This is a genomic window from Pseudoalteromonas phenolica, assembly GCF_001444405.1.
Lineage (GTDB): Bacteria > Pseudomonadota > Gammaproteobacteria > Enterobacterales > Alteromonadaceae > Pseudoalteromonas > Pseudoalteromonas phenolica.
Window position 1 is genome coordinate 288,358 of sequence record NZ_CP013188.1, and the last position, 57,671, is coordinate 346,028.

Here is a 57,671-nt window from a genome sequence, read left to right on the forward strand (position 1 = left end):
TAACCTTTGTGAAAGTGAACTGTCCGTCGATAGGACATGATCAAGTATCGCTCGACCCATCGCAGGCCATTAATGCCACCGCAGCCAAAGAAATTGAAAAGATAAACCAAAGTTTTGAAATGGGTAACAATGTCATGCTGTATCTCGATGATATTCAGCATACTAATCCTGAGTTCTTACAAAAGTTTATTTCATTGTGTGATGGCTCTCGTCGTATTGATGGCGTATGGAATGGTCGCAGTAAAACCTATGATTTGCGCGGCAAGAAATTTGCGGTTGTGATGGCCGGTAACCCTTATACCGAGTCAGGTGAAAGCTTTAAGATCCCAGACATGTTGGCAAACCGTGCCGATATCTACAACTTAGGTGACACACTCAGTGGGTGTGAGCAAGAATTTGCCATGAGTTTTGTAGAAAACGCATTGACCTCGAATGCTGTGCTAGCGCCATTGGCGAACCGCAATATGGAAGACTTATATAAGCTGGTACGTATTGCCGAAGGTGAAGATATCTCGTTGAACGAGTTAGAGTACGGTTACTCACAAGCACAAGCCAACGAAATTGTCTCGGTGCTACAAAAACTACTGACCATTCGCGACACCGTATTAAAAGTGAATGCGCAGTATATTGCCTCAGCCGCTCAAGATAATGACTACCGCGTAGAGCCACCATTTAAACTGCAAGGCAGTTATCGAAACATGAATAAGATGGCCGAAAAAGTCGTTGCAGCCATGAACGATGACGAACTCGAAAATCTTATTCGTGATCACTACCGTGGCGAAGCGCAAACCCTCAGTAAAGGCAGTGAAGAAAACTTACTTAAACTGGGTACCATCCGCGGTACGTTAACGGCTGAAGAGCAATCCCGTTGGGCGCAAATTTGCGGCGACTATGAACGACTCAACAGAGCGAATGATGCAGGCAGCCCGGCGCACTTAGCTGTTGAAGAGCTAGCCAGATTAAATAACGCTATGACAGCGATTGCGGGTAACTTGAACAAAGATACGTTAAGCTTTGATTATTCAGAGGCACTAGCGCAGTTAATTGGCGCACAGCAAAACCAACAGAGTGCTGAGGTAATCAATGAAGGACTGAACGGTATTAATCAGACCTTGCAAAGCCAAGTTGCACAAAGTCAACAAAGTAGTGAGCTTACGGCTAACAAGCTGGTGGACATTGCACAGGCGTTTAATGTGATTGCTAATAAGCTGAATAAAACCCAGTTGAGTCATAACTATACTGACGTTTTCCAAGCGCTGCTTGCCAATACCGAAGGTAAACCCAAGGCGTCGGACTTACAAGCATTACAAGACGCCTTAGTGAACAGTCAGGCTCAATCTTCATCGCAGCTCAATGAAGCTTTAGCACAAGGGGTTACCTCGCTTACTCAGGGAATACAAGACCTTAAAGCGCACAATGCGGCGAGTGCTTCTGCGGAGTTTGATATTGAATTGAACACGCAATTTGATGCACTCAAGCATAGGTTGTCTCAAGCTGAAGCAGCTTTACAGGCAAACAGTAAACAGCTTAACCAACAGGCAGAGCAACAAGCCCAGCAAAGTGAGCAACAACATAGTGCGGTGTTGAGCCAACTGGTTGAAAGGCTTGAGGGGCTGCATACTCAGTTTGATACTGCACAGTCGCAACAACAAAGCAGTGAAGGTCAGTCATTAACGGCACTCACTGAGTTGCTGCAAGTGACACTGCCAAGCTTTGTTCAGCACCTTGATAAACATCAAGCGCTGGACCCAGCAATATCAAGCAAGCTTGATGGCATTCTTGCCAAACTCACTCAGCTTGAACACTTACCCAGCAAAGAAGAGGGCAGTAGTTCAAACAACCCGTATATGCTGTAATACAACACTCAGGGGCCAAGTGCCCCAGAGTTTTTACTTTTAGTTTTTTATCCAGATAGCGCAATCTAAACTGACACCTCTCTAATTTTAAGAATTATTTTTAAAAATTCACAACGTGCACAAAACAATAATTGTTTTGCCGTTTAGTCGTAATAGTTATTGCATCTCTTATAAGTGTAATGCTATCGAAATTTCTTAAGAAGAGGGTTGGGTAAATAAGCCTCTCGTTAGTTGTATTACCCTGTAGGCGCGATTTTATATCATGCAAAAAAGCGCGGGGTAAACCCGCGTTTACAGAAAATGCCTTTAGACACTAAGTCGGCATTGGTTTAACTCATTATTGAAACCCGTCATAAAGTCAGTGCTACAGTGGGACAAGAAGTGTGTGAGACTGTCAAAATATCCACTATTTAGACCTCAAAAGGCGCTAATTCGAGAGACCAAGTAGAAAATACACTTAAGATTAAAGAAGTTCTAGTCATCAGCTTATGATTCGTTGATAGTGGTTGTTGTTTGTACAGGGGGGCAGACTATTTCTTATTGCTCAATGATAGTCTGTATTGTCTTAAATATGAGCATTGCATGTTCTATCGCAGGCATCATTTAAGCGACCGCTAAAGCATACATAAAGCAGTAATTGGTTATGCTGTTTTGGTTGCAATAGTTATCGCATCACTGATAAATGCAATACTATTGAAATTGTTCCCAAGGCTAGAAATGCCTTGTAAAGAAGTCTGTCGTGTTAATTTTGTGTTTTTTGCGTTTTACTCTTGTTTCTTTATTGTTGACAGGTTTGGTTTGGTTGTTAATATTTCGCCTGTTTTTTTAATAAGGAAAAATGATGAAAAAACTAAAAATGACAACAATCAGTGCAGTGATCATTCCAGCATTAAGCTTTGCTTCTTTATCTGCGGAGGCTTCAATTTGCCCAACAAAACCAGTTATACAAGATGGCTGTACATTCCCGGCTGATAACCCAGTTGAAAAAGTTTTCCGAGCGGCAGCAAAACCATTTAGAAGCCTCTGGAAATCCCAGTGCAACACACATGATGTAAATTATCAAATTTTGGGGAAAACTAAGCAGTCGAGTGATAGTAAGCTTTATGAAGATATGCGTAGAAGGTGCGATAGTAAGTTTAATAAATACTTATTAGCACCTGCAAATCAAGTCTGTAGAGCCGCTGCTTATTCAGTATATGTTGCTTTAAAAAATACTGACTCTTCGCAATATTACAAACCAAGACAAAGAGACAGACAGCGTCATACAAATGAATATGTAAGAACGATAAGTAATGGGTTTGGGCATTGTGATATGACGCCTGAATATGCAGGCTTTTATGATCCTTCATTGCTTTCGTACATTAACTCGCGTTTCCAAAGCTTAGCGGGAAGAAAGCCAACAGCTTATGAAAGGTTTGAATTGCTTAACCTTTACAGTGTTGATAGCTCTTTGAATACTTGGAAAAGTCGCGTTTCTTCTGAGATTAATAACAATTTGAAATTTAATTCAGGACCAGAAGTCAGAGTTGTCAGTAGAAACAATCCAGAGACATTCAAGCAAGATGCTAGTTCATCCCTAAGAGCGAGAAGTTATCAATGGGATCTAAATATAGGTAATAGTAATAGTAGTGTGTTTTCTAAGACTTATATGAACATGTATGATGCGACTCATAGAATTAGCGGCACTTTAAAAGTTACTGATAGTAATGGTAATAAAGATGTAAAAATTATAAATACCACTTTCCGTTCTAAAGGGTTATGTGCACCGAACGAAAATCTTCATTGTTTATAAAGATTTTTATTTTTTAATAGCTTATCGGTAGGGACTTTCATTAAAAGTCCCTCTTTATTTTAGACTTGATTCCAACTTAGTGCGATAGTTTACTTTTCCTCAAATATAATCACTATCTTTGTTTAACAGTTTTCGTTGGTTACATTGGCAGTTAGGCAAGATTTTATATCGCGCAAAAAAAAGCGCGGGGGTGAACCCGCGCATATAGATGTTTTTAATTTATCAAACCCAACATAAAGTCGGTGCTACCGTGTTTGATTTAGCCAACTCTTAATCTCTCACTTGGCCTGTTCCATTCACTAAGTACTTTTCAGTGGTTAGTGACTCTAAGCCCATAGGACCATAGGCGTGTAGCTTAGTAGTTGCGATACCAATTTCGGCGCCTAGACCTAACTGACCGCCGTCGCTGAAGCGTGATGAGGCATTAACCATAACTACAGATGCATCAACACTGCGTTGGAACAGCGTGGCCGTTTCTTGGTTTTTGGTACAAATCACTTCTGTATGATGACTACCGAACTGATCGATGTGGTCAATTGCACCTGCAAAATCGTCTACTACGCGAATGGCAATTTCTAGCGCTAAATACTCTTCACCAAATTCGTCATCGTTTAGTACAGTGACGTCGTCAAAGTACTCTGCTGCGCGTTTACAGGCATTCACTTTCACATTGGCAGCACGCAAAATAGGGGCTACTTGATTTAAGAACTTATCGGCGATGTCTTTATGAACCACCAAGCCTTCTAGGGCATTACATACGCCAGTACGCTGAGTTTTGCCGTTTAGTAGTAGGGCTTCAGCGACGTTTAAATCCGCGTCTTTATCAACATATAAATGACACACGCCTTTAAAATGCTGGATGACAGGTACGGTACTGTTTTCAGTAACAAAGTTGATAAGACCTTCACCACCGCGTGGAATAATTAGGTCGATGTATTCTTTTTGCTGCATCAACTCCATCATTAAACCGCGATCTGGATCAGGCACCACAGTAATAAGCGCTTCAGGCAGGTTAAACTCAACTAAAATCTTGTGCATGACCTTGGCAATGGCCATTGAGCTGGCTAGCGCTTCCTTACCGCCGCGTAAGATCACGCCATTACCTGATTTAAAGCACAATGCGCCCGCATCGGCTGTAACATTTGGGCGTGCTTCATAAATCATACATACCACGCCTAAAGGAATACGCATTTTATTGATTTCGATGCCATTTGGTCGAGTGCCCATGCTGCGCATTTTTCCTACCGGGTCGTCTAACGACACGATAGTTTCGATACCTTGCGCCATGTCTTCAATGCGTGCGGGAGTAAGCGTAAGACGGTCAATCATGGCTGGGCTTAAATCGTTTTGTTTGGCATTGGCTAAATCTTCTTGGTTGGCGCTAAGAATATGATCTGTTTCAGCACGTAGCGCATTAGCCATTGCTTGCAACACTTGGTTTTTTTGCTCAGTTGTTAGTAATGCCAATACTTTTGCCGCTTTCGCCGCTTGTTTTGATAAATTTGTAATTAAGCTCATGATTGTTTTCTCTCCAGCACAGCAATGTCGTTTTTCGAAATAATAGGGCCAATACTATTTTGCATTTGGCTAGTATTTATACCATCGGTATTTTGTGTAATAAAGTTCAATAAGCAGCTGCTGTAATTACTGCTTGCTTTAGCCAAACGTTCCCCTTTGGTGTTTTTGATCAGCACGGTTTCACCTGCTGAAAACTCACCTTCTACAGAGAGGATCTCTTCACAATTGAGCTCCTCACTGTTTTGTAATCCTTCAGACTCAACGACAAGCTCGCCATGTTCGGCTGCTGTGTGTGTCATCCAGTGTTGGGCTTCTTCCATTGGATTTTTAAATGGCGTGAATAAAGTGCCCGGATTGTCGCCATCGAGTAATGCATTAAAGGTACTTTCATCAAAGCCATTGATAATATAAGTCGCAATACCATGTGATGTGGCTTTTTCAGCCGCTTCAAGCTTGGTGCGCATTCCGCCAGTACCCACGGCGCTATTTGGACCACCTGTCATGTCATAAATCGCTGATGTAATGGTATTTACTTCTTTAATCAGTTTTGCATCTGGGTTGGTTTTTGGGTTCTGGTCATATAACCCGTCAACATCAGAGCAAATAATCAAAGTGTCAGCATCCGCTGCTGCAGCGACCATTGCAGATAAATTATCGTTATCACCCACTTTTAAATGTTCAGTTGTCACTGCATCGTTTTCATTGATGATGGGTAAAATCCCCTCATCTAATAAACTAAATAGGGTCTGACGAATACTTTCGTAGCGCTCTTTGTCACGTAAATCAGCATGCGTCATAAGAAGTTGCGCTGATGGAAAGTCGAAAAAGCGATCCCATGTGGACATCATTTCCATTTGACCTGCTGCAGCCATGGCTTTTTTTATTGCGATGTTACTGCGATCTGGGTTTTTAAAATGATGCGCACCAGCGGCAACAGAGCCTGATGAAACCAATAAAACTTCAACACCTTGAGCGCGAGCTCTAACAATAAATTGAGCAATATTAAGCAGGTAACGTGCTTTACAGCCATCTTGTTGAGGCGCAATCAAGGCACTACCAACTTTTATAACTAATCTTTTTGTGTTTGTTAAACTCATTTTCTGCAAGTTCCTCTTTTCCTACCGGCGCAATAGGGCTTAGTTTTAAAGACGTGACGACACCATGATGGGCAAAACGCAGATGAGCAAATCTAGTGAGTCAAAACTCTTAGACATGAATACCCAGGTGCAGATGCACGACTTAGGTTAAATTAATAATTAAAAATTTGATTGTGATCCTCGCTGTAGCAAGGTATCGAACCGTTTTCGGCAGGCGAACCATGGTTTGGTTGAGCCGAAAAGGTCATGTCGCAATGAATAATTGCGTAACGGACTTTTTGACAAGCGGCTAACTTTTTAAATAACTCTTTAAGTTAAATTGGTTAGTGCTCAAAGAATTTGTGCTAAAAAGGTTACTGGTTTTAAACCTTTAAAGCAAGTAGTGTAATGAAAGTTTAATGTTGTTTTATTAAGATATTATATATATTTTTCTATTTTTCAGTACCTTGCATAACTTATCTTTTTTATTTATAGCGTAGATAAATAGTTTTAATACAAACTATTTTTTGTTTCTATAAAAGTTCTTTTATCAGGTACGAATTTTCAACTCATACCTGATGCTCGATTAGACTTTGATTAGGTTAAGGAAGACAAAAAGTCTTGGTGAGTAGGCATGTTTTCAACTGTTTTATCGACCAGCGTTCTCAAACTTTCCATCATGTCTTTGATTTGTTCGTCACTTAACCCATCAACAAGAGGGTGAATATCGGCTGGCGTGACACCTTGACCAAGCATCACTTGTTGCCAAGCGATTTCGGTAAATAAATCATTTGGTTCGCAGTGCACTTTGCCAGTTTGTTTAAATAGCTCAATTTTAGTTTTCAGCGTGTCGGGAACATCCATTTGCTGACACAGTCGCCAAAACGGGCTGTCAGTTCGAGCATTTAACTTGTAATGCAAGATAATAAAGTCTCGAATGCCTTCAACTTCGGTTTTGCACAAGCGGTTAAACTCATCGACTAAGGTTTGGCTAATGCCATTATGCGGAAAGAACTTGAGTAAACGCGTAGCAACACTTTGCACAAGATGAATATTGGTTGATTCTAATGGTTCTAAAAAGCCACTTGATAGACCAATACTGATGACGTTCTTATTCCAGATTTTTCTGCGACGACCTGTTCTAAATTTGATGATCCTAGGATCGTTAAGTGGTTTGCCCGGCAGATTACCCAGTAGTGTTTGTTTGGCTTCTTCGTCGCTCATGTGCTTAGAACTATACACTAAACCATTGCCTGTTCTGTGTTGCAATGGTATCTGCCACTGCCAGCCAACATGATGGGCAATAGAACGTGTGTAAGGCACAACGGTTTCTGCGTTCTCACTCGGGACTGCCATAGCGCGGTCGCAAGGTAACCAATGTGACCAATCATCATAGCCTGTGCTGAGTGTCTTTTCGATAAGTAGGGCATGCATGCCGGTACAGTCTATAAATAAGTCGCCGCTAAGCTGTGTATCGTTATCTAGTAACAAGCCTTCGATAAAACCCGTTTCGTGGTTTTGATTTACTTGTTTCACCGTGCCGATGACATGTTTAACCCCTTGCTGCTTACCGTGTTCAGTTAAAAACTTGGCGTATAATCCCGCATCAAAATGATAGGCGTAGGCAATGCCTGGCAGATTAGTGTTTGGGAGGTGTTTGAGCTTTTGGAATTTGTTGTGCTTAGCTGCTTGGTAATTAAGTGAGAAATCCCAATAAGTGAGGTTATCAACTTGATCATTTTTATTCTGCTGTTTTAGCCAGAAGTGATTAAAGTCACAAAACGGGAAGTTTTTTCCTATGCTACCAAAGGCATGCATATAGTGATGGTTAGGTTTCAGCCAATTCTCGAACTGAATACCAAGCTTAATCGTGGCTTTAGACGCTTGCATAAAATCGAGCTCATTCACACCAATGGCTTGGTTGAATTGCATAATCGGTGGGATAGTTGCTTCGCCAACACCAACAGTCGGGATGTCTTCTGACTCAAGTAAAGTCACATTAATGCTTTTACCTAGCACTCTGGCGAGTAAGTTGGCTGTCATCCAGCCTGCTGTGCCACCACCAACGATGACGACATTATTAATCTTGTTTTGCATAATTTACTCCCAAAAAAGCCCTTGGATTTTCATCGCAAGGGCTATCATAACTAACTTAGCTTTATCACGCTCGTTTAGAACTTATATGCAAAGCCTAACGAGTAGTTACGGCCGTAATCTTGGTAATCACGCACCTGTAACGCATTGTCACCGCTTAGCGTAGTGAATGGTTCTTCAGTTAGGTTGTAACCTTGTAGGAATACAGATAGGCCTTCAAGATCTTTGAAGCCACCTTCGCCAAAGTCATAACCAATTTGCGCATCCCAAATTGTTTCACCTTCGATGTCTACTTGTGTCGCTGTGAAACCGATACCATTCACGTCGCCTTTGAAGTCATCACGCTTACGCATGCTGGCACGTGCAGAGAAACCATGGTTTTCGTAGTAGAAAGTGAATGTAGAAATACTTTCTGAGAGACCAGGGATCTTGTATTCAGCACCTTCAGGGTTTTTAAGGTCTGATTTAACGCCTGTGTAGCTTGCGATAAGACCAAAACCGTCTAATGCATCAGAAAATACATTTAGAGGTAATGTACCTGATAGCTCATAACCCCAAAGTGTACCTTCACCACCATTGACTTTACCGCTGCCTGTACCATTTGGATTTGCAGGAATAGCGCCAGTTGCTGGATCTGCAACACCAGTCATATCAACGGCATATTGGCCATCGAAGTGCCAGTTAGTGATGTCTTTATGGAATAGTGCAACTGCAAAGTAACCTTCGCTACTGAAGTAGTTTTCATAAGTGAAATCAAGGCCAAATGCCTCTTTTGGCTCAAGCTCTGGGTTACCACCGCCGATTGACCAGTTGTTACCATTAGAATCAGGTTGCTGATTGTATGTTGCACTGAATGATGCATTCATTTCATCAAGACGTGCTCGAGAAATGGTTTTCGCTGCACCAAAACGTACTGATTGGTCGTCGTCTAGCTTTAACGTTAAGTTTAAACTTGGTAGAAGGTGATTGTAATCATGGCTGATGTCAGTAGGTGAAGTAACTACTTTACCGTCAACTGTGTTAAACGCATTACCTTTAGAAGACTGCTCAGAGCGCACATAACGTAAGCCCATGTTACCACTTAATGGCATGTCAGCTATTTCTGTATCGATATCCGCTTTTACGAATAAAGAAGTGACCTTCTCGCGAACAGTCCAAGACTTAGTTGCGTGAGATGAATTAGTTAAGCTTTCTTGCAAGCCATAGTAATAGCCGTCACGAACAAGGCCGTTTACGTCATAAGCAATCATTTCGCCCATGCCAATGAAATCTAGGTTAGCTGTACCCAGACGATATTGCTCTGGCACCACCATCATACCTGTATTACTAGGGTAGCTGAAGCTTGAAAGTGTTAAGAAGTAACCTTCTGATAATTTTGCCTTCTCACGGTCACGGTATGAAATACCAGCAGAAACCGAAGAGATAAAGTCATTCTCGATTGCTTGAGTTGCTGCAAATTTCAGAGATTTAAGTTCGTCTTCTACTTCAGGTGTATTAATGAAACCATCTTGTAGTTGGTTTTCAAAATCAGTACCTGTTACGTTGAACGCATCATTTAACGCGCCACTCCAACCCCAGCTTAAAGGACCGCCTAATTGAATCAGGTCGTAATCAGCATAGTTAAGGTTGTGGTTAAATTTCGCGCCAGTATTACCACCGTCAAGTGTATAGCTTAGTGTGTCAGCTTCACCACGGTCATTGCCTCGGCCTGTACCGGCGTAACTTTCAATACCGATGATTTTCTTTTCAACTTTTGAATAGCTGACGTCAAAGTCTAGCGTTAGGTCTGTATTTACATCCCATTTTGTGTTGAAGCCTAATGACTTCATCTCTGCATCACGTTCGTTGTAGTCGTTACGCACTACAACACGCTGGCCCGTAGTTGTGCCAGAAGTAATAAAGCCTGACGCATCATCTACTGAATTTGCGCTTACTGTACCTTGGCCCCATGCAAATGGAATTTCAATACCACGCAGGCGCTGTTTATCTAAGAAATCTACATATAGCGCATCGAAGGTCATACGTACGTCATCACGCGGTGCCGCTTCTAGTACAAACATCATTGAATCACGCTCAAGCTCTGAAGAACGAACATATGGTTTAGCACCACCTAAGATAGAGTACTTTTTACCATCTTGTTCAAACTCAGGGTAACCCCATGCATTCCAACGCTTTTCTTGGTTTGGAGAGCTCATGGTGTTAAGTGCAAATGCCACACCGATCGTGTCATCAGCGAATTTGTCTAGGTAGAAGAAGGTTGCTTTATGACCCTTGTCTTCACCATCTGGATTTAGTTTTTCGAAACTGGTTTTTTCGATAACGCCATTAACTTGGATAATACGACCGTCTTGGTCTAATGGCTTGATTGTTTGTAGGTTAACTGTACCTGCAATACCTTCACCTTCGATGCTTGCATCTGGTGTTTTATAAACGGTTACGCCACTCATAATTTCAGATGGATAAAGGTCGAATTCAGCGCCACGGTTGTCGCTGATCGAAACCTGTTCACGGCCGTTTAGTGTTGTGCCGCTTTCATTTTCACCGAAACCACGGATTGAGATCTTACTTGCACGGCCATCTAAACGCTGTGTAGCAAGACCTGGCAGGCGAGATAAAGATTCTGCGATTGAAGAGTCTGGTAGTTTACCGATGTCTTCAGCTGAGATGGTTTCAACTACGCTGGTAGAAAAACGTTTAGCGTTGATTGATTCAACTAGCGAGCGGCGGAAGCCTTTTACTTCTATAACTTCAACGTCTTTTTGTGCTTTTTGCTCAGCATCTTGCGCAACTGCAAACATTGGAGCACTCATCGCAGCAAAGCCGCTTGCTAAAAGTGCCAAGGTCACTTTGCTTGGTTTTAGTTTTTGCATTTGTTTTATCCCCGTTGCCATAGGTGTTCGGTTTTACCGTTAACATGCCAAGTTTTATAGTTACTTATGTAATCGTTCGGTCATGCCAACGTGTTATGGGTTGTCGGAGTTTAATATATAGCCGTGTTGTGTTGATGAATAGTTAATGCATACGTATTCATAGTTACCAGTTTAGACTATGTGCTCTGAATACGTATGCAAAAGCTATTCATTTGGTTGTGTCGAATATAGGGCATTCAGTAACGTATGGGCTAGTTGAAAATACTTATACAATAATGGGACTCGCCAATGCGTAAAGTAACAAAGTCTTTGGATTTAATTCCAAAAATGACAATAATCCCGCTTGTGGCATCTTTGAGTGCTTGCCAAATGATGGATACATCACAAGCACCAGAACAACAAGTTGAACAACTCGCACCACAGGCCGCTTATGCTGCGCACTGGCTAACGTCTGAGTTAGTTCTACTTGCGCCCTCTATTGCGACGACAAATTTACAGTTTAAAACGGCATTACTTGAAGGACATATGTCACAGAATGCGGCATTAGATGCAGTTGAATTACCGGCTTGGGTCACCGCTAGCTATCCGCATTTGGCTGATTTTAAGGCATATAAAGTTGCGCTTACCAATCAGCAAGCGAAAAGCTGGGCGAAAGGGCAGGTCAGTGTGGTTGATAGTAAAGGCGCACTTGTGAGCTTTGTACAGCAAGGTGAGCTATTAGATTCGCTTTATACTTTAACTGCGAATGATGCCAATGAAGTGTCTGATCTAGGTGCCACTGTACTGGCAGATTCTGTGCAATTTAAACTGTGGGCACCTACAGCGCAAAAAGTAACTTTGCTGGCGTTTGGTAATAGTCTTCATAATTCGGCTAGCAAAATTGCTATGCAGGAAGATAAAAATACCGGCGTCTGGCAGGTAAAGGCGGACAATGTCGCTGCGCTTGATTATTACCAGTATGAAATCACCGTTTATCACCCAGAAACTCAAAAAGTCGAAACAATTGTTACTACCGACCCTTATGCATTGAGTTTGTCTACAAACAGTACCCATGCCCAAGTTGTTGACTTGAATGATAAAGTCACGCAGCCAACGGGGTGGGCAAGTCATTCGGTGCCGAGCATCAACAAGCCTGAAGACAATGTGTTATATGAAACCCATATTCGCGATTTTAGTGCCAGTGATCAAGCGCTGAGCAACGCTGCTTGGCGTGGTAAATATTTGGCATTTACTGATATGAACTCAGATGGCATGAAGCATTTAACGGCGTTAAGAGATGCCGGCTTAAATAACATTCATCTACTGCCGACTTATGATTTAGGAAGTATCAATGAAGATGCTGAAACGGTCATTGATCATACGTCAAGTATGCAGTTTGTGTGTAAGCAGCTACCTAAGTTAGATGAGTGTCAAAGCACTTGGGAAAAAGGCACACGAGTCGTCGATGTATTAAAAAATTATCCAACAGACTCAGCTAAGGCGCAAAAGCTTGTCAGTGCACTACGTCAATTTGATAACTACAACTGGGGATATGATCCATTCCATTACACAGTGCCAGAAGGCAGCTATGCGACAAATTCGATGGGCGTAACGCGTATTGTTGAATTTAGAGAAATGGTACAACACCTTCACTCAATGGGCTTTCGTGTGATCATGGACGTGGTGTATAACCATACCCATCAATACGGTTTAGCTAAAAATTCCGTGCTCGATAAAATTGTGCCGGGGTATTATCACCGCTTAAATCCGACAACAGGTATTGTTGAGCAATCAACATGTTACACCTGTGGTAATACTGCAACTGAGCGTACCATGATGGCAAAGCTGATGAATGATTCATTAGTGACTTGGGCGCGTGATTACAAGATTGATGGTTTTAGATTCGACTTAATGGGGCACCAACCAAAAGCTGAAATGCTACAAGCGAGAGAGCTAGTACGTGAAGTTGATCCAGATACTTACTTTTACGGTGAAGGTTGGAACTTCGGTGAAGTAGCCAATAATGCACAATTTGTGCAGGCCAGTCAGTTAGAGTTGGGTGGCACTGAGATTGGCACATTTAGCGACCGCCTTCGCGATGCAGTTCGAGGCCCTGGCAACAATACCCGTGACACGCAAGGAGTGGGTAATGGTCTGCTAACATTACCTAACGAATTACAAACTGACGCACAAAGCAAACAACGTTATTTTGTGGCGATGGATCAAGTGCGCATCGGTATGGCGGGTAATCTCGCTGAATATGACTTAGCAAATAAATACAATGGGTTAAATAAACGTTTAGGTAAAGACGTGCCTTATGGCGACCAACCTACAGGTTATGCGTTTGACCCTGCAGACACCATTAACTATGTGTCTAAGCATGATAACCAAACTCTATGGGATAACAGCCAGTACCGCCTAGCGTTTGATTTAACGACCACTGAACGTGTGCGTTTACATGCACAAAGCATGAGTTATGTAATGTATGGTCAAGGTATTCCGTTTATTCATATGGGATCTGAGCTATTGCGCTCAAAGTCATTTTTACGTGACAGCTATGATTATGGAGATTGGTTTAATGCCACAGACTTTGCGGGGCAAAGCAATAACTATGATGTAGGTCTTCCACCTGCCGATAAAGACAAAGATAACTGGCCTTTAATCAAAACGGTACTTGCTGGTCACCAAGACCGAGACGATGTGAATTCAGCAGATATTAAACTGGCAAAAGGCATGTTTATCGATATGCTGAAAATCAGAAATAGTTCTGAGTTATTCCGTCTTGCAACCGCAGATCAAGTTCAGCAAAAAGTCCAATTTTTAAATACGCAAAAATCAGTGAATGATAAAAATCATCAATCAGGTCTAATTGTTATGCAGTTAGATGATACTCAGGGTGAGGCTGTAGATAACAAATTTTCGCGTATTTTGGTGATCTTCAATGCTAATAATGAACAAAATTCATTCAAAGTTGTCGAAAGTCAAGATTACCAGTTACATCCAGTGCTAAAACAGGGTCATGACCCTGTGGTCAAAGAGACAAAAATTACAGCAGAGGGAATTGATGTACCGGCACTGAGCACAGTGGTCTTAGTCAAGTATAAGTAAAACGACCTATACTTTACTGGACTTTTAGTGATTTCATCTATACTGGTTAAATTACTGAGAGTAAAGGTATTCAATTCCCCTTGAATACGAATCTAAAAGCGCTGGCTGCCCCCGGCGCTTTTTTCTTTTTAATAATACCAATCCGCAATAACACTTAATCATTTTGAGGGATTAAACCTGATGATAGCTGCGTTAAAGGTTTCTCATTTAGAACAACTAAATAACGAAATCTTTGCCTTGCCTACATGGATGTAGGTACCTCAGCGATAGCAGGACGCGTGAGCGGTGCTACCAACAAGGTTTTCTTGCCTCAAAATAGACCACTTAGTTAAGCGGTTTGGTATAAATCAAAATAGTCTTATCTTTTTAGCAAAATCTGTAAAATAATCTACAGACAACCTTTTTTCTATTTCGCTCTAGTATGAAAACTCTCTCTGACAGTTACTTTTCACAAATTCATTCTCAAAAGCTGACTCAAGATCCTGCCCAAATGATCGCGTTGAATGCCTTAGATACGTTGGCGAATGCACTTGAACAGGGCAAGCCATGTCAAAGTTTATATTTATATGGCCCAGTTGGGAGAGGCAAAACCATGCTGATGGATTTGTTCTTTGCACATTTATCGAGGGTAACAAAGCAAAGACTGCATTTTCATCACTTTATGGCACAAGTGCATCAAGCGCTTAACGCACTTCAAGGTACGCTTAACCCTTTACAGCAAGTTGCAAAAGACTGGGCAAGTAAAGCCAAGGTACTGTGTTTTGATGAATTTTTTGTCACTGACATTGGTGATGCCATGATCATGGCAAGACTATTCGAAGCACTGTTTAAAGAAGGTGTGATACTGGTAACGACCTCAAATGCACACCCTAAACAGCTTTATCATAATGGCTTAGCAAGAGAACGGTTTTTGCCGACCATAGATCTATTACTGTCGAAGTGTGAAGTCATTAATGTGGCAGGAGAGGTTGATCATCGTTTTGCCCATGGTGCGAACTACACCTATTACTTTGTGCAAAACCAGACTCAGTTCTTAGCGCAATTTGAACGTGTTCATGGTGTGTTAGAAACGAAAAAAATCGAGATATGCCGCAGAGAAGTCGAAGTATTAGGTAAAAGTGAACACGGTTATTTGTTTGATTTTATGGCCTTGTGCTCAACCCCAAGAGCAACTGCAGATTATATCGAGCTGGCGAAAAATCACCGAATTATATTTGTCAGCAAAGTGCCAAAGATGGGCGCTGAACCAGATGAAAAGCGAGTAACTCAAGGTATAGAAGACGGTTACCAACGTGCACATTCAAACATTCAGAATGCCCGTTTTGACGACGAAGCACGGCGTTTTATTGCGCTGGTTGACGAGTGTTACGAACAGCATTGTTTATTGGTAATAGATGCACAGTGTGATTTATGCGAATTATATGTGGGTGAACAATTGGCCTTTGCGTTTGAGCGAACTAAAAGCCGTTTAGTAGAAATGCAGAGCTGGTCATTTGATTAAACATGATCAGGGTATGCAACATTTGAAGTGCCAGAAAAGAACATCCTTGTTTCTTTTGATTTGTGTGAGCCACCTATTTGCAGGTGACTCAAAGTAGGTCTGTGCTTAAAAAGCGTTATTCTTTAAATAAGCTTTCATCAATCACATAAATGTTACTGCTATCATTGAGGTCGAGCACGCCGTAACATTGGCCATCACTGCCCATCAGTGCCATACGGTCGCCTACAACCCAATTACTATTAGCGTAACTGTCGCCAAATTCGAGCGTGCCATAGTTACCATAATATAAAGACCCATCACTGTTGTTGACCCATGCCAATGTCACAGGTGTCTCAGACTGATTATGTACTGCAAATTCAGGCGCATTGTTACTTTGTCGGGAATATGTGGTGAGTAATTCGCAGCTACCAATTTCAGCGGTTGCGACAGGAATAGGGGCTTCGCTCACTGCATCTTTTACAAACTCAGCATCCACTTCGAAGCTATTATCAGTATCGTTGACGATGGCAACGCCTAAACAGTTACCCGCAACATCGCCTAGCATCATACGATCGCCGATCACCCAATTATCCGCGTTGAATGTTTCACCTGCTGCTAATGTTTGGAATGCAGAGCTTGGCTGAGCACCCGAGTAGTTATTGACCCAATACAGTTGAATATCTTTGTCAGAGCTATTATTGACAGTGAAACCTTCTATCTGCTGGCGGCTTCGACCATAGGTTTCAACTAAATTACAGTTGCCCAATGTGCCTTTTTCTGGCCAGTGAGGCAGGTATGGTTCGACAGGTGTGATCAGTGACATAGGTGCAGGTAAATCTACATTGCAGTCCATGCCCGTACATGCCGTTAAATATAGGTCTAAAATATCTGCGCCAGCGAAATCAGAGCCTACTGTGACAAAGTAAGTGCCTAATTCTGGTGCTTCAATCGAACAAGACTCTTCATTGGATGACTCTGTGGTTGAGCTGCAAAGCACAACCTGATCTATAGCTGGGTGTGCAGGTGAGTCTTTGCTCACCCAAAGGTCCACGTTGGTCGAGCCACCAGATGTTTTGAAGGTTAACGCGGGTGTCTCTTCTGATAGAGTGACACTATATACCCAGCCACCACGCCCGTTAATTGGCATCGCTTCACCTAAGGTTAAAGGTTGTGCGCTTGCTTTAAAGTTATCAACTAAGGTCGTTGTACGCCATGTTTTAAAGCTTTCTTCGTAGGCAGTTGAAAATTCTGCTAGCTGGGTACTCACTGTTTCCCATTCACCAGCGCGCATATTCGCAATGAGAGTTTTAACTTCTCCAGGGTGCTGCTCAATCATGTAAGCGACGGCTAAAGTGCCCCAATCATAAAAAGAGCTGTAACTAATGGTGGGAGTTGTAATATCGCTGAGCGAATAAGTTGTTTCTTGATTAGCATCGAGTAACATTTGATATGGGCGCTGATAATAGGTCCCTACATACTCAGCTAACCCTTCTGTCCACCATCCTAAGTCGCCGTTATAACCACCTTCTTTGTTATATCGGCCATCAAGCGCATGTACGTACTCATGAGCGAGTGATCGCACAACTGAGCGACCGCCACTCCACTCTAGGGCATTAAAAGTAAGAATGGTTGAGTCGTGGTACCATTCAGTCGGCGCAGTTTCAAAATAAATACCGCTGCTGTTATCAGATTCCCATAAGTGTTCGACCCAGCTCATATGGTTTGACAGACTAGCAAAGATATTAATATTGGTGATCTCATTTAAATCGTTCGGTACAGGTACACCTGTATCTGCTGATAGTTTGTCATTAAGTACTGTCTCGAAACGAGCTTTGGTTTCTATCAAGGTGTCACAAATACGCTTTTTTGCTTCGTCATCCATCGTTTCTTGAATGCGAACCTGAACCATATCAGCACATAACTCGCTGCTGGCGAATAATGATGTAGTAGCAAAGAGTGTTGCGTCATTCACAGCCTTGTCATCATAGGCGTCTATGAGAATATTGTATCGACCAGGTTGAGGGTTATCGATTATGCAAGTTTCGTGACTATTAGGGCTATTAAAAGATACACAATCAAATACGGGGGCATCACCTGCCTCAGGAAAGCTTTCGTATTTAATGTAAATATCAGGATCGCCCAGTTCTAAACTTTCTTCGCCGCGACTTAAACTAACCAATAAGGTTGGTGCAGCTTCTTCAAGATCGATGTAATAGCCAATAGGCTCTGATGTTGAAAGGCCTTTCTTAACAATATCTAAGGTTAAGATCGGCTCTTCAGCGTATGGAAAGCCACTTTCACCTGAGTTATCACTGCCTGCTCCAGAATCAGAATGTTCTTCTTTAAGCACTTCTGGTTGACTACTATCACTCCCATTACAGCCTGTTAATGCTAACGCGATGCATAGACCTAGCAGTTTTTTCTTATTCATTCTTTGACCTCTTTTTTGTTTTTTTATGATATTTGGTATTAAAGAGGATGAAATTTTTAACATGAATAATATATATTGTATACAGTTTTGCTGTTTTTATTACAAAACAGCTTACTGAGTGCATAGGCATTCAGTGTTTTTAGATAGTGAATTTGAGTCTAAATTAAGGAGGAGAATGCTGATTTTTATCAGAGAGAGATAACCATACTTGTTGATAATGTTTTAGTACTGGCGTGATTTTGTCTTGTTGCTTCAACTCATTAAGGCGTAAGTTGAATTGCTTAACCACTTGCGGACATTTTTTTGAAAAGTGCTGAGTAAAAGCATTGTGTACTTCATAGTTATCTAGCTGTAATACGACATCAAATTTATTTTCAAGCCTATTGCTTCTTAGATAATTTTGGGCCGACATCAACCCTGTGATCACATAGTCGACTCGCTTCATACTTAACATTTGAAAGTTCTGGGCAATACCATGGATCCGTTGAATATTGGGTTGTCGTTTTAGAAAAGTATCTATAAGTTCACCGTGCCTATCCCCTGCATTTATGCTGCCGTTAATTCTCGATAATTGCCATAGACCATTCAGTTGTACTATTTCTCCTTTTCGAGTAAATACCGCCACAGGATTAGCCGCAAAACTCTCTTTTGTAAAATCTAAATATGTCTTTCTTTCAAGTGTTTTCTTCAAAGCAGGAATGAAGTCTACTTTGCTATCTTTGGCACTTTTTAAAACTCTTTTCCAAGGCCCCATATAAACAACATGTGCCTTTACGCCTAATTCTGAAAATATATGTTCACTTAGTTCAATAGATGCACCTGTTAGGGTGTTGCCACTGCGCCAATGAAAAGGAGGGTAATTTGGATGCGCCGACATGGTGATGCTTTGGCAGTTCGGTTTGGCATTAACGTGAGCGTGTATTCCAATTAGAAAAAAACAAAAAGTGAAAATTCTTACAAGCATAGAGTAGCCTTACTATAACTTGTTTAATCATAGTTCATTAAAACGTTTACTTCGTCTGCTTTTTGTTTTTTTCGCATTATTCTTTGAGCTAGGTTATAAGACTATAAGAAAGTTGTTATTAACCCTGCCACACTCAAGGTAACCAATATACTTACGAGGGTACCTAGCATCACATATTCAGTGAGTTTCCTATCTCTTTTTGCGGTTAAATCACCAAATCTAAATACCGACTTTGCTGCTAATATAAAGCCAACAGCAGCCCAGCTATCAATCAGAATGCAAGTAAGCAAAAGTACTCGCTCAAGTTGCCCGATTAAGTTCCCTGCTTGCGGCAAGCTCTCTTCTTCATTCCCCATATATGCCCAGCGTTCAAGTAGCATTCGGATCATCACAGAGGCGGGTGTCAGGACCAATAAATAGCCAAGCCCAATGATGAGGTTACTCGGTGTGCTAATGAATGAGAGTAACTGCTCACTTATATGGAATGGCTCAGATAAATTAAAAGTTATGAGTAAAATGACTAATAAATGCGCGAGTTGGTCGAGTAAAAACGGTATCACTCCCTTACTCGAATATGATTTACCGATATCAATTAAATAGTGACTAACGGTTACAAGCGTCGCATAACCAAAAGCTGCACTACTGACCCCAAAATCATAGTTATGCTGCCATACTGCCAGTGCAATAAAGGCAAGTACACCATGCACTAAACTGTGCCAAATGACTTTAGTTGATTTAAAGTGCCGATTATTTCTGTCATTTACCCAACTCATCGGTTGCAGATAAAAATCAGCAACCACATGTCCAATAATTAACCATAAGAGCAATGTTTGCCATTCAGCCATATTATCTCTCCTTGCTGAAAATGTAAGACTCGCTCAATGTAATGAACTCATCAATTAGGGTGTAATTGGCCAAATTAAGCAACTTTGTTACATTTACTCTACTGGTATTGAGTTGTTCGGCAATATACGCGTGTTCAGGTTTATCTTGTTGAAGATATAAAAGCAGTGCTTGGGCTTGCTTATGGCTTAATTTGCTGAGTAATAGATCAATGAATTTAACATTGAGTAAAAAGCTATCATCGCACTCATTATTATAAACTAATCTTTGATGTTTAATGTTATCAAGACCATGGCCTGCTTGTATTAGAGCTTCGCCTGTCGAAGTGGCAAGTCCATCAGGAGATAATCTTACTTGCCCATGTGCCAGACTCAATTTCACATCTAAGCCTTGTTGCAAAAAAAACAGCCTTATACTAATTGCATGAACAAATAAGGCCTTTGCTTTCGGCAACGCAATTTGAAACCCATCGCCTCTGTAAATGTGAAACTCTGCGCTTACTTCTTTTTTGAGTTTATCCAAGTAACGCTTTAATTGAGCTAGCAGGTGCTCATAATCATTTTGAGCAAGTGATTGTGAACTTACAATATCGGCGGTGATGATACCCATGTAGTCTAGATGTGAATTACGCATTTTAAGTAACCAATTTTAGAAACCTAAATTAATGTAACTTAAAGTGGTTGCTTATTCAAATGTAACCATATTTGGTTTCTTTTTGACGGGTATTAAAGCTGGTTATTCGCTTCAAGTACCCAAACATTTACAACGGGGTTATCTTTTTGATAGCTAATTTTGATATCAAGTAGCTGCCCAGAAACTTGTTCATCGACTTTCATTTTACTTTTAGAAAGGAAATAAAAACCACTGTTGAATGACAGCGAACTGGTATTTTCAATGGCGACGCCTTTTATTTTAGCCAATTCTATCAGCGCATCTTTTATGGCTAACTCAATGGCCGTACTCAGCAATAAATCTGAAGACATAGTGCCGCCATGGCCGAAACTGCCTTGGATCAAGCTGCGGTCTTGATAAACAGCGTGAGACTGCCAGTTTTCTTGTAGTTCAACAGCGCCTTCAGGCAACACAAAATTACCTATTAGCGTACCATGATATTCACATAGCTCATTAAGTACTATGTCATGATGCTGATTAGTTTTAGCTTGGACATTACTTTGTTGACTAAAGCTAGTGGTTTGCCTATTCAATCGGGTGTCAGATGATTGGCTAATAAACTCCGTGGCACGCACCTGGCTTCTAGTGAGTAAATCAGCAATTACACTTGCATTTTGTTGAGCCATGGAGAGTTGCTGATAAGGTGTACTGGTATAAAAGCTTACACCAGTAATAGTATTTGTTTGCTCATCACATAGCCATGTTGGATTACATTTCTGAAATTGGCAAGTGGGCAAGGTTGTCAGTGTTTGTTGTTGGCTTAAGGCAAATGCATCTTGCTCAAGAGTCGCATAACTATAAATAACACCTTGATAAAAGAATTCTGGCATAAAGCGCACTGCATTGCCTGAAGGGAGTTCAAGCTTAGCGGAACTGGCTAGCTGTTGCGCGTCGATATCAGTTATCGCGAACTGATGATGGCTTTGTAATTTAACTAAGGCAGCTTTTCTACTTCCCGATATATTGACCCTTCCTTGACTATCATACTTTGCAGCTGCGCCAATAAATCCGGTTGTTTGCTTATGGACCGGTTTGATAAACCAGTGAGGCGCATTTGTCATCTCTTGTTTTTTAAGGCCCAGCGTGCTGCTACAGCCAGAAAAAAGTGAAAGCCCGGTTAGTGATAAGGCAAGAGAAAAAAGTCTAAACTTCATTATGCTATTCATCCTTAAAAGCAGCATTAACTTATTTTGATTAGCGCATATTAAACATGAATGACCACTAATCGCAAATTTCAGTAGAACTGTCAGTTTGAGCTTGTTGTTCGGCTTCTAACTTGGCACGTTCAGCTTTAGAAATGTACTTTGGTTTATTGCTCTTATGCAATTTTTCATTTGCTTTTTTGTCTTTCTTTTTTAGCTTTTCGTAGATTTTCTTACGTCTATTCATAGTTGGGGCGTATGCAGCCAATCTCGTTAAGTTGGTAGAGGGCTATTTTAATACCAACCCTCAATAATACTCAATCATTTTGAGGGGCTAAAACTGACGCTAGCTTTGTTAAAAATTTTTCATTTAGAACAACTAAACAACAAAATTTTTGCGGTGCTATCGAGCAGTTTTCCTTGCCTCAAAATAGAGCGCTTAATTAAGAGGGCTGGTATAACTGTTTTTCATTAAGCAAAAAAGCAACAAGTACTTTCTTATTGTACTAGCACAACGAATATAATTGTATACAATGTGCAAAATAAGCTAAGTAATAAAAAGCATCAATGTTCACATGCAATAAAACTAGGATATTGATGAGAATACCTTGGAGCCAAATATGATCAAACAAACCCTAACTGCACTTGCCGTTTGTGCAGTACTCGCCGGTTGCTCTACTGAAACAACACAAAAAACAAAGTCAGTAGCGGCGCAACAAGCTCAAGTAAGTCGTGTTGAAGTCGACAACATGATTAATGCGTATACTAAAAACTTCATCAATCATCAGCCTGCTTTAGCAACGTCTTTAAAACTAGATAGCACTGAGTTTGGTCAGTACGCAAATCGTTTACCAAATTACTCATTGGCAGGCATGCAAGCCCTGCAAATAGATATGCATAAAGCGGCGGAGCAACTTAACGCATTGCAGAGTAAGAACCTCTCAGAGAAAGACCGCTTACATGTTGCCGTAAATGAAGTAATTGCTCGTTATTATGCGGGCGACAAGCAGTTCAGTGGTGGTTATATTGATACGTGGGGCGGGCATTTACCATATGTAGTAAATCAAATTTCAGGCCCATTAATTGATATTCCAAATATACTAAAAGATCAACATGGTATTACATCAGAGAAGGATGCCACAGATTATCTTAAACGTTTGTCTGCATTTGCGACTTTAACAGAGCAAGTACGCAGCAAGGTGGCAGATGATGCCAGCAAAGGCATCGTCTTACCTAAACCACTTTTCCCAAACACCTTAGGATATTTAAATAATTTCACAGCGCCAGATGCATCTGAACACCCATTGGTGAGTAGTTTTGCTGAGAAACTTAATGAGCTCAATACGCTTGATGATAAAACCAAAGCGGTTTTAGTTAAAAAAGCAGCGAATATTGTTGAGTCGGAGATCTATCCAGCTTTTGCTGAAGTAGTTCAAGATATGCAAGTGTTAGAAACGAAAGCGCCAACAAAAGTAGGTATTTGGGCGCAGCCGAATGGCGAAGCGTTTTATCAGCATGAAATTACATATCTAGCAGATTCAACCATGACCGCCGAAGAAATTCATAATGTTGGTTTGGCTGAGGTTAAGCGGATTTCTGAGCAGATGGATACAATTTTAAAAGATAATGGCTATACACAAGGCTCAGTTGGCGAGCGTATGCAAAAGCTTAGCGAAGAGCCTCGTTTCTTATTTGCTGACAGCGATGCTGGTCGTGAGGAGTTATTGGCATTCTTACGTGGCGAAATCAAAACCATAGAGGAGAAAGCGCTCGGTTTATTTTCTTCATTACCGCCTCAGGCAGTTGAAGTGAAGCGCATTCCTAAAGCAGTTGAAGCTGGTGCGCCGGGTGGTTACTACAATGCGCCGTCACTTGATGGTAGTCGTCCAGGTATTTTTGCTATTAATCTAAAAGACATGAAAGCGGTCCCAAGCTTTGGCTTAAAAACTTTGACTTATCATGAAGCTGTACCAGGCCACCACTTCCAAATTGCATTAAATATGTTGCAAACAGATATTGGACTAATGCGTCAAAACGCATCATTTAACGGCTTTATTGAAGGTTGGGCACTGTATTCTGAACTAGTCGCTTATGAGATGGGTATGTATGAAAATGATCCATTTGGTGACCTAGGCCGTCTGCAAGCTGAAGCTTACCGCGCAGCACGTTTAGTGGTTGATACTGGTTTGCACCACAAAAGGTGGACGCGCCAGCAAGCAATCGAATACTTCGCTGAAGCGACGGGCTCAGCCATGAGTGATGTAGTATCGGCAATAGATCGCTATATTGCATGGCCGGGTCAGGCGTTAGGTTATAAGTTAGGGATGATTAAGTTTGTTGAATTGCGTGATAAAGCTAGAGCAGAGCTTGGTGACAAGTTTGATATTAAAGCGTTTCATGATTTGATTTTGCTTAAAGGAGCGCGACCTCTTACGATCGTTGAAAGCGATGTCGATGCTTGGATTGCAGTACAAAAACTCTGATAGTTAAAGAAAATGACAAGGTCATTACATTTATGATCAAAAATGGCCACATAAGTGGCCATGAGCTCTCAGCTTTGGTTTAACTTACCAAAAAACTTTAGTCACTCGCATAGTTCCACCATCTGATGCACAACGAGCACCTATAGAACGATCATAAGTTGAAGAAATTTCAAACCATAACTGTTTGCTATTACTGTCTAAACATTGGAAATGATAATAGCGAAAATCTTCTATACTAGACCCTCTAGCGTCGGTGGTAGCGCTAAAAGCAAATGTGCTTGCTGCAATCAGTGCAGTTAAAAGTAGTTTTTTCATTTTAGTATCCTTCATTCTTAGTTTTTTTCCTTTCACATCTGACAAATCTATTTGAGCTATTAAATTATCAGTATGAACAAAATTAATACTACTCATATGAAGGGGTTCTGTCTATATCTAGAAAAACGGTGATTAAAACGCACCATTTTCTGTTAGTAATTGATAAATTGATTCAGCCATTGTTTTGTAGCCAGCCTTATTGAAGTGAATATAATCAGATTTCATGGATGGTTTTTTCATTAATCTAGAAATTAATGTAGGCTCAAATACAACTTGGTGTTTGTCTGCTAAAGCTTGGTAAAGCGGCGCAGAACTTGAGAAAAGGTTTTTTTGAGGTACACCAATGAGCACAACTTCTACGCCGTAGCTTTTTGCTATTTCGATCATGTCATTAAGGTTTTCTTGTGTTTCATCAAGGTTTTTATTTTGTAAAATATCATTTCCGCCTTCTAATAAAATAACTAATGTTGGAGCATGCTGCTCAATGACATCAGCAAATCGATTTAACCCCTCACTGGTTGTTTCTCCAGATATACCTGCATTGATTACTGTGACGCCTGAGAGCGATTCAAGCACGCTTGGGTAGCTATGTTGTTTCGACACGCCGACACCCTGAGTCAAGCTGTCGCCAAAAGCGAGAATGACATCATCCTGTTGTAAACGGCTTAGAGTGGGAGCATCACTACAACCGACTAAAAAGAAAATAAAAAGTAAGCAGAGATTGTTTATTAATTTCATGCTGTGGCCTTATGTATACGAAAGTTGCTTACAAGTGTTTAAAACCAAATAATCTCAAGGTACAAAGTTCAGCGAGATGTCTTTAGAGGTCATTTGGGTATGTAAGCAAAAGGAATGAAACAGAGTCGTAATATAAATGGCTTGTTTGTCTTAAACAACAGCGAGAAGAGCGCAGCGCATTTATTGAGAGGTGTTTAATGTATTAGGACGTTTCGGCTTCTGTTCTTTTAATTTAAGTAAGTTAAAGCGTTGGTTGATACCGATAACCAAGGAAAGAAAAAATAAGCTAAAGAATAACACCACGCTGTAAGTGTTATTTTCAATCATATTGAAAACTAATAAAGCCAAAAAACAAAACGCAGCTAAAAAATATGAGCTTGGTTTGACGACTTGCTTTGCCATTTAAAAGAAGCACCCTATTTAAAATGTTTATTAAGAATCATTATCAAGTCCCTAAATTTGCACCGTATTTTTAGAACTTGCAACTATTGTCGCTAGAATACAGATAAAAACATCCTTTATTATTAATTTTTAATGATACCTACAGTGCATCAATAAAAATGTTTCCACTATGAAAACGTACGGGATGAACTCACCGTATAGCAAGATGACTCTACTTGTGAGACTAGCCGTAAAGGCATAACTTAAACGTTAAAAGAATAAAAAAGGCGACAACATATGAAGAGCTATATACCTATGGCACTGTCCTCGTTAATAAGTCTGGTTGCGACAACAGTGAATGCACACACGCAAATCGAATACATCGATCAACAAAAACTCCATGATATTAATCGCGCTGTATCAGCTACAAATATTGAAAAGGATATAAAAAAGCTCGTTAGCTTTGGTACACGCCATACGTTATCAGAGACAGAGTCGGACACTCGAGGCATTGGTGCAGCAAGGCGTTGGATAAAAGCAGAATTCGAAGCAATTTCTAAAGCCTGTGGCGGTTGCTTAGAAGTATACTATCAGTCTGAAGTTATCAGCGGTGAAAAGCGTATTCCTAACGCTACTGAAGTTGTGAGCGTCATCGCCATACAGCGTGGACAAACAGATCCAAATCGGTTTGTGATGATGTCAGGTGACATAGATTCTCGCATTACAGACGTGATGAATTTCACCGATGATGCACCCGGCGCAAATGATAATGCTTCAGGTTTGGCTGGCACCTTAGAAGCCGCTCGGGTACTGAGTAAGTACAAGTTCAACGGCAGCATAGTCTATGCGGCACTGGCAGGTGAAGAGCAGGGATTGTTCGGTGGCAAGATTATGGCTAAGCAAGCAAAAGCAGATGGCTGGCGATTAAAGGCGGTATTGAACAACGACATGATCGGCAACATTGAAGGTGTAAATGGGGTGATCAATAACACTACCGCACGCATATTTGCCGAAGGCACTCGACAAACAGAAAATGCAGACGACATTCGCAACCGTCGTTTCCGAGGTGGCGAAGTTGACTCGCCTAGCCGTAACTTAGCCCGTTATATAGACTGGATGGCCGACCGTTATATTCCAAACCTAGATACCATGGTGGTGTATCGTTTAGATAGATTCCGCCGTGGTGGACATCATCGTCCATTTAATGATTTAGGTTTCCCTGGTGTGCGCATTATGGAAACTAATGAGAACTATAACCGACAGCATCAAGATTTACGCACCGAAAACGGCATCGCGTACGGAGACACTATTGATGGCGTTAACTTCGATTATGCGGCTAAATTAACAGCGCTCAATGCCGTATCACTTGCAGGAATGGCCTGGGCACCGACGCCACCAGCACAAGTCAGCATTAAAGGGGCAGTTTCACCCGACACCACACTGTCGTGGCAGCTCGCAAATAGCAAAGAGAACCCACAGCTTGCAGGTTATAAGATTTATTGGCGACTAACTGATGCACCGCAATGGCAATACAGCAAGTTCGTAGGCAAAGTTGATAGCTATACGCTGAAAAATGTGGTGATTGATAACTACTTCTTTGGCGTTGCTAGTGTCAGCAAAGATGGTTTTGAAAGCCCTGTGGTGTTCCCAGGACACGCTGGTGATTTTGGGGACTAAGTCTACTCATCGCTTAAATATTTTGGCCGAGCCATTGAGTTCGGCTTTTTTATGCCAGATAAACGGTTTATTCATTCTTAAGTCAGTTAACTTTCCTATAATCCCGCTCTTTTTCTAAATTTAAATTAAGATTTATACTAATCCGCTTAACTAAGTGGTCTATTTTGAGACAAGAAAACCTTGTTGCTAGCTAGGCAAATATTTCGTTATTTAGTTGTTCTAAATGAGAAATCTTTAACGCAGCTATCATCAGGTTTAATCCCTCAAAATGATTAAGTGTTATTGCGGATTGGTATTAAAGAATGATAAGTGGCGAGTGACATTGTGAAAACCTTATGGGATTTTTTAGGTAACCGAAATTGGATGTTGTGGGCACTGTTGCTAGGTGTAGCAACAGGGCTTATTTTTGGTGAGCGGGTGGCATTTTTACAACCCATAGGTACTGGGTTTGTTAAGCTAATGCAGATCACAATCTTTCCTTATATTGTGGTCAGTTTAATAGTTGGTTTAGGTAAGTTTAATCCCGAGCAAGTTCGCAGCATTTTAGTTAAAGCAGCCACAGTCATGGTCTTGTTATGGGTGTTAGGCTTGGCTGCAATTTGGTGTTTTGCGTTTACGCTGCCCCAACATGATGCAGGTACGTTTTTTTCACCTGCGCTTGTATCTCCAGCGGGCTCAATCGATTTTGTTGAGCAATATATCCCCGATAATCCATTTGCTTCTTTGGCCGAAGGTAACGTGCCTGCCATTGTGATATTTTGTATTGCGCTTGGTATGTCGTTGATTGCCAACAAGCGTAAAGGGCAAGTCCTCGATTTTTTAGAAGTGGTTGGGCAGGGCTTAACGGTGATCTCTAAAAAGGTTATTGCGATCTTCCCAATTGGTATTTTTGCAATGACAGCAAGTACAGCGGGCACGCTCAGTGTTGAGCAGCTTCATAACTTACAAGTCTATTGGGTATTGGTATTATGTCTTGGTTTGTATTTAATGTTGGTGCTCATGCCAATGCTGGTGGCTGCTGCAACCCCAGTTAAATATCGAGATCTTATTTATGTGATGCGTAATGCATGGATCACGGCTTTCAGTACTGGCAATGTGTTCATTGTTTTGCCTGTGATCACTGAAGGCATTAAAGCGCATTTACGCAAAATTGGTCGGGCTGATGAGCAAGCGGATCATATAGCAGAGGTCTTAGTGCCAATTGCTTATACTTTTCCAAGCCTTGGTAAGTTAACTACGTTAATGTTTGTGATGTTCGCGGCGTGGCTTACGGGCAACCCGGTCAGTTTTAGTGATATTCCTAACGTCACTTTATCGGCTATGTTAAGTTATTTTGCCAATGTACACATTGCCATTCCATTTATGCTCGATACGTTGCGTATTCCAGCCGATAGCTATCAGCTTTATCTTTCAATGTCGGTATTGAGTGCTAAAGTCGTCTCTCCAACCACAGTGGTATATATCTTCGCCTTTGTGCTATTGAGCATTTTTTACTGTCGAAAACAGCTGCACTTTAAGCGTTTAAGAGCGGCTTATTATGTTATTTTACCATCGGCACTATTGCCTGCTTTTATGCTGGCCAGTTTTACCTTTAATACTCAACTGGCTGCGAGCAGCAAAGCGGCTAATGAAGTCATAGCGAACATGGTGGTGTCAGATAAAGTGCCAGCACATGTGTTAAACCATGTGCCAAAAGCCTACCAAAGTGGCGAGTTGTCTTTAACTAACATTGATGTCATTAAGAGGCGTAACCTACTGCGCATAGGCTACGTAGTAGATAACGTGCCTTTTAGCTATTTCAATCAGAAAAATGAACTTGTAGGCTTTGATATAAGCTTGGCCCATAAGTTAGCCAGTGACTTAGATGTTGAAGTCGAATTTATTCCATTCAAAAAGTACCAATTGAGTGAATACCTTAATAAAGGTTATTTCGATATTGCGATGTCAGGATTAGAAATAAATGTTGCTGACTTAACTAAGGTGCGTTTCAGTCACAAAGTGCTAGAACTGCAATTGGCTATTTTAGCGAAGGACTATGAACTCGCGCGTTTTAAAAGTGTTGAGCAAATCCGAAACTCTGGAAATTTAAACATTGCGCACATGGAATACGCTCCGTTGTTAAAGCAAGTGAGCCAGCGCACCAGCTCAATTCAGTTTAAACAGTTATCAACTCTGCAAGATTACTTTAAATCCCCAGAGAAGTTTGATGGCTTGGTTATTAGTGCTGAAGCTGGGTTTGCATGGAGCATGTTCTACCCTGAATATGGTGTGGTTGTGCCTGAAGGCGGCATGCAAAAATACCCGGTTGGTTTTGCTGTTGCAAAACGTAATCTAGATTTATTGAGTTACCTTGATGCTTGGCTGGCCATTCAACAAACTAATGGCAGCATTAATAATGCTTATAATTACTGGATTTTAGGGCAAGGAACTCAGTCAAAAGAAACCCGCTGGTCGGTACTTGATGATGTAATAGAGTCCGGCGAGAAAAAGTAGCGAAGCTCCAGAAAGGTTTGAGAGCACGGATTAAAACCGTGCTCTCGTTGGTTTAGCTCTCAACGGAACTGAGCAAATCGTTACTATCTAAGCGGTGATGTAAAAGCACAGCTAAGCTCCATGTTGATAATGACAAAGCAGTGGCAAGTGCAGCACCAGTTAAGCCAAATTTAGGAATAAACAACATATTGGCAATTACATTAATCGCAACTGCAATCACACCAAACTCAACCACTTGCTTACCTTGCCCTGTATATTGCAGCCAAGTTGCAGTGATAGCAGCAATTGCTGTTATTGCATAACTGGGAATTAATATTAGTAGGGCATTTTTCGCATCAGAATAGTCTGTACCGAACAGCTTCAATAAGTCATCAGAGACAAACCAAAGCAAAGTACCGATTAAAGTTGTCATCATGAGAGTAATAACTCGAGCTTTATTGAAAAGCTTTTTAGCTAAATCTGGGTGGTTATCAAGTTGTCTGCCAATGAGTGGCAGAAATAAGCTCGCAATTGTAACCTGCGTCACAGGAATGATATGCGCAAGAGTATTCGCAGCAGAAAAATGCCCAACATCATGCTCATTTGCTAACCATTCAAGCATTAATAAATCAGTTTGATTTAACATCAGTGTTACCAGCATAGCTAACATCATAGGAATAGATTGTTTTAGCAGTGCTTTGTCAGAAATGACAGGCTCAAAAGGGGTGAGAGTAATAATATTCTTTTGGAATAATAGCCATATTTGCCATACCACAATGACAATCACAATCATGATCCCCGCAACGATGACAAGCTCAACATTAATATCAATATAAAAATACGCTAACGCTAGAACTGCGCATGTTTTTAAAAGAGGGAGTGCAACACGCCATGGTAAGTTTGAAAAAGCCAACAGTTTCGCACTTTGAAGTACTCGGCTTAATAGAGCACCGAGCGCAATAATAGGGACTGCAACAATCATTAAAGATAGGGCATGGTGGCCATCAGCATCGAAGTGGATGACATGGAAATAACTTAAAAACCAAATTAGTGAAATAATAAAAATTGAAATGATGAATGCGCGTTTTATATAGCAAGCTAAATAGGCTGATACTGCGGAATTGTCCTTTTCTGCTATATGTTTTGACAAGATTCGAGGTGCGAGTCTGTCTCCTCCAAGTAAAACCAGTACTGACGCAAGCATAGTGATACTGTAAGCTACTTTATAGTCACCATATTGATGTGCTTCTAAATGCTGACTTAAGGTAACATTAAACCAATAATCAGCGGCATAACCAAAAATTATTGAGAAAACGAGTAGCCAGGTACCTCGACTTAAATAGTTTTTTTGGTCTTCCACATTCTTACCCTAATTCGCGTTTTTTAATAAATTATCACCAAATCTTGAATAGAATATGGAAGTAGATTGCTTAAGGTATTACTTAATGTTTACATTTTTTATTTTGATAAATGCTTCACCACCTTGAGCATCGGTTAACTTCGGTACAAAGTAAAGCGCAGAGACATGCTCTGTAATAATGCCTTTATCGGTTGAAGAAGCGGGTGTCCAACTCGGTCGTTGAAAATCATTCAGGGTGACAGTTTGAGTTGTCCAAACATTTGCAGCCGGTAAAGCTGTTTGGTAATGAGCATAAGTTTTATCACCATCTCCCCCATAATCCTTTTGCGATAATTTGATGATCATGTCTTTATCACTTTGGTAAGTCAGTGTGATACTTGCCTGCTCAGGCAACTGTTTGTTTGGTAGGTCGTAAATTAGCTCAACCCAAGAGTTGTTTAGCTTATCAACTCTAGGAACGCGTTTAAATGCAATTTCTACCTGCTCTGTAGTGACAAGAGAACCATTCAAAATAGCTTGGCTACCATGTGGATCTGTTGCATAACGCCAATGTGTTTCATCCAGTGTGGCTGTATCGGTGCTTTGACAACCAAGAAGAGAGACAGAGAGCATGGCACTCAAACCGAAAAGTAATTTATTCATTATAGTGTCCCTGTATTATTGTTAGAACAAGATAAAAGCAAGGAGCTACAAAAAGCAAAATAATCAGATATACCGAAAATAGCTTACATGAAGGTTTTAAAAGCTGTTGCACTGATGTAGGCAGTTGAAAATACTAACTTGGTGCAATATAAAAATATCAGTGAATTTTCCTCAATAAAATCATGGTAAAAAAGATGGTCTGAGAGTTGCTTTAAGAGAGTAGGATAATTTTCAAAAGTGACTTTATTATGACCGTGGCATTTAGTTACCAAAACACTGCATCTCTTCATTTTTTACCCGCTAAATTGCGTATTGGCGGATTAGAGGAGCGTCAAGTTATCAAGCTTCTAAAGGAGCATATCATTGATATGTATGAGCACTCTCCAGAGGAGTGTGTTCACACGCTTAATATCAATGCACTGCAAAGTAAAACCATTAAATTTTGGAGTGCATGGCGAGGAAACGAAGCAGTAGGGTGTGTCGCACTTAAATATTTGTCCCCCTACCATTGTGAAATAAAATCAATGCGAACCAGCAGCCAAGCCCGAGGTACGGGAGTGGGTAGTCAGTTACTTAATCATGTTATTGAGTATGCAAAGCTAAATGGTGTAAAACGTTTAAGTTTAGAAACTGGCACCATGGATTTCTTTGCGCCAGCTCGTAAGTTGTATCGTAAAAAAGGCTTTGAACCATGTGGACCTTTTGGCGACTATGAGGTTGATCCGCATTCGTGTTTTATGACTTTGATTCTATAGTCAGTTTGAACTGTACCTAAATGTCATTTATCTGAAATAAATCTGTAGTAATGTTATGGCATCAAAGTTGAGACAAGCTATTACATAAGCTTGTTTATATGGTGGTATAAACCTATCAGGTTAGGGTAAAGTGCCGAAATTCAGATATAAATTTAAAGCATTCAGTATTGCGCTGGCAGGGATGCTTATCGTCATTGCCATACTTTACCCAAAAGAGGTCGCTAACAAAAGGTTTGCGCTTTTAAATCAGGTACATTCAGATTTTAATTGGCTATTGCGAGATTTAAATCAGCAACTCGAACAACTTAATCACTTCTTTCTTGAGCATGACAATTTAGACGCTTCTTGTAATGCGCAAACGTTACATGAACTACGTCGAGCACACTTTAAAATCCCCAATATTGCAGAAATGGGCATTGTGAACCCTAACGGGGAGCTAATCTGTACCAGTTGGATCAAACTCGATACACCAATTAAAACCGCAGGACCAAAGCCTGCTCGTTCCGCAGAGCTACGTTTCTTTGGACCAATTCATACTAGTTTTATAGGTGAAGCTGCACTGGTTATCGCGAAAACCCGTACCGATGGCTATGAAATAAACGCTTTGTTACCGCAATCCATATTGAATCGCCATCTTGATGATTTAGATAGGCCTTATAACTACATTGTGATTGCCGATTCAAAATCTGGTGTGCCTATTTTTAAGGTGGGTGATTACAGCTTGCCAGTTGACACCCAATTGTTTCCTATTAAAGAGCCAATTACGCTCGAAAGCAGCCTGTTTGATGATAGTCAGTCGCACGTGCTGGTGGCATCGCCCCTTACAAACTTATCATCCTTGTCGCTGTTGTTAGCCATAAATGAAGATGCGCTTTATAAAAAAGTCTATCAGCCATCTACTATCAGTCTAGTCATTTATGGGGTGACATTTTTACTGCTGTTTTTATTAGTTAAAAACTATCAAAAATATTATCAAAGCCGTAAAAGTCAGCTCAAAGACGCTATTTCGCAAGGACAAGTGACTAATTTCTATCAGCTCATTTGGGATACCAGAACCCGTGGTTTTATCGGTGCAGAAACCTTAGTGCGCCTAAACGACCCGATTGAAGGCATATTAACGCCCAACTTGTTTTTGGCAGATATAGAGGCCAATAACTTACTCAAAGAAATGACCTATGAAATTATAAAAACACTAATACAAGACGCGGAAGTGCTCACTCAACAGCATAAAATTAAAAAGGTGAATATCAATATCACTGGCGAGCATTTAAAAGACGCGCATTTTAAAACTCTTATTTTGGAGTTAAATCAGCTTATTCCTTTGCTAGTACTGGAGCTGACCGAAAATGAGCTGTTAGAGTTTGATAATCAGAAAGTGATGCAAACCATTCAAGACTTCAAAGCAGAAGGAATTTTATTGGCGATAGATGACTTTGGGACGGGCTATGCGGGCTTACAGTATTTAAAGTCGTTACCACTAGATATCATAAAAATCGATCAAAGTTATGTGGCGGCCATTGGCACCGAATCTCAACTTGCGACTATGTTAGATGCCCTGATAGAGCTTGCTAAAACCTTTAAAATTGATGTTGTAGCAGAAGGGGTTGAGACTCAAGCGCAAGCAGATTACTTAGTCGATAAAGGCGTGTATTTACATCAAGGGTGGAAATACCACAAAGCCTGTTTGCTGAGCGGTATTCCCATTCGATAATAGGGTGATAGTTTAGTCAAAGCTATAACGTCTTTTAACCTCAACAACCTCGACGACATAAGATTTATACCATTTATCTCGACCTAACTGCTGAGCAACGGCATGTTGGCTGTCTTGGTGCCAATGTTTTATGTCATCTTCGTTAAGCCAAGAATACCAATCCTCAATAATACTCAATCATTTTAAGGGACTAAAACTGACGCTAACTTCGTTGAAAATTTCTTATTTAGAACAACTAAATCGCAAAATTTTCGCCTCGTTATCGACTAGTTTTCCTTGCCTTAAAATAGTTCGCTTAATTAAGAGAATTGGTATAAGAAATCGCGACTTCTTGGTCGCCCTCTTGCACTGCTAAAAAGTCTTGGCAGTTGTACTTTTCAAAAGCGAGCTCACGCATCACGCTGACCATTTTCGAATAGTCAGAATCTTGTTGATTGGCGATGGCTTTAAAAATGACGGCGTACATACTTGCTCCTCTATACTCAATAAACGACTTATAAATGTGTGGTTCTAAAAGCCTGATAGCCAGACAGCGCTTTGGGGACTGACATAACAGGATTCTCATTGTGTCCAGCACCTAGGCTAAAACTATGCCGCCAAGTGAGATTTTCAGGCGCATCTTGCTCTAAGACTTCAATTAAGCCATTAAAGGCACCTGTCATGATTTCATTGATCTTTTCTTGTTCGCCTAGAGATAAATAAAAGAATTTAGGTTTTCCAGCTAATTGTTGAATGTCTTTTCTAAATTGTTCAACAACCACAGAGCCGTCATACCAAGCTGCGGGACTAAAAGCAAAGTAACCGTTAAATAAGTCGGGCTTGGTGACCATGGTGTAAATTACAAAACTGCCACCAGCAGAAAAGCCGCTTAAAATGCGCTCGCCACTGAGAGAATAATGTTTATCCATATAGGGCAGCACTTCGGTCTCGATAAATGACAAGAACAAGTCTGCTTTGCCAAATATTTCAGGGTTGTTATCGCTTGCAGGGCGAGGTTCGATATTTACATCGCGACGCGCATAAGGGGGCACTAAATCTCGGTTGCGGGTATTGGTCCAAAACTGATTCGGAATAGACACTAAAATAGCTTCGGGGTAAGTTTTTTGCTCGGCAAACTCATCCAATACAGTGTCCCAGCGGGCTAGATTAAAGTTGCCATCAGAGCGAATAATGAGGGGGTATTGTTTATCAGCAGAATAATTTTCGGGCAAGCGGATAAATATTTTTCGAGACTCATTGAGTACCTGAGACTCAATCACGCGGTCTTCAAAGTCAGACATATAGTATTTGTTATATTGATAGGCTTTAAAGCCTGAAAACCCTACTGCAGCGAGTAAAGCGGAGCCTAACAGCCAAGATTTCTTATTTGATTTTATTTTTTTAAACATACTTTAAATACCTAAGTCCTTGTTTCTGATTGGGTAACTTAATTTAAAACAGTGGGCATGAAAAGTAATCGTTGCATTCTTGCTAATCAAAATTGTAAGCAAAGGTGTAAGCAAATATGTGAAAATGTTTCTTCACATTCCTTTCACAGCCAATCATCAATACTAAGCCCAGACATAAAAATAAACGGAGTTCACCATGGGCATCGCAATCAACTTAACGAACCTGACACACCATATTCCTGTTAATAAGGACTTAAACTTAGCACTACTTGAAGACGCGTCTTTGCGAATTAAAGCAGCTGAACAAGTTGCCATCGTGGGCGCATCCGGTAGTGGTAAAACGACTTTGTTGAGCATTTTGGCAGGTCTTGAGCCGCTGCAAAGTGGTGAACTGGCTTTTATTAAACAGCAGGTCGTGCTTAATTCAGGTGATATCAATCAGCACAGTGGTTTTGTGTTCCAACAATTCCATCTAATTCCTGAGTTAGATGCATTGAATAATGTGGCACTGCCGTTGAAATTAAAAGGCGATAAACAGGCATTTGAAAAAGCACGCAATTGGTTGTTCAAAGTCGGTCTTGCTGAGCGTGCAGACTTCTCTGTCAGCAAGCTCAGTGGAGGGGAGCAACAGCGCGTAGCCATCGCACGGGCTTTTGTCTCTGAACCTGCAATTATTTTTGCCGATGAGCCAACGGGTAATCTTGATGAGCAAACCGCTGAGCATATCAGCCAATTGATGTTGCAATGCTGTCGCGAGACCAAAGCGACTTTAGTATTAATTACCCATAACCAAGCCTTAGCTGAACAGCTCGACACAGTTTATAAACTAGAACATGGGAGGTTGCAGCTATGCTCGTAAATGCACTTTCAAATCTTATAGATAAACGCGCGCCAGAGTCAGGCAATGGCTATTCTATTATGTCGTTATGGGCACTGTCTTGGCAATTTCATTGGCAGCAAACTCGCTCACGCGTCAATTTAGTTCAACTACTCACGCTGTTCATCTTATTCTTCTATTTGAGTTTCACCACATTGCTTGGCAATGGTGTACAAGGGTATTTAAAACAAAACTTGCAGCAACTGCTGGGTGCTGACTCGGTAGTACAAACCTTTCAACCTTTAAATCAAAATCAGCGTTCGGCGTTTATTCAACATAGCCACGAGTTTAGTGAAACCCAAACCTATAATGTCACGCTGACGCATCAAGTCGCTGATAAACATCTGGCCCAATTAGTTAGATTAAAAGCCGTTGACGATAATTATCCAGTACTTGGCACGCTTGGTGTGAGTGAGAAACAAGGATTAATTACAACAGAGTATACAAAAGGACCAAGCCAAGATGAGATTTGGTTAGAGTCACGCTTAGCCGCAGCTTTGTCACTTAAGATCAATGATGACATTAACGTTGCGGGGCAAACCTTTAGATTCACGCATTATTTAATCTCAGAGCCTGACAGATTAAGTGAGGGGCATAACAGTGATATGCGTGCCATGGTGCACTTAGCCTCACTTAAAAAGTTAATTCAAGCCAATACACTTGAAGCCAAATCATATCGATACTTAATGGCACATGATGAAGCACAATTACAAAGCCTAGTTTCAGCAAGTGATGACATTGATGGCGCGACGCTCATCAGTCAAACCTTGGGTAATCATCCATTAGCTAAAAGCTGGCAGCGAGTCGAAAAGTTTATGGGGTTAGTGTCTGTGTTATTGGTGATTTTGGCGAGTATCATTTTGGCACTGAACAATCAAAACGTCATTAAACCATTGCAAACCTTTAGCGCTATTTGTATGGCGAATGGTTTAGCAAAACAGGCTAGTAAATGGTTGGTTATTTTTGGGGGGTTATTTACGACTGCAATTACCCTAGTTCCAAGTGTTTTATTGGCAACAGCGACCACTTATGTTGCGGTGCAATGGCTAGAAAATTACCACATTGTGATTGCGCTTGATTGGCAGTGGACGGCGCTGTTAGAGGTGATAGCCATCGCACTCAGTCTTTATATTGCACTCACTCTACCAGCTTGGTATTCGGTACACACTTCACCGGTTAAGCGTTTACTTATGAGCTATCAAGCGCCAGAGCGTAAGCAATGGCTCAAGATTATAATGCCTGTCGTCGCTATTATTGCACTCATTGTATGGTACTCAGACAATTGGACTTTAACCGTCATGGTCGTCGGCACACTGGCGGCTTGCTTATTCGGTTTAGTTTTGTTGACTTGGTGTGTACTTGGCTTGGGCAAATGGGGGCTATCGAAGCGCGCTCAGCTATTTGGTTTTGCACTTTATCTTATGCAGCAACGGATTTACGTAAAAGGCGCGCAGATCATTGCCCTAGGCTTGAGCTTGACTCTGTTATTGCTATCACTGCGGATCACGCAAGACGTCACCAATATACTTGAGCAACTTACTTATAAAGACCAAGGCAATGTGGTGATAAGCCAAGTAACTAACACTGAGCAACAGGCATTAGAAGAATTCTTAACCCAATACCAAGGGCAAATTAACCACATCGCCCCCTTTCAATACGCGCAGCTAACGCATATCAATCAAGTAAAGCTTAACGAGACCGGGCTGCAACCCAGTGAGTCATCAGCACGTTTAGAACGACCGATACGCCTGCACTGGCAAGCGAACGTGCCAAGCAATAATGAAATTGTATTGGGCAGTTGGCAAAGTGATCAAGTCTTTAAAGCAAATCAGTGGCCGGTTTCCATTGAAAGTGAAGTGTTTGAAGACATGCAATTTAAATTGGGTGACGTACTGCAAATGCGTATGGGTAAACAGTCTGTGGAGTTGCTTGTTGCTGCTAAACACGACTTCGTTTCGGGCGGCAGTAATACGACCTTCTGGTTTGTTAGACATAGCAATCATGCTGTATCAAATGTTGAGACATTTTATATGGGCGATGCACAACTGAGCGATGAAGCGCTCGCAAATCTTGGCCAAGTTTGGCAAGTACATCCAAGCATGAGGATGATGTCGGTGGATACTATGCTGGCTGATATACGTTTCTACATGAATTTTTTAATCATGATAGTGGTGATTTACAGTGTATTTATAGCTCTTCTTACAAACTTACTATTAGCGGCTGCAATTTCGGTGCATCAAAAGCAAGATAAAGCGCGTAATGGTTTATTGACTGTATTTGGAATAGATAAAACAAAGCAAAAGCTACTGATATTTTATGAATGGGCAATCATTACTTTGTTGCCAGCATTGGTTGCCACCTTGTGCGTTTACTTATCAATTGCTAGCTTTTACAAATATGAGTTGGCCATGCCTTATCAAGCAAATTTTTTTGCTGTGTTAACGCAGGCTCTAGTGATGGCTTCAATGATAGCAATCACAGGTATTGTGATGTCTCTCAGGCAGTTAAAGTCACCAACACGGGGGCTACTCGAAGAGCAGTAATATTTTGTTAAGCTTTTTCTAAGAGTGGTGCTTGGCTAAAGCACCACTCTTGTGTGATAGTGTGTTCCTAAAGAGTGAACGTAAGCAATAAAAGATGATGAGCTAAAGGTGAAATCGTATGCACAGACCTTGGGTTAATTGGGCAATTAAAACCATTGAAGCAGATTACACGCGCTCTGCAGATACACATTTAATTCGTTTAGATCTTAAGTCTCACCCTGACGTGCTTTTGTATCTTAAAGATGAAAGTACACATCCAACCGGCTCTTTGAAACACCGGCTTGCTCGTTCATTATTTTTATATGCTTTATGTAACGGCCATATTACTGAAAATACCCCCATCATAGAGTCTTCATCTGGTAGCACTGCTGTTTCGGAAGCCTATTTTGCAAAGTTACTCGGTCTTGATTTTATTGCTGTTGTACCAAAGTCTACGGCACATGAAAAAATCAAACAGATTGAGTTTTATGGTGGTCGCTGTCATTTGGTTGAACAAACAGATCAAATTTACAGCGAGTCGCAGCGTTTAGCCAATGAGTTAAATGGCCATTATATGGACCAATTTACTTATGCCGAGCGTGCGACGGACTGGCGCGGTAATAACAACATTGCAGAAAGTATCTTTAAACAAATGCAAGATGAGCCTCATCCTATACCAAGTTGGATTGTGATGAGTCCGGGGACCGGAGGCACTTCAGCGACGCTTGGACGTTATTTACGTTTTCAAAAATACGATACAAACTTATTGGTTGTAGACCCTGAACACTCAGTGTTTTATGACTACTTTCAAACCCGTGACAACAGCATCACGCTCGGTCGAGGCAGTCGAATTGAAGGTATTGGCAGACCGCGAGTTGAACCTTCTTTTATTGCAGGGGTGGTAGATGAGATGCAAAAAGTACCAGATGCCGCCAGTATTGCCACCATGCATTGGCTCAGTAAAAAACTAGGTAAGCGTGTGGGGCCTTCATCAGGGACCAATATGTTTGGCGTGTTGAATAAAGTATTAGAAATGCAACAACAGGGGCAGTCAGGTGCAATCGTGACGCTTTTATGCGACAGCGGCGAAAGGTATTTAAATACTTACCATGATGATCAGTGGGTTGATGAGAACATTGGCGATTACAGCCAGTTTGATAAATTTTTGGCTCAATTTAACTAAAAATAAGAAGTAAACAGATGCATTTAAGAATCGCGACTCAGGATGATATAAACGATTTACTACAACTAGAGCAAGCCGTCGTTGAGGCTGAAAGACCCTACAACAGTCATATTAAAGCGAATAACGCGACGTATTATGATTTACCGGCGTTGATAAGTGAAACAAGCAGCCAAGTTCTCGTGCTTGAAGAAAAAGATCAGATCATTGCGACTGGCTATATTCAGATTAGAGCAAGTAAACAGTCATTGTCTCATGAACAACACGGCTACCTTGGTTTTATGTATGTTGCACCAGACTTTCGTGGTCGAGGCTTAAATAGACTGGTCATGGATGCGCTAATGGGCTGGGGGCGAGCACATGGTGTAAATATATTCTACTTAGATGTGTATGCCGAAAATCAAGCCGCAATTAATGCTTATCAAAAGTTGGGTTTTACACCTTCATTGGTCGAAATGAAGCTTGAATGTGCATAAAGTTTAGAGCGCGTTTGACTTCGTGATTTGTTTTTTCAATACAGTGCTTATAACACGCTCGACCTTTTATGAGCCTAATTATTTATAAACTAGTCAGGCCAAATAATGAAAATGCCAAAGTGGCAACTGAGCCAATCGCCAACATAGTGTATTCAGTTACCTTTTGTTGGTAGCGCGTTTCGTCACCTTTTGGTTCTAAAATAATCATCAAAATACCAGTAATGAAAAAAGCAAAAGAGTAGATAACTAAAATCGTTAAAAGCGTATCAGTAAACATGATGACCTCAAGTTATTAAGCACGAATAAAAAGTGCTGTTTTATTGTATCTCACAATGGCAGCAGCACAGACCAAGCAATTTTATCTCAATGTTCACACCTCATCTATAAAATCTAACCTGACGAAATCAAAATAAAATTCGATTCTTTTCATATGCTTTGCATATAACATCTCTAAACTCAATTTAAGAAATAAAACAATATTGATAAATGAATGCTTTTGTTACATTATCACAATTGTGGTTAGAGTAATTGTACGAATTTAAATTTGGGGGGAAGTAATGGTCTCACGTAGACAATTTACATTCAGTGCTGCGGCATTGGCTTTTTCGGGGTTAACCGTCAATATGATGGGCTGTCGCAGCAAAGAAGGCAATAGTGTGGCTTTGGCTGACATGCCGTTGTCATCAGGTTATGGCGATTTAGTTTCCGACAAAAATAACATCTTAGACTTGCCGCCAGGCTTTAGTTATCGAGTGATCTCACAACTCGGCGATAAAATGGATGATGGTATGCCAGTACCTGACAATGCAGATGGTATGGGGTGTATCAAATTAGATGAAGACCGTGTTGCTTTGATTCGTAATCACGAGTTGGCTCAAAAGCACATAAAGAAATCTGCAGCGCCATGGCAATCTTTCCAATCGAATAAAAGTTACGACAATTTAAAGTCTGGTACAGCTTTACCGGGCGGCACTTCAACACTGGTTTACAACTTAAAAACGCAAGAATTAGAAAAGCAATACATGAGCCTGATCGGCACTATCAGAAATTGTGCGGGTGGTACAACGCCTTGGGGCACTTGGCTAACGTGTGAAGAGTCAGTCGATCGTCCCGATGGCAACATCTCAAAAGACCATGGTTATATTTTTGAAGTACCCGCAGAGGCGAATGGGTTGGTAGAGCCTAAACCATTAGTCGCTATGGGTCGTTTTAACCATGAAGCAGCAGCTGTCGACCCAAGAACCGGCATTATTTATCTGACAGAAGACAGGGGCGATAGTCTACTTTATCGCTTTATTCCAAAAGTAAAAGGCCAGTTAAGTGAAGGGGGAGCATTACAAGCCCTTGTCGTTAAGCAAAAACCAAAGTTTGATACTCGAAATTGGGCTGAAAATAATATGGCATTGGGTGATTGGTTAGAAGTTGAATGGATCACGCTCTCAAATCCTGAAAGTCCTAATGATGATTTGCGCGCGCAAGGTTATGAAGCGGGCGCAGCGCTGTTTGCACGCGGTGAAGGCATTCATTTTGGCACCAATGAGCTGTATTTCTGCTGTACCAATGGGGGGCAAAAACAGTTTGGCCAAGTAATGCGATACCAGCCATCAGCCTTTGAAGGCACAGCACAAGAATCTCAGCACCCAGGCTTATTACAGCTATTTGTTGAGAGTACTGATGGTAGTCAGTATAACTTTGGTGACAACTTAACAGTAACTCCACAAGGCCATTTATTGGTGTGTGAAGACCAATACACAGATGTAACTCGAAACTTTTTAAGAGGGGTGACACCAAAAGGGGCAGTGTATCCGTTTGCAAAACTTCACATTCAAACAGAGCCTGCAGGTGCGTGTTTCTCTCATGATGGAAAAACATTATTTGTAAATCTTTACTCTCCGACCAAAACCCTCGCTATTACAGGCCCTTGGGAGCAGTTTTCAACACAGAAAGCCTAACCAATTTTTATGCTTAAAATTCTAGAGTTTTAAGTGGACTAAGGACTTAAGGAAGCAATTTATTACAATTGCTTCCTTCCAATTCTAATTTTGTGCTTGTTTAATTATTTGGCATTTGACACAGCTTGTTCCTGGTATGGGCTTTTGTGTTAGCATCAATATGTAGCTAACTGTCTAAAAATTATAATTTTTTACTCTGTTAGGTAACAAGCAATAAGGAAAATAGAGAAATATAACAATGAAGAATATTATTTCAGCCGTTGCACTGGGCGTGATCAGTGCTTTTTCAGCCAGTGCCGCAGATGAAACTCGATTGTTAAGACAACCGACGCTCAGCGATTCTCATATCGGGTTTGTTTATGGTGGAGATGTGTGGGTGTCGGACCTTGACGGTGAAAACGTTAAGCGTATTACAAGTACGCAAGCAGTTGAGACTGAACCACATTTATCACCTGATGGTGAGACCATTGCATTTAGCTCTAATCGAAATGGTCAGCAATCCGTCTACATTGTGCCCGTTGAGGGTGGAGAGCCAAAACGTCTCACTTGGCATGCAAACAATGCGTATGTAAGAGGCTGGACGCCAGATGGCAAAAAGGTGTTATTTGCTTCTTCACGAGGTACAGCACCAAAGCGATATGAACGTTTATGGACCGTGTCTGTCGATGGCGGAGCACCAGAACTTGTCACGCATCAATGGGGCTTTAATGGCGCATTTTCTAAAGACGGTGACAAACTCATTATTGACCGTATGAGTCGCTGGGATACCGAGTGGCGTAACTACAAAGGCGGCCAGAATACCCCACTTGTGTTACTTGACTTAGAAACACAAGAAGAAACCCAACTACCTCACTTCGACACGTCAACAGATATTGAGCCGGTATGGCTTAAAGGCAAAGTGTATTATTTGTCAGATAGAGATTGGGTATCGAATATTTGGGAATATGACCCAAAAAGCAAAAAGACCAAACAAATTACCAAATTTAAAGGCGGTGACATTAAGCAACTTGCCAGCAATGGTAAGCAATTAGCGTTTGAAAAAGACGGCTATTTGTATACTTATAATGTAAAGCGCAAGCGTGCTAAAAAGCTCGACATTAACATTCAAGCCGACTTCCCATGGGCAGAAACTAAGTGGCAAAATGTTGCAAGAAGCGCTAAAAATGCCTCTTTATCGCCTTCAGGCAAACGCGCGTTATTCGAATCACGTGGTGAAATATTCACAGTGCCTGTCGAGCATGGCTCAACGCGTAATTTAACCAAAGATCATAGCTCAGCCGATAGAGCGCCAATCTGGTCACCAAAAGGCGATAAAATAGCTTGGTTCTCTGATGAGGGTGAGCAAGGTTATAAATTAGTGCTACAAAACCAAGATGGTATGGGTGAGCGTAAAACCATTTCTATTGGTGAATCGAAAATGGCTTGGGAACCGCAGTGGTCACCAGATGGAAAGTACATTGCCTTTGTGGATGACGATGTGCGTTACCGTTTAGTTGATTTAGAGTCAGAAACGATTAAAACCATTGATGTCGGCGGTAACAATTTAGAACGTGGTCGCACAGGTTTAACTTGGGCACCCGACTCAAAATGGTTAGCGTATGCCAAGCAAGCTGATAATGGCTTTAAACAAATCAAAGTTTGGTCTTTAGAAGAAGGGCAAAGCCGTGCTATTACAAATCGTATGGCTAACTCGGTTTCGCCTGCATGGGATCAAAGTGGTAAACATTTATTTTTCTTAGCCAGTACTGATTATGGCCTAGACAGTGGTTGGGCAAATACCAGCTCAATGTCGGCAGATCATGAGTATGCGCCTTATATTATCAATCTTGCCAAAGATCTAGATTCACCTTTTGCGCTGCGTAGCGATGAAGAAAAGGTGAAAAAAGAGGCAAAGCCTGACGAAGGTAAAGCAGATGCAGATAAAAAGGCTGATAAAGCTGAGTCTTCAGATAAACCAAAAGATGCGACTAAGAAAAAAGAAGGCAAAGACAAAAAGAAAGATGGCGTCGTTGTCAGCATAGACTTCGATAGCATTGAACGTCGCATTATGCCACTACCTATGCCAGAAGGCCGTTATAGCGGTGTGATACATGGGCCAAAAGGCAGTGTGTTCTTTGCTAAACGTGCCGATAAGGGTTGGTCGTTCTCACTGCATAAATACAGCGTTAAAAAACGTGAAGCTAAGCCATATGTCAGTGGTATCAGCGATGTGAACATTTCTGCTGATACCAAAAAGCTAATTGTTAAAAAAGGTCGCAGTTGGCATGTGGTCGATGCAACTAAACCATCTGTAAAGCTTGGTAAGCCACTTAAAGTTGATTTAGAAACGCGTTTAGACCGACAAGCTGAATGGCGTCAGATGTTTGTTGAAGCGTGGCGTTATCAACGTGATTACTTCTACGATCCTGATATGCATGGTCGTGATTGGGATGAAGTGTTCTCCCGTTACGAGCCTCTAGTTGAGCATGTTAAACACCGCTCGGACTTAAACTATTTACTTGATATGGTTAACGGTGAGCTGTCTGTTGGTCACAGCTTTGTATTCGGTGGTGATATGCCAGATGTTGAAAAACGTCGAGCGGGTCTATTGGGTGCAGACTTAGTTCAAGATAACGGTTATTGGAAAATCGACCGAATTTATACCTCAGAAAGCTGGAACCCGAAACTAAAAGGTCCACTTGATCAGCCAAATCTAAAAGTGGCAGAGCAGCAATATATCGTTTCGATTAATGGCCAGCCGCTTACAGCAAACGATAACCCTTATGCGCTATTAGACGGCACCGCGGGTAAACAAACGACCTTGAAAGTAAACGACAAGCCAGACTATGAAGGGGCGCATCAAGTGATTGTCGAGCCGATTTCGAGTGAGTATGGCCTTCGTCAGCGAGCTTGGGTTGAAGACAACCGTCGCTTAGTTAATAAGTTGTCAGACGGTAAACTTGCATATGTATGGGTGCCAAATACTTCAACACCTGGTTTCACTTCATTTAACCGTTACTTCTTTGCACAACAAGACAAAATGGGCGCGGTGATTGATGAGCGCTTTAATGGCGGTGGCTTATTAGATGACTACATGGTTGATTTAATGAATCGCAAGCTCCGTGCGGCGATCACCAATGAAGTACCTAATGGCAAACCTATGCTATTACCTGCGGGTATAAAAGGGCCCAAAGCTCTGCTTATCAATGAACTAGCAGGTTCGGGTGGTGACTATTTCCCATGGGCGTTCAGACAGCAAAAAGTGGGTAAGCTGATTGGTGCAACAACTTGGGGGGGCGTAGTGAAATCATCGGTGCATTATCCACTCGTTGATGGTGGCGCACTGACTGCTCCGGATAATGCCGTGTTTGACCCTATCAACAATGAGTGGGTAGGTGAAAACAAGGGTATCGCACCTGATATTAAGGTATATCAAGATGCTCGTTCGCTTTCGCAAGGTAAAGACCCTCAGCTAGAGCGCGCAGTATCAGAGCTAATGAAAGAGCTTGAAGGCAAGTCGCCACTTGATATTAAACCGCCTAAGTACTCAACCCCAGCGGTAAAACCATAAATTAAGTTTGATGTAAATCGATAATAAAAGCGGCTACTTCACAGGAAGTAGCCGCTTTTCTTTGCAAAGTTGAAAGTTAATTTCTCAGAGAATGAGTTTGAAATTGTTATGTTATCTCATTTTTAGGTGGCTTCATCTTGTTTGTTTCTGATTTGTGACAAAATCATTAAACTATTTGCGCTATTACTGCTCTAAGTAGGTTAATGCTTAATGACGAGCATGAATAAAATAACAAAATAGGAAGTAAAAAGGTGTCGACAAGTGAAGTAGCTCAACCGAGCAGCGGTGGTATTATCGCATTTATAGAAAAGGCAGGTAAAAAAATACCCGATCCCATCATTATTTTTATGTGGTTCTTGGTATTCGTATTTGCCTTAACCGCATTAATAGGCGGTTTAACGTTCGAAACGCAAAGCGCCGATGGCAGCGCAATAACCCATACCATCAAAAAAATGACAGAAGCCGAACATGTCCGTTGGGTATTTGATAATGCCTTGCTAAATAACTGGCTCGGTTTTGGTGGTGGCGTATTAGGGGTTATCTTAATCGTGATGCTAGGTGTAGGGGTGGCTGAAAGCTCTGGTTTATTCAATGCCCTTATCAAGAAAATTGGCACACGTTTAAACGAGAAGTTCTTAGCGCCAGCGCTTATCTTTTTAGGGATCATGAGCTCAATCGCAACCGATGCGGGCTACCTTATTCTTATTCCTTTGGCCGGTCTTTTATATGCTGGTCTTGGTAAAAACCCGATGATAGGTATGGCGGCGGCATTTGCCGGTGTATCAGCGGGCTTTAGTGCCAACTTAATCCCAGCCACGCCAGTGGATGTGATCATTGGTTTGAATGCACAGATCTTTGCTGAATCTCAAGGCATACCTTTCCAAGCGGCAGATGGCAGTGCGCTTACGCCAGCAACCATGCATTACTACTTTATTTTTGTTTCGACCTTTATGCTGGTGGGTTTAGGTGCTTGGGTAACCAAAAAATTCATCGAGCCTAAGTTTAAAGACATGCCTTATGACCTGCCTGAGGGCATGGACTTGTCTGATTTCTCAGTGACCGAAGATGAGAAGAAAGGCCTTCGAGCTGCATTTTGGGGTCTGCTTGCTTCAATTGGCGTGGTAGTTTTATTGGCGCTAGGGCCGCTAGCTCCATACGAAAATGACGCGGGAAAAACCGTGACACCTTACCTAAATAATGTAATTTTGTTGATCACCTTTATTTTTACCTCAGTAGGTGCTGCTTTCGGTGTCGCAACCGGTAAATTCAAAAGCCTGATGGACGTTGTAAAAGCCATGGTCGCGCAAATGAATACCATGGGTTACATCTTAGTACTTACCTTCTTCTGTTATAACTTTTTAGGTATTTTAGGTTACTCAGGTTTAGGTACATATATCACTTATTTAGGCGCAAGTGGTTTGTCTGCGATGGGCCTACAAGATTCTCCAATTATGTTGATCATTGGCTTTGTATTAACCACAGCACTGATTAACTTATTCGTTGGTGGCCTAACATCAAAGTGGATGCTATTGGGGCCAATATTCGTACCTATGCTGTATGCAGTAAACCCAGCCATGACGCCAGAACTTGTCGCAGCTGCGTATCGAGTTGCAGACTCTTCTACAAACATCATTACTCCGATGATGACGTATGCCGGTGTTATTTTAGCGTTTATGCGTAAGTACAATAAAAACCTCAGTTTCGGTGATGTAATCACAATGATGATCCCTTACTCGCTGACCTTCTTAGTGTTCTGGACTGGCTTATTAATCGCGTTCTTCACGTTCAACATCCCGTTTGGGTTTTAAGTGCAAAATACATCTCGCTCCGCGAGATTACTTTTGCGCAAGGTGAAATAAGCGAGTTTAACCGCTGTTACGTGCGGCGGTTTTAAACCGCGCTCTATAGTTGTGTAGAACGTGCTTTAGCGCGACACATCTTAGTCATCCAGTTTATCTATTCTGCGCGATATAAAATCGCGCCTACAAAGCAGTGTGTTTCTCAAACTCAATCTGTAGGCGCGGCTTTATGCCGAGCTATGTTTTATTATTTCTCAGCAAAATTAACCAGTGTTTCACCACTCATGCGGTAACCAATCCACTCATGTTGTGGCTCAGCGCCCAATGATTCATAGAACTCGCGTGATGGCGTATTCCAATCTAAACAGCTCCATTCAAATCTGCCACAGCCTTTTTCAACGGCGATTTGTGCTAAACGTTTTAGTAGTGCAATACCTGCACCTTTGCCTCGGTGTTCTGGTGACACGTATAAATCTTCAAGATAAAGACCTGGCTTTGCTAGCCAAGTTGAATAGTTATAAAAATACACCGAGAAACCAATGGCTTCACCGTCTAATTCACAAATTAAACCATGCACACCACTGTGCTCTGCGAACATGCTCGACCTAATGGTTTCTGGTGTGGCTAGCACTTCATGCTCTGCTTTTTCATAAATGGCGAGCTCTTTAATGAAATATAAAATGGTGTCGATGTCGGTGACTTCTGCTGGTCGAATGGTAAGTTGTGACATAGCGCTTCCTCTTAGAGCGTATTCGCTCGGTATCTACTTTTTTAATATATTAACCGAACAAGATAATGAAACCAGTGCATAATGTTCATAGTTAAATGAATATGGTGCAGGTTTATGGATCTCAAACAGTTTGACCTCAATTTATTACTGCTGTTCGATAAGCTTTATAAATATCGGTCGGTCTCAAAGGCAGCAGAGTCGTTATATTTAAGTCAGTCTGCGTTTAGTCATGGCTTAGCAAGGCTCCGAAAACGTCTAGACGACCCTTTATTTATTCGAGTGAATAATCAAATGCAGGCGACTGAAAGAGCTGAACAATTAGCCTTGTATGTAAAGCAAGCCTTGCCGTTACTAGAGCTAGGCTTAGGTCAAGCAAGCGGGTTTGACGCAAGCCACAGTGAGAAAACATTCCGTATCGCCGCGACCGATTACACTGAGTTTTGTTTTTTGCCTAAATTAACTCGGCACTTTGCCAAACAAGCGCCGCATATTCAGATTGAGATCTTGCCAGCCAGTCCTTTACCAATTAAAGAGCAGTTGGAGCAGCGAAACTTAGATTTCGTGTTGGGCTTTCAGCATGACGAACACCCGCAAGCAGGTGTGGAACAGCTTGCGTGGTTCAGCGACAGTTACAGTACCTTAGTGTGTAAAGCGCACCCGAGAATAAAAAAAGCCTTGTCTTTTGAGCAATTTTTACAGGAACAACATATACGCATCGCATCTTGGGGAGAGTCACAAGGTATTGTCGACCAAGTATTAGCGAATTTAGGTCATACGCGTCATGTTGCGTGTCAGCAAACCAGTGTACTTGTAGCCCCGCACCTATTGGCAGGCAGCGAGTATTTATTAACTTTGCCGACCCAAGTTGCCAAACAAGTACAGCAAGGACAGAAACTAACACGACTTCCACCACCAATCACGGTGCCTGACTATCATTTACAGCTTTATTGGCACCCTTTAAAAGCCAGTAACCAGGCCAATAGATGGTTTGTAGAGCAAGTTAAAGGCCTGTTTTTATAGGCCTAATCAAAACAGAAAAAGCTGGGGTGAAAAAACTTTAAAAATATTTCACCCCCTAATTCATAGTCGTCCGTTTATAGCAGTAAACCTTCTATAAAAAGAGACTGAATATGAAAACCAACAAAACTTTAATTGCATTAACCCTTGGCGCTTTGTTTAGTTCTTTGTTAATCACTGGCTGCTCGAACCAAGACAACAAGAGTGAACAAACGGCGCAAAAAAACCAAGAAAAAGCACAACAAGAACGTAAATCAGATCAAGAAGCCGTAGAAAAAATTATGGTGACGGGGAGTCGGATTACAGAGGTAGAAGGCGATGGCGCAGCAGTGGGTACTGCGGTTGAATATATGCAGATTGGTCAACCACAGCCTTTAATGGCCCCGCCTGCAATGCGAAAAAGAATTGCACCGCCAGCCCCTGAGTTTTTTGCTCATCCTGAGGATCGCGATAATTACCTGCCGAGCGACAGCAATGGGGTATTTCAAGCCGCAACCACGCCTTTATCGACCTTTTCAGTGGATGTAGACACGGGCAGCTACGCCAATATTCGCAGCTATTTAAGTATGGGGCAATTGCCACCGACTGATGCTGTACGTGAAGAAGCCTTTATTAATTACTTTGATTACAACTACAACGTGCCAGAAGACAAATCGCAGCCGTTTGCGACTTTTACAGAGTTGGCCCCAGCCCCTTGGAATGATGAACGCCATATTTTGCGTATTGGCCTGCAAGGTTATGACTTACCGGCAAGTGAAAGAAAACCATCGAATCTAGTGTTTTTAGTGGACGTGTCGGGGTCGATGCACGACAAAAATAAACTGCCTTTATTGGTGCAAAGCCTAACCATGATGGTAAAGCAGTTATCAGCCCGCGATACCGTGAGTTTAGTGACTTATGCCGGTAATGTGCAGGTAGTGTTAAGTCCTACTAAAGGCAAAGAAAAGCAAACCATCATAAATGCCTTAAAAGAGCTCAAAGCAGGGGGCGGCACGCATGGTGAGAGTGGTATCAAAATGGCTTATCAAGAAGCGAAAAAGGCGTTTATTAAGGGCGGTGTTAATCGGGTGATTTTAGCCACTGATGGTGACTTTAATGTTGGCACCACAAGCATAGATGCGTTAAAAGACTTGATCGCAGAGGAGCGCAAGCAAGGTATTTCGTTAACTACATTAGGCTTTGGGCGAGGCAATTACAATGACGCCATGATGGAGCAATTAGCCAACATAGGTGATGGTAATCACGCTTATATTGATACTCTTCATGAAGCACAAAAAGTCTTGTTAAGACAGATGAGTGGCACACTGCAAAGCATCGCCAATGATGTCAAAATTCAACTTGAGTTTAACCCCGCTCAGGTTAAAGAATATCGTCTGATCGGTTATCAAAATCGCTTATTAAAAGACGAATACTTTAATAACGATAAAGTCGATGCCGGTGAAATTGGGGTAGGCCATACCGTAACTGCATTGTACGAAGTGACTTTAGCAGGTAATAAAGGGCAAGTAGATGAACTGCGTTACCAGCAAAAGAAAATGGTCAATACCAGTGATGAATTACTTCATGTGAAAATTCGTTATAAATTACCGGGCGACACTGAGAGTAAACTGATCAGCCAAGTGGTCAATAAACAGCAGGTGTTACCAGACTTTAATAGCGCCAGCTCCGACTTTAAATTTGCAACCTCAGTGGCAGCATTTGCTCAAAAGCTAAAACACAGCCAGTACCTTGGTGACATGAACTATCAAGATATTGCCAATATTGCGCGCGCAAATAGAGGGGATGATCCGTTTAACTATCGCGGTGAATTTGTTAACTTGGTCGAATTGGCCAGTGCAATGTAACACATAGAAACTCTAATATTTATGACTCAAATCGCGCAATTACAATCAGACACGGACGAAGCTCTGATGCTCAGCTATGGCAAAGGCAACCAAGCTGCCTTTGCCGAGTTATACGGCCGACATAAAGGGCCAATGTATCGTTATATATGTCGTCAATTGGGTGCAAAGCATCAGGCTAAAGCTCAAGAGCTATTTCAAGAAGTGTGGCTTAGAGTCATCGATAATCGGGCCAGTTATACGGTTGAGGCTAAGTTCAGCACTTGGCTTTACCGCATCGCCCATAATTTGTTGATTGATGAACACAGAAAACACACCGCGCGCGGTGAGCATCTAACGCTTGTTGATGAGGCGCTTAATAGTAACGATAGTGCGTCACCTGAAGTGCTAAATTCAAGCCAAGACAATCACGAAAGCGAGATACATAATGACTTTTTGCAACGGGCGATTAAACACTGTGTTGAGTTACTGGTACCACAGCAAAGAGACGCATTTTTGTTGCGCCATGAAGCAGGATTTAGCGCAAGCCAAGTATGCGAAATTGTTGAGGCAAAACCCGAAACCGTGAAAACGCGATTACGTTATGCCATGTCACAGCTACGAGATTGTTTGCATCGTAAAGTAGACGCATCAGAAACAGGAGGCACACGGCAAGCATGAATAAGCAATCTAGTGATGACGAACTCATTAAGCTTTATCAGCAAAATAACGATGCAATGCCGCCTAAACATATCGATGACGCTATTTTAGCGCGTGCAGCAGATGCCGTTAATGGTGAAAATAGAAGTATCGATAACGTAGGTTTAGAGAGTAAAGCGCGAGCGCGAAAAGCAACAAAAACCTCAAGCAGGTGGTGGCAATATTCAGGGCTCGCAGCCGCCATCGTCACCGTTGCCGTGTTAGCACCTTGGCAGTATTACCAAGATCCTATGTTAGTTTCAGTTGAATCAGTTGAAGTGCCTGCGATGCCAAAAGCGAAGCAAGCACAAGAAAGCACATCACAAATTGAGCGAGTAGAAATACTAGCTGAAGACGTGCAAATGGAACGAATAGAAGTCACTGGCGCGAGAATTGGGCGCGCAGTGCCAGAGCAAAAAGCGCGAGCTGTTCAGGCTGTCTCACCAGTTATGTATGGCATTAATTTGTCTGAGCCAAATGCTAAGCCAAACGGCAAGTTTAAAGATATTTTGGCAAAGCTAGAAAACAAAGATGAAGCAGGTGCCCAAAGCGCATTAATTAAGCTACTTAAAGAGAAGCCTGAATATCATGATGATATTCCAGAGCCATTAGAAGACTTATATCAAGCGCTTTTAAAAAGTGGCAAAATTGAGCGCCCAGAAACGTCGTCAAAATCAGACGATAAATCGAAAGATAAGAATTAAAGATTGTGGTTTTAATCGAAGAACAAATATGTACGAAATTAAACAAGGTCAACTCAGCGATATTCTGGCTATAGAAATCAATATTCCTGAGTTTGGCACACCAAAAACGCTAGAAATCATAAAGCAAAGGCTAGCAGATAAATCCTATTTACTGCTGGTGGCTTATCACAACGAGCAACCTGTGGGATATAAATTGGGTTATGCGCTGAGTGACACGGTTTTTTATAGCTGGTTAGGTGCAGTAATGCCTGAGCATAGAGGGCATGGTCTCGCACAGAAAATGCTCAACGAGCAAGAAACTTGGTTAAAAGCGCAAAATTATAAAGCGGTACAGGTTAAAACCATGAACCGCTTTCGAGCTATGCTCGCCATGTTAGTGAAAAACCATTACCACATCATTGATATTGAGTCGGGTGATACGTCACTCGACAACAAGATACGCTTTGAGAAAGTGTTTTAATCTTTACCGACTCGAACACTGTCTTCTAAGTTAAAAATCCAGATAAAAAGCTAAAAGGAAAGTAAAAACAATGCGGTTTATTTATGTGGTCGACCCCATGTGCGCTTGGTGTTATGGCTTTGCGCCTGAGCTTGCGGCATTTTTAAAGCAGCACCCAGAGATTAAAGTTGACTGGATCATGGGCGGGCTCGCCCCTGATAACGACCAACCAATGGATGAAAGCTTGCGCACTGCAATTGCCAGCTACTGGCAGCAAATTGAACAACGCACGCAAGTGAGCTTTAATCATGATTACTGGCAGTTAAACACCCCATATCGCTCTACCTATCCGGCGTGTCGCGCCGTGATAGCAGCAGAAACCTTAAGCCCCAACAGTGCAGAGCTCATGGTTAAAGCCATTCAATCTGCGTATTACCAAAAAGCACAAAACCCGTCTTTACAACAAACACTTGTTGAATGTGCGTTAAGCTTAGGTTTGGATGGTGCTGAGTTTGAAAAAGTGTTGTTATCCGCTGAAACTGAAAGTCAGTTACAGCAGCATTTGGGTTTGGTTCAACAGCTCAGAGTGAGTGGTTTTCCGGCGTTGTTTTATGTGAATGATAATAATGAAGCGTTTGCTTTGGCGTTGGGGTTTTGTGAGGTAGGGGATTTAGAAGAGAGATTTGATAAGTGCAAAAACAACATTGCATAGCAAGGTGAGTTTTCGTGTGTAGGTCGCGCTAAAGCACGACCTACACAAATACCGATAGAGTACTCCACAACAGTATTTAAAACTGCTCATTTCACCTTGCGCAAAAATAACCTTGCTTCGCAACGTGTATTTTGCACGTTAATCCTTAACCTCAAACAACAACACCTGATTCAATTGCGGGCCATGCACATTAAAATTATTATCCGCCACCATCAGCAAACTACGATTACCATTCGCTAATGTCGGGCCAAACGTTAAACCCTCCAAGTTATCAATCTGCTTCGAACCTAACTTGTCAGTGATTGTTGCTAAATCTAATACCAAGGTTTTCTTCGCGGCTTTAAACGACTGGTTTTTTAAAGAAGTAATGTTCGATGTATCAGTTGCGTGGTGTGTATCGATTAAGTAAATACTCACATTATTGCCACCGTCTTTTAACCCTGAAGTATAAGAGCGCTCCATGGTTAAAAAGTGGTGTTCGCTGATTTGTAAGATCTCAACTAAACCTGTGGTACGGAATGCATCGGGTTTAGCGCCTTTGCGGTCTACCAGTGGTTCAACATAATAGGCGAACTGTTTTTGCATTTGCTTGCTGGCAAAATCAAAGTGTGAAATACGCACCATGCTGCCGTGTTTTAAGGTAGCTTCTTCACCATCTTGCTTTAGCGCACCTTCCATCGACACCCAAATACCTTTACCCGACATATCGAGTGTCACACCTTCAAACACCGCGTTATGAAGTGGGCCGGTGTTTTTGCCGATGTTAAACATGCTTGGTAGCGTAAAAATAGTTTGAGTTTGGTCTATGTCACCTTCGAGTGATTGCATAAAAATGGCTGGCGGCTTGTTGTATTTCACACTGCCTTCACTGGTCCAAACGATACTGTTTTGCTTAGGGGCAGGAATTAAGCTTTCAGGGTCGACAACACGCTTGTTCGATTTATTGCCCATTAGCGGTAATGACTTTTCGAACGTAATATTGCTGATTTTCGTGTTTTCTATCTCAGTACCTTTGATACTGATTTTGGCCTGAAAATAGCGTGGCTTTTCATAATCATCAGCAATCATTAAATACTTGTCGTTAACGAACTCAATACTCGATAAACCACCAACTTTATCACCATCAACGCTCAGCTCTGCAGGGATTATGTATTCGTCGAGAAAGTTAAGTTTGATAGGGGCTGTGTGTGCAAAAGCATTTGTAGAAAGCGTTGCCGATAACGCGAAAGCTGAAAATATTAAATTGCGCATTGTTTTACAGTGTTGAATAAAAATCTAAACGACGAATATACGTGGCTGAAGTTCAGATTGCATCTTTTTTGGGTGAGGAGTGACAGAAACGCAGTTTTGCAACGCGAGGAAGTGGAGGCATGGTGCAGACAGAAACTTCAGGGGGAAATTTCTGAAAAAGGTTAAATTGAAGGCAGATTTCAAACCTGTCGTCATAAATGACGACCTACAGAGTAAACGCGGGATAAAGCAGCGGTTATCGAAATGTATTTTCTAGAGTTATTTGGTGACAGATATTGCATTATGCAACTCTTTCTCAGAACAAACAGGCAACTCCTTTCCCCCTTCTATATCGCCTGAAAATAAGCAATTGATGAGTAATGTCAGCGCATGGATGCGCTACAAGGCTGGTTTAGTCCATGGATGGAAAGGTTAAAAGCCCATCAAAAGTTAGAATTGCTCAATTCACCTTGCGCAAAAGTAACCTTGCTTCGCAACGTATATTTTGCACCTTTATCAATTGCATTATTTGAAGAAAAAGCGAGATAGAGGGGCGCCGCGGGAGTCCAGAGCGAAGGTCGCACCCGAACGCCCAGCGGCAGCCGCCCTTTGGTTGTCGTCGCCAATGCGACAAAGGGTTAAATTGAAGACAGATTTCAAACCTGTCGCCATAAATGACGACCTACAGAATTAACCGCAGCTGTGGTCAAAATTGCGCAAAAGTAACCTTGCTACGCAACGTGTATTTTGCACTAGAATTTTACGTTCACACCTACCCAGATGTTTCTTGCTTTGTCTTTCACGTTATAGTCATCTGTAAATACCACTTCGCTTACTACGCCACGGCCACTTGCATAAGTGAACTCACCGTCACCATCTAAGTCTGTGTAATCAACGCTGTAAGATGTAAAGTCAGTATCTAGTAGGTTGTTGATACGGGCAAACACAGTGACGTTTTCGTTTAGGTCGTATTTTGCACCTAAATGAAGTAGTTGGTAATTTTTGTAGTACAGCGGCTTTTCAAGCGTGCTGTCCCAACCACGGTAACGGTCTGAACGTACTTCTGCGTTAAGAGTGACAGAGAACTCGTCCGTTACTTGCCAATCAAGGGTTGCGTTTGCCATGTGCTCAGCAGTATTGGTCAGTGGTTGACCTTCTTGTGGACCACTCTTTTGTTCGCTGTCAGTCCATGTGTAGTTTGCGTATAAAGACACTGCATCGTTAAATGCATAACGACCTGCGACTTCTAAACCTTGGATCTCAACTTTGTCGATGTTGATCTTCTGGCTGTAGCTGTTGTAACCCAATTCGTCGTACTGGCCTAGGTTTACACATGGTTTAACATTGCTCGTCGCAGTACAGCTTTGAATGCGGTCACCACGGGCAATTTTGTCTTCAAACTCTGTTGTGAAGTAAGTGATATTGAAGTTGTGCTCTTCACTTGGGTGATTCCAGTAAAGTGCAATTTCGTTGTTGGTACTTGTTTCAGGTTTTAGATCTGGGTTACCTGCAAACGGTGAGGTACCTTGACCGCCGAAACCAGTAATACCGTTGTATAAGTCAGTCGTTTTTGGGGTTTTATAACCAGTGCTGATCCCGCCTTTTAAAGTCCAAGCTTCACCAAGTTCGTAAACACCGTATAGGCGAGGTGAAGTTTGGCTACCGAACACATCATGGTTGTCGTGGCGTACACCCACAGTCACGGTAAGTGGATCAGCAATATGCCAGTTATCTTCAACGAACAGGGCGGTCATTTTGTGCGATTGTAAGCCTTGTGTCTCACCCGATTCCATACCGAAAACACCATCTTGTAATTCGCCATCAACCAGTTGTCCGCCAATCACAAATACATGATCGCCCGCTAAATCGTCTACAGGAATATCAACACGTGCATCTAGGGTGTACTGGTTGCTATTTAGTGTACGTTTAGGGCGTGGTAAGAAAGTTCGCTCAGCCAATGCTTTACGAGCTGCTTCGTCTAGATTTGCATACTCACCTGACCCATCATACATAGCTTGCAATTGCTTACGTTCAGCAACTGAAAGAGGCATTGTACGACCATTGTTGTCGGTATCAACATAAGCTAAAGAAACAAATGTAGTGAAATCGTCAAATTCACCGTTGTGAGTTAATGACCACCATGTTCTGTCAAATTCTTGGTCAGCAGCATAACCGGCACGTGGGTTTACGACACCTTTTCGGTCTTGCCAGATAGAT

General features: G+C 41.6%; 45 protein-coding genes (2 of these 45 only partly in view). 23 read left to right on the top strand and 22 right to left on the bottom strand.

Annotated features, from left to right (window positions below; translation table 11 throughout):
- Both PP2015_RS18515 and PP2015_RS18520 read left to right on the top strand, forming a co-directional pair.
- On the top strand, positions 1-1,856 hold the end of the coding sequence (locus tag PP2015_RS18515) for a DNA repair ATPase (protein ID WP_083496678.1). Its footprint begins 3,952 nt before the window's first position; only the last 1,856 of its 5,808 coding nucleotides appear in the window; the start codon falls outside the window, past its left edge; it ends in the stop codon at positions 1,854-1,856.
- An 838-nt stretch (positions 1,857-2,694) separates the two neighbouring features.
- Positions 2,695-3,648, top strand: a complete 954-nt coding sequence (locus tag PP2015_RS18520) for a hypothetical protein (RefSeq protein ID WP_153188114.1) — start codon at positions 2,695-2,697, stop codon at positions 3,646-3,648.
- Positions 3,649-3,918: 270 nt separating this feature from the next.
- Here the strand turns inward: PP2015_RS18520 and PP2015_RS18525 are convergent, their stop codons facing one another.
- The 4 genes from PP2015_RS18525 to PP2015_RS18540 all read right to left on the bottom strand — a co-directional run bounded on the left by PP2015_RS18525 (position 3,919) and on the right by PP2015_RS18540 (position 11,206).
- A complete protein-coding gene (locus tag PP2015_RS18525) occupies positions 3,919-5,166 on the bottom strand; it encodes a glutamate-5-semialdehyde dehydrogenase (RefSeq protein WP_058031986.1) in 1,248 nt (415 codons plus the stop codon).
- Positions 5,163-6,263, bottom strand: coding sequence for a glutamate 5-kinase (proB, locus tag PP2015_RS18530; protein WP_058031987.1), 1,101 nt, complete (start codon positions 6,261-6,263; stop codon positions 5,163-5,165). Before proB ends, PP2015_RS18525 begins: the two co-directional genes overlap by 4 nt.
- A 576-nt stretch (positions 6,264-6,839) precedes the next feature.
- Positions 6,840-8,339 (bottom strand): tryptophan halogenase family protein, encoded by a 1,500-nt coding sequence (locus PP2015_RS18535; RefSeq protein WP_058031988.1) that lies wholly within the window; start codon positions 8,337-8,339, stop codon positions 6,840-6,842.
- 74 nt (positions 8,340-8,413) lie between these two features.
- The gene (locus PP2015_RS18540) at positions 8,414-11,206 is read right to left on the bottom strand and encodes a TonB-dependent receptor (protein WP_058032552.1); all 2,793 of its coding nucleotides are present in this window, start codon (positions 11,204-11,206) and stop codon (positions 8,414-8,416) included.
- Positions 11,207-11,494: 288 nt separating this feature from the next.
- Here PP2015_RS18540 and pulA point away from each other — a divergent pair, with 288 nt between their 5' ends.
- Together pulA and zapE are read left to right on the top strand one after the other, a co-directional pair.
- On the top strand, positions 11,495-14,293 hold the full coding sequence (gene pulA, locus PP2015_RS18545; RefSeq protein WP_058031989.1) for a pullulanase-type alpha-1,6-glucosidase: 2,799 nt from the start codon (positions 11,495-11,497) through the stop codon (positions 14,291-14,293).
- 421 nt (positions 14,294-14,714) lie between these two features.
- Positions 14,715-15,794 carry a cell division protein ZapE gene (zapE, locus tag PP2015_RS18550; RefSeq protein WP_058031990.1) on the top strand — a complete coding sequence of 360 codons (1,080 nt, stop codon included), beginning with the start codon at positions 14,715-14,717 and terminating at the stop codon, positions 15,792-15,794.
- Between the two features lie 115 nt (positions 15,795-15,909).
- Here zapE and PP2015_RS18555 read toward each other — a convergent pair whose 3' ends face one another.
- From PP2015_RS18555 to PP2015_RS21720, 6 genes are all read right to left on the bottom strand, one after another.
- Positions 15,910-18,204 carry a collagenase gene (locus PP2015_RS18555; RefSeq protein ID WP_058031991.1) on the bottom strand — a complete coding sequence of 765 codons (2,295 nt, stop codon included), beginning with the start codon at positions 18,202-18,204 and terminating at the stop codon, positions 15,910-15,912.
- Between the two features lie 163 nt (positions 18,205-18,367).
- Positions 18,368-19,168, bottom strand: coding sequence for a substrate-binding periplasmic protein (locus PP2015_RS18560; protein WP_083496680.1), 801 nt, complete (start codon positions 19,166-19,168; stop codon positions 18,368-18,370).
- Positions 19,169-19,269: 101 nt separating this feature from the next.
- On the bottom strand, positions 19,270-20,013 hold the full coding sequence (locus PP2015_RS18565; RefSeq protein ID WP_058031993.1) for a DUF3307 domain-containing protein: 744 nt from the start codon (positions 20,011-20,013) through the stop codon (positions 19,270-19,272).
- A 1-nt stretch (position 20,014) separates the two neighbouring features.
- On the bottom strand, positions 20,015-20,644 hold the full coding sequence (locus PP2015_RS18570) for a hypothetical protein (RefSeq protein ID WP_058031994.1): 630 nt from the start codon (positions 20,642-20,644) through the stop codon (positions 20,015-20,017).
- 92 nt (positions 20,645-20,736) lie between these two features.
- Positions 20,737-21,837 carry a hypothetical protein gene (locus PP2015_RS18575; RefSeq protein WP_058031995.1) on the bottom strand — a complete coding sequence of 367 codons (1,101 nt, stop codon included), beginning with the start codon at positions 21,835-21,837 and terminating at the stop codon, positions 20,737-20,739.
- Between the two features lie 67 nt (positions 21,838-21,904).
- Positions 21,905-22,072, bottom strand: a complete 168-nt coding sequence (locus tag PP2015_RS21720) for a DUF2986 domain-containing protein (protein ID WP_083496681.1) — start codon at positions 22,070-22,072, stop codon at positions 21,905-21,907.
- A 373-nt stretch (positions 22,073-22,445) separates the two neighbouring features.
- Between PP2015_RS21720 and PP2015_RS18580 the strand changes: the two genes are divergently transcribed.
- The gene (locus PP2015_RS18580) at positions 22,446-24,308 is read left to right on the top strand and encodes a DUF885 domain-containing protein (RefSeq protein ID WP_058031996.1); all 1,863 of its coding nucleotides are present in this window, start codon (positions 22,446-22,448) and stop codon (positions 24,306-24,308) included.
- Between the two features lie 84 nt (positions 24,309-24,392).
- Here PP2015_RS18580 and PP2015_RS18585 read toward each other — a convergent pair whose 3' ends face one another.
- The 3 genes from PP2015_RS18585 to PP2015_RS18595 form a co-directional block, all read right to left on the bottom strand.
- Positions 24,393-24,719, bottom strand: coding sequence for a hypothetical protein (locus PP2015_RS18585; RefSeq protein ID WP_128724381.1), 327 nt, complete (start codon positions 24,717-24,719; stop codon positions 24,393-24,395).
- Positions 24,720-24,755: 36 nt separating this feature from the next.
- Positions 24,756-25,361: an arylesterase gene (locus PP2015_RS18590; RefSeq protein WP_058031998.1), complete on the bottom strand. Its 606-nt coding sequence runs from the start codon at positions 25,359-25,361 to the stop codon at positions 24,756-24,758.
- A gap of 180 nt (positions 25,362-25,541) precedes the next feature.
- Positions 25,542-25,763 (bottom strand): hypothetical protein, encoded by a 222-nt coding sequence (locus tag PP2015_RS18595; RefSeq protein WP_058031999.1) that lies wholly within the window; start codon positions 25,761-25,763, stop codon positions 25,542-25,544.
- Positions 25,764-26,039: 276 nt separating this feature from the next.
- On the opposite strand from PP2015_RS18595, the gene PP2015_RS18600 reads away from it, so the two are divergent.
- Complete coding sequence (locus PP2015_RS18600; RefSeq protein WP_058032000.1) at positions 26,040-27,419, top strand: M28 family metallopeptidase; 1,380 nt, start codon at positions 26,040-26,042, stop codon at positions 27,417-27,419.
- 363 nt (positions 27,420-27,782) lie between these two features.
- Complete coding sequence (locus PP2015_RS18605; RefSeq protein WP_058032553.1) at positions 27,783-29,912, top strand: cation:dicarboxylate symporter family transporter; 2,130 nt, start codon at positions 27,783-27,785, stop codon at positions 29,910-29,912.
- 52 nt (positions 29,913-29,964) lie between these two features.
- Here PP2015_RS18605 and PP2015_RS18610 read toward each other — a convergent pair whose 3' ends face one another.
- The gene (locus PP2015_RS18610) at positions 29,965-31,251 is read right to left on the bottom strand and encodes an oligosaccharide flippase family protein (protein WP_058032001.1); all 1,287 of its coding nucleotides are present in this window, start codon (positions 31,249-31,251) and stop codon (positions 29,965-29,967) included.
- A gap of 78 nt (positions 31,252-31,329) precedes the next feature.
- On the bottom strand, positions 31,330-31,893 hold the full coding sequence (locus tag PP2015_RS18615; RefSeq protein WP_058032002.1) for a hypothetical protein: 564 nt from the start codon (positions 31,891-31,893) through the stop codon (positions 31,330-31,332).
- Between the two features lie 248 nt (positions 31,894-32,141).
- On the opposite strand from PP2015_RS18615, the gene PP2015_RS18620 reads away from it, so the two are divergent.
- Both PP2015_RS18620 and PP2015_RS18625 read left to right on the top strand, forming a co-directional pair.
- Complete coding sequence (locus PP2015_RS18620) at positions 32,142-32,648, top strand: GNAT family N-acetyltransferase (protein WP_058032003.1); 507 nt, start codon at positions 32,142-32,144, stop codon at positions 32,646-32,648.
- A gap of 130 nt (positions 32,649-32,778) precedes the next feature.
- A complete protein-coding gene (locus PP2015_RS18625; RefSeq protein ID WP_058032004.1) occupies positions 32,779-34,359 on the top strand; it encodes an EAL domain-containing protein in 1,581 nt (526 codons plus the stop codon).
- 12 nt (positions 34,360-34,371) lie between these two features.
- On the opposite strand, the gene PP2015_RS21955 is transcribed toward PP2015_RS18625, so the two are convergent.
- The 3 genes from PP2015_RS21955 to PP2015_RS18630 all read right to left on the bottom strand — a co-directional run bounded on the left by PP2015_RS21955 (position 34,372) and on the right by PP2015_RS18630 (position 35,747).
- Positions 34,372-34,536 (bottom strand): hypothetical protein, encoded by a 165-nt coding sequence (locus PP2015_RS21955; RefSeq protein ID WP_157599114.1) that lies wholly within the window; start codon positions 34,534-34,536, stop codon positions 34,372-34,374.
- A gap of 118 nt (positions 34,537-34,654) precedes the next feature.
- Positions 34,655-34,825 carry a hypothetical protein gene (locus PP2015_RS21960; RefSeq protein ID WP_157599115.1) on the bottom strand — a complete coding sequence of 57 codons (171 nt, stop codon included), beginning with the start codon at positions 34,823-34,825 and terminating at the stop codon, positions 34,655-34,657.
- 28 nt (positions 34,826-34,853) lie between these two features.
- A complete protein-coding gene (locus tag PP2015_RS18630) occupies positions 34,854-35,747 on the bottom strand; it encodes an alpha/beta hydrolase (RefSeq protein ID WP_058032005.1) in 894 nt (297 codons plus the stop codon).
- A gap of 196 nt (positions 35,748-35,943) precedes the next feature.
- Here PP2015_RS18630 and PP2015_RS18635 point away from each other — a divergent pair, with 196 nt between their 5' ends.
- The 4 genes from PP2015_RS18635 (at position 35,944) to PP2015_RS18650 (ending at position 40,802) form a co-directional block, all read left to right on the top strand.
- Positions 35,944-36,606 carry an ABC transporter ATP-binding protein gene (locus PP2015_RS18635; protein WP_058032006.1) on the top strand — a complete coding sequence of 221 codons (663 nt, stop codon included), beginning with the start codon at positions 35,944-35,946 and terminating at the stop codon, positions 36,604-36,606.
- Positions 36,597-39,167: an ABC transporter permease gene (locus PP2015_RS18640; protein ID WP_058032007.1), complete on the top strand. Its 2,571-nt coding sequence runs from the start codon at positions 36,597-36,599 to the stop codon at positions 39,165-39,167. Before PP2015_RS18635 ends, PP2015_RS18640 begins: the two co-directional genes overlap by 10 nt.
- Before the next feature lie 118 nt (positions 39,168-39,285).
- Positions 39,286-40,329, top strand: coding sequence for a PLP-dependent cysteine synthase family protein (locus PP2015_RS18645; RefSeq protein ID WP_058032008.1), 1,044 nt, complete (start codon positions 39,286-39,288; stop codon positions 40,327-40,329).
- Positions 40,330-40,346: 17 nt separating this feature from the next.
- On the top strand, positions 40,347-40,802 hold the full coding sequence (locus PP2015_RS18650; RefSeq protein WP_058032009.1) for a GNAT family N-acetyltransferase: 456 nt from the start codon (positions 40,347-40,349) through the stop codon (positions 40,800-40,802).
- Positions 40,803-40,884: 82 nt separating this feature from the next.
- On the opposite strand, the gene PP2015_RS18655 is transcribed toward PP2015_RS18650, so the two are convergent.
- Positions 40,885-41,079 carry a hypothetical protein gene (locus PP2015_RS18655; RefSeq protein WP_058032010.1) on the bottom strand — a complete coding sequence of 65 codons (195 nt, stop codon included), beginning with the start codon at positions 41,077-41,079 and terminating at the stop codon, positions 40,885-40,887.
- Positions 41,080-41,359: 280 nt separating this feature from the next.
- On the opposite strand from PP2015_RS18655, the gene PP2015_RS18660 reads away from it, so the two are divergent.
- From PP2015_RS18660 to PP2015_RS18670, 3 genes are all read left to right on the top strand, one after another.
- Positions 41,360-42,754 (top strand): alkaline phosphatase PhoX, encoded by a 1,395-nt coding sequence (locus PP2015_RS18660; RefSeq protein WP_058032011.1) that lies wholly within the window; start codon positions 41,360-41,362, stop codon positions 42,752-42,754.
- Between the two features lie 238 nt (positions 42,755-42,992).
- Entirely contained in the window at positions 42,993-46,304 is a 3,312-nt protein-coding gene (locus PP2015_RS18665; RefSeq protein WP_058032012.1) for a S41 family peptidase, read from the top strand.
- A 251-nt stretch (positions 46,305-46,555) separates the two neighbouring features.
- Positions 46,556-48,112: an AbgT family transporter gene (locus tag PP2015_RS18670; RefSeq protein ID WP_058032013.1), complete on the top strand. Its 1,557-nt coding sequence runs from the start codon at positions 46,556-46,558 to the stop codon at positions 48,110-48,112.
- A gap of 238 nt (positions 48,113-48,350) precedes the next feature.
- Here the strand turns inward: PP2015_RS18670 and PP2015_RS18675 are convergent, their stop codons facing one another.
- Positions 48,351-48,833: a GNAT family N-acetyltransferase gene (locus tag PP2015_RS18675; protein WP_058032014.1), complete on the bottom strand. Its 483-nt coding sequence runs from the start codon at positions 48,831-48,833 to the stop codon at positions 48,351-48,353.
- A 114-nt stretch (positions 48,834-48,947) separates the two neighbouring features.
- Here PP2015_RS18675 and PP2015_RS18680 point away from each other — a divergent pair, with 114 nt between their 5' ends.
- From PP2015_RS18680 to PP2015_RS18705, 6 genes are all read left to right on the top strand, one after another.
- Complete coding sequence (locus PP2015_RS18680; protein WP_058032015.1) at positions 48,948-49,853, top strand: LysR family transcriptional regulator; 906 nt, start codon at positions 48,948-48,950, stop codon at positions 49,851-49,853.
- Between the two features lie 110 nt (positions 49,854-49,963).
- On the top strand, positions 49,964-51,694 hold the full coding sequence (locus tag PP2015_RS18685) for a vWA domain-containing protein (RefSeq protein WP_058032016.1): 1,731 nt from the start codon (positions 49,964-49,966) through the stop codon (positions 51,692-51,694).
- A gap of 21 nt (positions 51,695-51,715) precedes the next feature.
- Complete coding sequence (locus PP2015_RS18690; protein ID WP_058032017.1) at positions 51,716-52,351, top strand: sigma-70 family RNA polymerase sigma factor; 636 nt, start codon at positions 51,716-51,718, stop codon at positions 52,349-52,351.
- The gene (locus PP2015_RS18695) at positions 52,348-53,073 is read left to right on the top strand and encodes a hypothetical protein (protein WP_058032018.1); all 726 of its coding nucleotides are present in this window, start codon (positions 52,348-52,350) and stop codon (positions 53,071-53,073) included. The genes PP2015_RS18690 and PP2015_RS18695 overlap by 4 nt, the downstream gene beginning before the upstream one ends.
- 28 nt (positions 53,074-53,101) lie before the next feature.
- On the top strand, positions 53,102-53,533 hold the full coding sequence (locus PP2015_RS18700; protein ID WP_058032019.1) for a GNAT family N-acetyltransferase: 432 nt from the start codon (positions 53,102-53,104) through the stop codon (positions 53,531-53,533).
- Positions 53,534-53,603: 70 nt separating this feature from the next.
- Positions 53,604-54,224 (top strand): DsbA family protein, encoded by a 621-nt coding sequence (locus PP2015_RS18705; RefSeq protein WP_058032020.1) that lies wholly within the window; start codon positions 53,604-53,606, stop codon positions 54,222-54,224.
- 138 nt (positions 54,225-54,362) lie between these two features.
- On the opposite strand, the gene PP2015_RS18710 is transcribed toward PP2015_RS18705, so the two are convergent.
- Positions 54,363-55,475, bottom strand: a complete 1,113-nt coding sequence (locus PP2015_RS18710) for an esterase-like activity of phytase family protein (RefSeq protein ID WP_058032021.1) — start codon at positions 55,473-55,475, stop codon at positions 54,363-54,365.
- 369 nt (positions 55,476-55,844) lie between these two features.
- Here PP2015_RS18710 and PP2015_RS21965 point away from each other — a divergent pair, with 369 nt between their 5' ends.
- Complete coding sequence (locus PP2015_RS21965) at positions 55,845-56,003, top strand: hypothetical protein (RefSeq protein ID WP_157599116.1); 159 nt, start codon at positions 55,845-55,847, stop codon at positions 56,001-56,003.
- Between the two features lie 203 nt (positions 56,004-56,206).
- Here the strand turns inward: PP2015_RS21965 and PP2015_RS18715 are convergent, their stop codons facing one another.
- Positions 56,207-57,671 carry the 3' portion of a TonB-dependent receptor domain-containing protein gene (locus tag PP2015_RS18715; RefSeq protein ID WP_058032022.1) on the bottom strand. 920 nt of this gene lie beyond the right edge of the window, so 1,465 of the gene's 2,385 nt are visible here — the last part of the coding sequence; the start codon falls outside the window, past its right edge — the gene reads right to left on this strand; the stop codon is at positions 56,207-56,209.

Excerpts from the sequence above, each read along its gene's own strand:
- PP2015_RS18570 (WP_058031994.1), bottom strand. The coding sequence starts at position 20,644 with ATGCGTAATTCACATCTAGACTACATGGGTATCATCACCGCCGATATT.
- pulA (WP_058031989.1), top strand. The coding sequence starts at position 11,495 with ATGCGTAAAGTAACAAAGTCTTTGGATTTAATTCCAAAAATGACAATA.
- PP2015_RS18690 (WP_058032017.1), top strand. The coding sequence starts at position 51,716 with ATGACTCAAATCGCGCAATTACAATCAGACACGGACGAAGCTCTGATG.
- PP2015_RS18595 (WP_058031999.1), bottom strand. The coding sequence starts at position 25,763 with ATGGCAAAGCAAGTCGTCAAACCAAGCTCATATTTTTTAGCTGCGTTT.
- PP2015_RS18665 (WP_058032012.1), top strand. The coding sequence starts at position 42,993 with ATGAAGAATATTATTTCAGCCGTTGCACTGGGCGTGATCAGTGCTTTT.
- PP2015_RS18695 (WP_058032018.1), top strand. The coding sequence starts at position 52,348 with ATGAATAAGCAATCTAGTGATGACGAACTCATTAAGCTTTATCAGCAA.
- PP2015_RS18560 (WP_083496680.1), bottom strand. The coding sequence starts at position 19,168 with ATGCTTGTAAGAATTTTCACTTTTTGTTTTTTTCTAATTGGAATACAC.
- PP2015_RS18520 (WP_153188114.1), top strand. The coding sequence starts at position 2,695 with ATGATGAAAAAACTAAAAATGACAACAATCAGTGCAGTGATCATTCCA.
- PP2015_RS18635 (WP_058032006.1), top strand. The coding sequence starts at position 35,944 with ATGGGCATCGCAATCAACTTAACGAACCTGACACACCATATTCCTGTT.
- PP2015_RS18615 (WP_058032002.1), bottom strand. The coding sequence starts at position 31,893 with ATGAATAAATTACTTTTCGGTTTGAGTGCCATGCTCTCTGTCTCTCTT.
- PP2015_RS18565 (WP_058031993.1), bottom strand. The coding sequence starts at position 20,013 with ATGGCTGAATGGCAAACATTGCTCTTATGGTTAATTATTGGACATGTG.
- zapE (WP_058031990.1), top strand. The coding sequence starts at position 14,715 with ATGAAAACTCTCTCTGACAGTTACTTTTCACAAATTCATTCTCAAAAG.
- PP2015_RS18620 (WP_058032003.1), top strand. The coding sequence starts at position 32,142 with ATGACCGTGGCATTTAGTTACCAAAACACTGCATCTCTTCATTTTTTA.
- PP2015_RS18630 (WP_058032005.1), bottom strand. The coding sequence starts at position 35,747 with ATGTTTAAAAAAATAAAATCAAATAAGAAATCTTGGCTGTTAGGCTCC.
- PP2015_RS21720 (WP_083496681.1), bottom strand. The coding sequence starts at position 22,072 with ATGAATAGACGTAAGAAAATCTACGAAAAGCTAAAAAAGAAAGACAAA.
- PP2015_RS18655 (WP_058032010.1), bottom strand. The coding sequence starts at position 41,079 with ATGTTTACTGATACGCTTTTAACGATTTTAGTTATCTACTCTTTTGCT.
- PP2015_RS18685 (WP_058032016.1), top strand. The coding sequence starts at position 49,964 with ATGAAAACCAACAAAACTTTAATTGCATTAACCCTTGGCGCTTTGTTT.
- PP2015_RS18600 (WP_058032000.1), top strand. The coding sequence starts at position 26,040 with ATGAAGAGCTATATACCTATGGCACTGTCCTCGTTAATAAGTCTGGTT.
- PP2015_RS18705 (WP_058032020.1), top strand. The coding sequence starts at position 53,604 with ATGCGGTTTATTTATGTGGTCGACCCCATGTGCGCTTGGTGTTATGGC.
- PP2015_RS18540 (WP_058032552.1), bottom strand. The coding sequence starts at position 11,206 with ATGCAAAAACTAAAACCAAGCAAAGTGACCTTGGCACTTTTAGCAAGC.
- PP2015_RS18535 (WP_058031988.1), bottom strand. The coding sequence starts at position 8,339 with ATGCAAAACAAGATTAATAATGTCGTCATCGTTGGTGGTGGCACAGCA.
- PP2015_RS21960 (WP_157599115.1), bottom strand. The coding sequence starts at position 34,825 with ATGTACGCCGTCATTTTTAAAGCCATCGCCAATCAACAAGATTCTGAC.
- PP2015_RS18660 (WP_058032011.1), top strand. The coding sequence starts at position 41,360 with ATGGTCTCACGTAGACAATTTACATTCAGTGCTGCGGCATTGGCTTTT.
- PP2015_RS18675 (WP_058032014.1), bottom strand. The coding sequence starts at position 48,833 with ATGTCACAACTTACCATTCGACCAGCAGAAGTCACCGACATCGACACC.
- PP2015_RS18640 (WP_058032007.1), top strand. The coding sequence starts at position 36,597 with ATGCTCGTAAATGCACTTTCAAATCTTATAGATAAACGCGCGCCAGAG.
- PP2015_RS18525 (WP_058031986.1), bottom strand. The coding sequence starts at position 5,166 with ATGAGCTTAATTACAAATTTATCAAAACAAGCGGCGAAAGCGGCAAAA.
- PP2015_RS18645 (WP_058032008.1), top strand. The coding sequence starts at position 39,286 with ATGCACAGACCTTGGGTTAATTGGGCAATTAAAACCATTGAAGCAGAT.
- PP2015_RS18580 (WP_058031996.1), top strand. The coding sequence starts at position 22,446 with ATGATCAAACAAACCCTAACTGCACTTGCCGTTTGTGCAGTACTCGCC.
- PP2015_RS21965 (WP_157599116.1), top strand. The coding sequence starts at position 55,845 with ATGGATGCGCTACAAGGCTGGTTTAGTCCATGGATGGAAAGGTTAAAA.
- PP2015_RS18680 (WP_058032015.1), top strand. The coding sequence starts at position 48,948 with ATGGATCTCAAACAGTTTGACCTCAATTTATTACTGCTGTTCGATAAG.
- PP2015_RS18590 (WP_058031998.1), bottom strand. The coding sequence starts at position 25,361 with ATGAAATTAATAAACAATCTCTGCTTACTTTTTATTTTCTTTTTAGTC.
- PP2015_RS18700 (WP_058032019.1), top strand. The coding sequence starts at position 53,102 with ATGTACGAAATTAAACAAGGTCAACTCAGCGATATTCTGGCTATAGAA.
- PP2015_RS18605 (WP_058032553.1), top strand. The coding sequence starts at position 27,783 with ATGTTGTGGGCACTGTTGCTAGGTGTAGCAACAGGGCTTATTTTTGGT.
- PP2015_RS18710 (WP_058032021.1), bottom strand. The coding sequence starts at position 55,475 with ATGCGCAATTTAATATTTTCAGCTTTCGCGTTATCGGCAACGCTTTCT.
- PP2015_RS18575 (WP_058031995.1), bottom strand. The coding sequence starts at position 21,837 with ATGAAGTTTAGACTTTTTTCTCTTGCCTTATCACTAACCGGGCTTTCA.
- PP2015_RS18555 (WP_058031991.1), bottom strand. The coding sequence starts at position 18,204 with ATGAATAAGAAAAAACTGCTAGGTCTATGCATCGCGTTAGCATTAACA.
- proB (WP_058031987.1), bottom strand. The coding sequence starts at position 6,263 with ATGAGTTTAACAAACACAAAAAGATTAGTTATAAAAGTTGGTAGTGCC.
- PP2015_RS18585 (WP_128724381.1), bottom strand. The coding sequence starts at position 24,719 with ATGAGTAGTATTAATTTTGTTCATACTGATAATTTAATAGCTCAAATA.
- PP2015_RS18650 (WP_058032009.1), top strand. The coding sequence starts at position 40,347 with ATGCATTTAAGAATCGCGACTCAGGATGATATAAACGATTTACTACAA.